44 protein-coding genes, 1 pseudogene and 1 riboswitch (1 of these 46 running past the window's edge) are annotated in these 56,236 nt (G+C 47.9%); of the genes and pseudogenes, 13 read left to right on the forward strand and 32 right to left on the reverse strand.

The genetic code is table 11. The features are described from left to right. Nucleotides 1-1,672: the 5' portion of an ATP-dependent nuclease gene (locus ACHFIY_RS11655; protein WP_410846271.1), read on the reverse strand. 44 nt of this gene lie to the left of the window's left edge; the window shows 1,672 of its 1,716 coding nt (coding positions 1-1,672); it begins with the start codon at nt 1,670-1,672; its stop codon lies off the left edge, out of view. A 314-nt stretch (nt 1,673-1,986) separates the two neighbouring features. Continuing rightward, entirely contained in the window at nt 1,987-2,493 is a 507-nt protein-coding gene (locus ACHFIY_RS11660) for an NYN domain-containing protein (protein ID WP_410846272.1), read from the reverse strand. A 99-nt stretch (nt 2,494-2,592) separates the two neighbouring features. Here ACHFIY_RS11660 and ACHFIY_RS11665 point away from each other — a divergent pair, with 99 nt between their 5' ends. Further along, the gene (locus ACHFIY_RS11665; RefSeq protein WP_410846273.1) at nt 2,593-2,853 is read left to right on the forward strand and encodes a helix-turn-helix transcriptional regulator; all 261 of its coding nucleotides are present in this window, start codon (nt 2,593-2,595) and stop codon (nt 2,851-2,853) included. Between the two features lie 47 nt (nt 2,854-2,900). Here the strand turns inward: ACHFIY_RS11665 and ACHFIY_RS11670 are convergent, their stop codons facing one another. Then, nucleotides 2,901-4,502 carry a recombinase family protein gene (locus tag ACHFIY_RS11670; RefSeq protein ID WP_410846274.1) on the reverse strand — a complete coding sequence of 534 codons (1,602 nt, stop codon included), beginning with the start codon at nt 4,500-4,502 and terminating at the stop codon, nt 2,901-2,903. Further along, entirely contained in the window at nt 4,483-4,710 is a 228-nt protein-coding gene (locus ACHFIY_RS11675; RefSeq protein WP_410846275.1) for a hypothetical protein, read from the reverse strand. The genes ACHFIY_RS11670 and ACHFIY_RS11675 overlap by 20 nt, the downstream gene beginning before the upstream one ends. Before the next feature lie 129 nt (nt 4,711-4,839). On the opposite strand from ACHFIY_RS11675, the gene ACHFIY_RS11680 reads away from it, so the two are divergent. Continuing rightward, nucleotides 4,840-6,147 carry a type IV secretory system conjugative DNA transfer family protein gene (locus ACHFIY_RS11680; RefSeq protein ID WP_410846276.1) on the forward strand — a complete coding sequence of 436 codons (1,308 nt, stop codon included), beginning with the start codon at nt 4,840-4,842 and terminating at the stop codon, nt 6,145-6,147. A gap of 555 nt (nt 6,148-6,702) precedes the next feature. Here the strand turns inward: ACHFIY_RS11680 and ACHFIY_RS11685 are convergent. The 3 genes from ACHFIY_RS11685 to ACHFIY_RS11695 form a co-directional block, all read right to left on the reverse strand. Beyond that, the gene (locus ACHFIY_RS11685; protein WP_410846314.1) at nt 6,703-7,161 is read right to left on the reverse strand and encodes a Panacea domain-containing protein; all 459 of its coding nucleotides are present in this window, start codon (nt 7,159-7,161) and stop codon (nt 6,703-6,705) included. Beyond that, the gene (locus tag ACHFIY_RS11690; RefSeq protein ID WP_410846315.1) at nt 7,097-7,267 is read right to left on the reverse strand and encodes a hypothetical protein; all 171 of its coding nucleotides are present in this window, start codon (nt 7,265-7,267) and stop codon (nt 7,097-7,099) included. The genes ACHFIY_RS11685 and ACHFIY_RS11690 overlap by 65 nt, the downstream gene beginning before the upstream one ends. 401 nt (nt 7,268-7,668) lie before the next feature. Continuing rightward, nucleotides 7,669-8,172 (reverse strand): hypothetical protein, encoded by a 504-nt coding sequence (locus tag ACHFIY_RS11695; protein WP_410846277.1) that lies wholly within the window; start codon nt 8,170-8,172, stop codon nt 7,669-7,671. Between the two features lie 303 nt (nt 8,173-8,475). Here ACHFIY_RS11695 and ACHFIY_RS11700 point away from each other — a divergent pair, with 303 nt between their 5' ends. Next, nucleotides 8,476-9,423, forward strand: coding sequence for a DNA cytosine methyltransferase (locus ACHFIY_RS11700; RefSeq protein WP_410846278.1), 948 nt, complete (start codon nt 8,476-8,478; stop codon nt 9,421-9,423). A gap of 39 nt (nt 9,424-9,462) precedes the next feature. Here the strand turns inward: ACHFIY_RS11700 and ACHFIY_RS11705 are convergent, their stop codons facing one another. After that, the gene (locus ACHFIY_RS11705) at nt 9,463-9,708 is read right to left on the reverse strand and encodes a hypothetical protein (RefSeq protein WP_410846279.1); all 246 of its coding nucleotides are present in this window, start codon (nt 9,706-9,708) and stop codon (nt 9,463-9,465) included. A 144-nt stretch (nt 9,709-9,852) separates the two neighbouring features. Here ACHFIY_RS11705 and ACHFIY_RS11710 point away from each other — a divergent pair, with 144 nt between their 5' ends. Further along, entirely contained in the window at nt 9,853-10,185 is a 333-nt protein-coding gene (locus ACHFIY_RS11710; protein WP_410846280.1) for a helix-turn-helix domain-containing protein, read from the forward strand. Between the two features lie 233 nt (nt 10,186-10,418). On the opposite strand, the gene ACHFIY_RS11715 is transcribed toward ACHFIY_RS11710, so the two are convergent. After that, nucleotides 10,419-10,814, reverse strand: a complete 396-nt coding sequence (locus tag ACHFIY_RS11715; RefSeq protein ID WP_410846281.1) for a hypothetical protein — start codon at nt 10,812-10,814, stop codon at nt 10,419-10,421. A gap of 14 nt (nt 10,815-10,828) precedes the next feature. After that, complete coding sequence (locus tag ACHFIY_RS11720; RefSeq protein WP_410846282.1) at nt 10,829-11,734, reverse strand: hypothetical protein; 906 nt, start codon at nt 11,732-11,734, stop codon at nt 10,829-10,831. Between the two features lie 191 nt (nt 11,735-11,925). On the opposite strand from ACHFIY_RS11720, the gene ACHFIY_RS11725 reads away from it, so the two are divergent. Continuing rightward, nucleotides 11,926-12,726, forward strand: coding sequence for a hypothetical protein (locus ACHFIY_RS11725; protein ID WP_410846283.1), 801 nt, complete (start codon nt 11,926-11,928; stop codon nt 12,724-12,726). Nucleotides 12,727-12,935: 209 nt separating this feature from the next. Here the strand turns inward: ACHFIY_RS11725 and ACHFIY_RS11730 are convergent, their stop codons facing one another. The 6 genes from ACHFIY_RS11730 to ACHFIY_RS11755 all read right to left on the reverse strand — a co-directional run bounded on the left by ACHFIY_RS11730 (nt 12,936) and on the right by ACHFIY_RS11755 (nt 17,276). Continuing rightward, a complete protein-coding gene (locus ACHFIY_RS11730; protein ID WP_410846284.1) occupies nt 12,936-13,157 on the reverse strand; it encodes a hypothetical protein in 222 nt (73 codons plus the stop codon). Between the two features lie 272 nt (nt 13,158-13,429). Further along, a complete protein-coding gene (locus ACHFIY_RS11735; RefSeq protein WP_410846285.1) occupies nt 13,430-13,717 on the reverse strand; it encodes a hypothetical protein in 288 nt (95 codons plus the stop codon). Nucleotides 13,718-13,800: 83 nt separating this feature from the next. Next, entirely contained in the window at nt 13,801-14,739 is a 939-nt protein-coding gene (locus ACHFIY_RS11740; RefSeq protein WP_410846286.1) for a tyrosine-type recombinase/integrase, read from the reverse strand. Then, nucleotides 14,732-15,667: a tyrosine-type recombinase/integrase gene (locus ACHFIY_RS11745; protein ID WP_410846287.1), complete on the reverse strand. Its 936-nt coding sequence runs from the start codon at nt 15,665-15,667 to the stop codon at nt 14,732-14,734. Before ACHFIY_RS11745 ends, ACHFIY_RS11740 begins: the two co-directional genes overlap by 8 nt. 146 nt (nt 15,668-15,813) lie before the next feature. After that, a complete protein-coding gene (locus tag ACHFIY_RS11750; protein ID WP_410846288.1) occupies nt 15,814-16,656 on the reverse strand; it encodes a LexA family transcriptional regulator in 843 nt (280 codons plus the stop codon). Between the two features lie 77 nt (nt 16,657-16,733). After that, the gene (locus tag ACHFIY_RS11755; protein WP_410846289.1) at nt 16,734-17,276 is read right to left on the reverse strand and encodes a hypothetical protein; all 543 of its coding nucleotides are present in this window, start codon (nt 17,274-17,276) and stop codon (nt 16,734-16,736) included. Between the two features lie 259 nt (nt 17,277-17,535). Here ACHFIY_RS11755 and ACHFIY_RS11760 point away from each other — a divergent pair, with 259 nt between their 5' ends. Then, nucleotides 17,536-17,898, forward strand: coding sequence for a helix-turn-helix domain-containing protein (locus ACHFIY_RS11760; RefSeq protein ID WP_410846290.1), 363 nt, complete (start codon nt 17,536-17,538; stop codon nt 17,896-17,898). Between the two features lie 142 nt (nt 17,899-18,040). Here ACHFIY_RS11760 and ACHFIY_RS11765 read toward each other — a convergent pair whose 3' ends face one another. The 7 genes from ACHFIY_RS11765 to ACHFIY_RS11795 all read right to left on the reverse strand — a co-directional run bounded on the left by ACHFIY_RS11765 (nt 18,041) and on the right by ACHFIY_RS11795 (nt 40,100). Next, on the reverse strand, nt 18,041-18,397 hold the full coding sequence (locus tag ACHFIY_RS11765) for a hypothetical protein (protein ID WP_410846291.1): 357 nt from the start codon (nt 18,395-18,397) through the stop codon (nt 18,041-18,043). Nucleotides 18,398-18,423: 26 nt separating this feature from the next. Beyond that, nucleotides 18,424-26,133: an RHS repeat-associated core domain-containing protein gene (locus ACHFIY_RS11770; RefSeq protein WP_410846292.1), complete on the reverse strand. Its 7,710-nt coding sequence runs from the start codon at nt 26,131-26,133 to the stop codon at nt 18,424-18,426. A gap of 107 nt (nt 26,134-26,240) precedes the next feature. After that, complete coding sequence (locus tag ACHFIY_RS11775) at nt 26,241-27,041, reverse strand: hypothetical protein (protein WP_410846293.1); 801 nt, start codon at nt 27,039-27,041, stop codon at nt 26,241-26,243. 51 nt (nt 27,042-27,092) lie between these two features. After that, entirely contained in the window at nt 27,093-34,160 is a 7,068-nt protein-coding gene (locus ACHFIY_RS11780; protein WP_410846294.1) for a hypothetical protein, read from the reverse strand. Nucleotides 34,161-34,186: 26 nt separating this feature from the next. After that, nucleotides 34,187-35,287 carry a hypothetical protein gene (locus ACHFIY_RS11785; RefSeq protein ID WP_410846295.1) on the reverse strand — a complete coding sequence of 367 codons (1,101 nt, stop codon included), beginning with the start codon at nt 35,285-35,287 and terminating at the stop codon, nt 34,187-34,189. A 12-nt stretch (nt 35,288-35,299) separates the two neighbouring features. Next, nucleotides 35,300-37,906 (reverse strand): hypothetical protein, encoded by a 2,607-nt coding sequence (locus ACHFIY_RS11790; RefSeq protein WP_410846296.1) that lies wholly within the window; start codon nt 37,904-37,906, stop codon nt 35,300-35,302. Between the two features lie 13 nt (nt 37,907-37,919). After that, nucleotides 37,920-40,100, reverse strand: a complete 2,181-nt coding sequence (locus ACHFIY_RS11795) for a hypothetical protein (RefSeq protein ID WP_410846297.1) — start codon at nt 40,098-40,100, stop codon at nt 37,920-37,922. Nucleotides 40,101-40,887: 787 nt separating this feature from the next. Here ACHFIY_RS11795 and ACHFIY_RS11800 point away from each other — a divergent pair. Both ACHFIY_RS11800 and ACHFIY_RS11805 read left to right on the forward strand, forming a co-directional pair. Next, nucleotides 40,888-41,187, forward strand: a complete 300-nt coding sequence (locus tag ACHFIY_RS11800; RefSeq protein WP_410846298.1) for a helix-turn-helix transcriptional regulator — start codon at nt 40,888-40,890, stop codon at nt 41,185-41,187. A gap of 326 nt (nt 41,188-41,513) precedes the next feature. Then, nucleotides 41,514-42,005: a hypothetical protein gene (locus ACHFIY_RS11805; protein WP_410846299.1), complete on the forward strand. Its 492-nt coding sequence runs from the start codon at nt 41,514-41,516 to the stop codon at nt 42,003-42,005. A gap of 110 nt (nt 42,006-42,115) precedes the next feature. On the opposite strand, the gene ACHFIY_RS11810 is transcribed toward ACHFIY_RS11805, so the two are convergent. The 4 genes from ACHFIY_RS11810 to ACHFIY_RS11825 form a co-directional block, all read right to left on the reverse strand. Next, a complete protein-coding gene (locus ACHFIY_RS11810; RefSeq protein WP_410846300.1) occupies nt 42,116-42,385 on the reverse strand; it encodes a hypothetical protein in 270 nt (89 codons plus the stop codon). 63 nt (nt 42,386-42,448) lie between these two features. Further along, complete coding sequence (locus ACHFIY_RS11815) at nt 42,449-43,270, reverse strand: N-6 DNA methylase (RefSeq protein ID WP_410846301.1); 822 nt, start codon at nt 43,268-43,270, stop codon at nt 42,449-42,451. Nucleotides 43,271-43,299: 29 nt separating this feature from the next. Continuing rightward, the gene (locus tag ACHFIY_RS11820) at nt 43,300-44,106 is read right to left on the reverse strand and encodes a hypothetical protein (protein ID WP_410846302.1); all 807 of its coding nucleotides are present in this window, start codon (nt 44,104-44,106) and stop codon (nt 43,300-43,302) included. A gap of 86 nt (nt 44,107-44,192) precedes the next feature. Continuing rightward, nucleotides 44,193-44,738, reverse strand: a complete 546-nt coding sequence (locus ACHFIY_RS11825; RefSeq protein ID WP_410846303.1) for a hypothetical protein — start codon at nt 44,736-44,738, stop codon at nt 44,193-44,195. A gap of 214 nt (nt 44,739-44,952) precedes the next feature. Here ACHFIY_RS11825 and ACHFIY_RS11830 point away from each other — a divergent pair. After that, nucleotides 44,953-45,762 (forward strand): annotated as a pseudogene (locus ACHFIY_RS11830) (recombinase family protein); the annotation flags it as partial. Between the two features lie 556 nt (nt 45,763-46,318). On the opposite strand, the gene ACHFIY_RS11835 reads toward ACHFIY_RS11830, so the two are convergent. The 4 genes from ACHFIY_RS11835 to ACHFIY_RS11850 form a co-directional block, all read right to left on the reverse strand. Then, entirely contained in the window at nt 46,319-47,482 is a 1,164-nt protein-coding gene (locus ACHFIY_RS11835) for a YifB family Mg chelatase-like AAA ATPase (protein ID WP_410846304.1), read from the reverse strand. Nucleotides 47,483-47,544: 62 nt separating this feature from the next. Next, a complete protein-coding gene (locus tag ACHFIY_RS11840) occupies nt 47,545-48,078 on the reverse strand; it encodes a hypothetical protein (protein ID WP_410846305.1) in 534 nt (177 codons plus the stop codon). Between the two features lie 85 nt (nt 48,079-48,163). After that, nucleotides 48,164-49,105 (reverse strand): alpha-E domain-containing protein, encoded by a 942-nt coding sequence (locus ACHFIY_RS11845; RefSeq protein ID WP_410846306.1) that lies wholly within the window; start codon nt 49,103-49,105, stop codon nt 48,164-48,166. A 49-nt stretch (nt 49,106-49,154) separates the two neighbouring features. After that, a complete protein-coding gene (locus ACHFIY_RS11850; RefSeq protein ID WP_410846307.1) occupies nt 49,155-50,600 on the reverse strand; it encodes a circularly permuted type 2 ATP-grasp protein in 1,446 nt (481 codons plus the stop codon). A 1,001-nt stretch (nt 50,601-51,601) separates the two neighbouring features. Further along, nucleotides 51,602-51,667: riboswitch (Fluoride riboswitch) on the forward strand. Nucleotides 51,668-51,694: 27 nt separating this feature from the next. On the opposite strand from ACHFIY_RS11850, the gene ACHFIY_RS11855 reads away from it, so the two are divergent. From ACHFIY_RS11855 to ACHFIY_RS11870, 4 genes are all read left to right on the forward strand, one after another. Beyond that, entirely contained in the window at nt 51,695-53,023 is a 1,329-nt protein-coding gene (locus ACHFIY_RS11855; RefSeq protein WP_410846308.1) for a voltage-gated chloride channel family protein, read from the forward strand. 33 nt (nt 53,024-53,056) lie between these two features. After that, nucleotides 53,057-53,521 (forward strand): hypothetical protein, encoded by a 465-nt coding sequence (locus ACHFIY_RS11860; RefSeq protein WP_410846309.1) that lies wholly within the window; start codon nt 53,057-53,059, stop codon nt 53,519-53,521. A 96-nt stretch (nt 53,522-53,617) separates the two neighbouring features. Then, nucleotides 53,618-54,031, forward strand: coding sequence for an EamA family transporter (locus tag ACHFIY_RS11865; protein WP_410846310.1), 414 nt, complete (start codon nt 53,618-53,620; stop codon nt 54,029-54,031). A gap of 195 nt (nt 54,032-54,226) precedes the next feature. After that, entirely contained in the window at nt 54,227-55,180 is a 954-nt protein-coding gene (locus ACHFIY_RS11870; RefSeq protein ID WP_410846311.1) for an MBL fold metallo-hydrolase, read from the forward strand. 69 nt (nt 55,181-55,249) lie between these two features. On the opposite strand, the gene ACHFIY_RS11875 is transcribed toward ACHFIY_RS11870, so the two are convergent. Beyond that, on the reverse strand, nt 55,250-56,236 hold a 987-nt coding region (locus ACHFIY_RS11875), incomplete at its 5' end, for a class I SAM-dependent methyltransferase (RefSeq protein WP_410846312.1).

Below are 56,236 nucleotides of genomic sequence, written 5' to 3' on the forward strand. Positions count from 1 at the left end.
TTTTCACAAGATGACTTTCGGGTGCCATCTCATTGAGGTGGTCCAATACAAGCATGCCAAGCTTATATCCCTTATCCTGCGTCTTGAACCAACCTCCTTTATGAGCGGCCTTTCCTATGGCCTCTCTAAGATTTGGCAAGTCAAGCGCAGAAGGCAGATCGATTGGAAACCCGGTTCCTACAAAATGACTTTTTATTGAGTCCCATATGCTGGTTTTATGTCCTTCAATTGCTCGTGAAGGGTCGTCATCATGTTTAATTTGGGCAGCCAAGTTGAGGAAGTCAGCAATAAGAGAAAAGGGAAGGTTCCTGACTATTCCCATCTCTAGGCAGTCATTCCCTTCCCAATCGAAAATGCTGATGCCCAATTCGCAAAGGCTGCCCTTTTGTGAATTCACTCCAGGGCTATCAGAATCGCAGAACAAGGCCGATGGAAACCCAAGGCGGGCAAAACCCTTGCAATAGCTGACCGTTTCGCTTCCGCTCCCGTCCGCGATCCGTATCCCCAAATAAGAGATATTCTCCTTGCCATTGGCTATCCTGTAATCGTTCAATGCCCTGCATATGCCCATTTCGGTTGCTCCCTCGGCTACAATAACCCGCTTTGCAAAGAACGCCTCAGGGTTTTTCCTCAGCAATCCCTGAAGGGAAGCGTCAAATGTCCCAAGCGAATGCTTGCTTTTCTTCATGAGGAAAATATCGTCAGTCTCCAAGCCCACTATGACATCCCTCGAATGTGTGGTGACAAAAACCTGCCCATGATTGTTCTGCTTGAGGGTGTTAACCAACGATTGCACCCTGTCCGGCTCCAAGCCTTGCTCTACCTCGTCTATAAGCATTATCCCCCCTGCGGCAGCGATTGCTGATTGGATCGCCATGGAAACCAATCTTCTCGAACCTTTGCCCTTCATGCGGAATGGCACTGTTTCGTCATGAAGGCAAACCTTGCCATCCTTAACGACAATGTCCCTGAAATCAATAGTGGTTTTAGACTTTGAAATATCAATGCCGAAAACGGCCGCACTGCTTTTTACCTTTTTGGCAACATTGTCAAACTTAGAAAAAGAATTTCCGTCGATTTTTGTTTTAGCTTCCCTCAGCGCATCAATCATTGCGTTGTCGTCATCCTCGCCAGTTTCTGTTTCCTGCCTAAGCAGGGAGTAAAGGGGGCCTCCCTTGCTCCACGAAAAATGGCGGTCTATGTAATCAGAAACGAAGAATGCGTTGAGCCTTGACCTGTCGGATGCAGAAATCTGCTTCTCCCCAGCTTCAGCATCTGCAATTACGCTCCACTTTGGCTCTAGGTCTTTCGTCACTTCAAGCCTTATTGTGATTGCCGGCTCGACAATTTCCTCAACCTCGCTAGTCAGCTTTCCATCCTTGCCAATCCCTTTGAGATGAAGACCGAATTTGTCTTCCCTCATAAGTTCGTCGGGCAAATCTTTCACCGTGACTTCAATCGAAATTGGATTTTCGATGTTGCAATTATAAAAATCGTTATCGAAAAAAGATACGTTCCAGCTTGAGGAAAGGGCATAGGCTATTGCTTCCAATACGGTTGATTTTCCAGAGTCTCCCCTTCCTATGAGGCAGACGAATTCTGAATTGAAATGTTGCTCAAACTGTTTGATGCCTCTGAAATTCTTTATCGAAAGGCTGTGAATCTTGGCCATTTGCTCCCTATCGTTTGGTAATAGGATCGTAAGTTAGCGAATAAATAATACTTGCTAATAATAACTATTTAATCCGGCAATTACAATCTCAAATGAATAGTGTTTTATAATCTTTCCAGCACCTATTTTTTAGACCTTCCATATGGAAGCCTTCCTCACAATGACCAGAATTGTTAATTAAAATGCACTTACAACTTAGGCAATTGATTATTATCCCCACCTATTGACTTGACAATTTTTAAGTGTTGGTATATTATGTAAGCGTATCAATACGAAAAAGGACCCAAACGGTGTGAGTGCCTAAGGGGCCTTTTTTATTTCTCGTATGCAATCTTGCTTTTTACGTCTTCCTTTTCAAGATAGTCATAAAATTCGGAGCCGTATTTCGAATAGAGGGAGGATGCGAATTTCTCGTTCGGGAACAGCATCTTCTTGAACTTGTTTTTCTTTATCAGGTAATCGACCAGCTTGATATAGTCGCCATCGCCCGAAACTATCACCACCTTGTCGAACTGTTCACGGTCAGCCACCTTCCTCATGACGGAAAAGACTATGTCGGAATCGACATTCCCCTTCTTCTTGCCCTTCATCGCGGAAGAGTGCTCCCTGAAGAAGAGGATGAAGCCAGCCTTCTGCAGGGCATCATAAAGCTCCTGCTGGTCTTCCGAAATGAAGCCGAGGAAATAATACGCTTCCGTGACATGATATTTTTCCGCAAGGTATTTCCTGAATTTTGCATGGTCGACAGACCACCCGCACTCCCGAGTGCCTAGGTGAAGATTCTGCCCGTCTATGAATGCGTAATTGTTTTCCTTGTTCACCAGCAGATTATACCAGCAGTGGGACAGATTTCCCACTGCTTAAAATGCGCAAATTCCCCTCCCTTATCCCCTTGCCAGCTTTCCGCTATCCTTTAGGCAATGAAGCAAGGTGCGCCGAACAGCCTGAAGGAATACCGGAAGAAAGCGGGATACACGCAGCAGCAGGTGGCGCGCCTCCTCGGCATGGCCTGCTATGACCGCATATGCCTGTGGGAGAAGGGGCTGGCCGTCCCTGGGCTGATGAACATGCTCAAGCTCTGTTCCCTGTTCCAGGTTGCCATACAGCAGCTCTATCCCGAGCTTGCCGACGAGGCCAAGGAAGGCGTTGAAAGCGCAATGCTTTCGGAGCCGTTGGTATAGCGAAGTGCCCAAACAATTTTGAGGATACGCAGCCTCAACGTAAGAGATCAGCTATCTTGACCGCCTTTAACCCTCAAGATTTCGCCAAGCTCCATAAGGCTACTTTTTATGTCCTCAGGCAAGGGAGAGCTTTTCACCGCCGAGGGGGTGTTTGTAATTAGAACCGCATTGGTCACCATCGGGTAATTTTTTGGTTGAAAAAGGTCTTTCGCCTTGAAAAGGCTGCATACCTTGGTGGTTCGAATTTCGGAATTATCCAACAATATGCCATTTGGGAATACGAACCATTGCAGTTTTAGCCTTGTTTCAAAGGTTGCGTTTTTCCATGTCCTGGAAGGGCACAAAAGGAAATTCTCTATGTATTTGAGTATTACTGAATAATCTACCGAATTCCCTTCCCTTTCATCCTTTGCCTTTTGGACATCCCACAATTCGGATTCTATAAGATCCAGGCTCTCCTTCAGGACAGAATCGCTGATAATCTTGTTGAGGCTCTTTTCAACCAGTGCCGCCCTTTTTTCTTTCAGTTCCCGCTCCAGCTTTTCCAATGCGTCAAAGCCCTGCCTGCTTTCTTCCGTCTTTGCCTTCATCGAATGGCTGACATGCTTCTTGAACATGGTCAGCAAGTCCTTGTTGAAGGAAAAGCTATCCATGAAAGACAGGAATTTCTTTTCCAAATCGTCCTTTTTCCATTGCGAGTAGGCATGCACGTAACGGTAGTAGGCGTATCTCATGCGCCTGCCCTTCGACCATGAGCCGGTAAGCTTTTCGCCAGTCCGGGCATGGCGCACGAAACGCCGCAGCGGGAAGTCCGGGTTTTCGAGGTGGTAGGGGTTTGCCGTCCTGTGCCTTGCCAGCACCCGCTGTACCTGCCCAAAAAGCTCGTCGCTGACGATGGGCTCATAGCTGCCCCTGCACTTCTCGCCGAATTTCACGATCCATCCCGCATACGCCTCGTTCCGCAATATTCTGTATATGTGCGACACGGCCAGCGGCTTGCCTTGCTTTGTGCAGAGGCCGAGCGGCACCATCTTCTTCCTTACCTCTTCCACGGAATATGCCCTGCTTGCGACAAAATCAAAGAGCATCCTGATCAGCGGTGCGCTTTCCGCCTTCACGATGGTCGACTTCCCATCCACCTTCCGGTTTGCGTACCCGGTAGGGGCCTGCCACACGTACCTGCCCTCCCGCATCGCGGTCACCATGCCGCCGACGCTGCGCTCCGTGCGCACGTCATTGTCGAACTGCGCCACGTTGGCCATGATGTTTTCCATGAACCTGCCTGCAGGGGTGTCCTCGAAATATTCGGAAGTCGACTTTATCTCGACATCGTGCCGCTTCAGGAGCATCCTTATCTGGCTGTAGTCGTCAGTGTTGCGGGATATGCGGTCTATCTTGTAGGCAATGACTGCCGAAATGCCGTTCTTCTTGAAAGCGCAAAACCGCAGCATCCTCTGTAGCTGCGTCCTGTCCGCATTCTTCGCGCTTTCGCCTTCCTCTATGAAGACTTCGGCGACATCATAGCCATGCTCATTGGCATAGCACCTGCAATTGTGTTCCTGGGTGACCAGGCTGTTGCCTTCCTCCGCCTGCTCCTTGGTGGAGACCCGGCAGTATATGACTGCTTTCTTATTCTTTTGGTCCTGCATTGTTCCGGTGTTCCCACAGGAAGGCCTCGACTAGTATCTCTGCGAGGTACTTGACCTGCTCTTCCTGCGTGGCTTCGTGTATGTCTGGTAAATCCAAAGGGGGTGAACGAAAGTTCCCGGTATTTACAGGCAAAGGGCTTGGTTCACCCTCTTTGGAATGAAGGATATTTCCCTTATTCAAATTCCCCTTGCCTAGCCCATTCAGCATATCATAACACTCTTATTAATAACAACGTCAGTATAGCCCCGGCATGGCCATCAGATAATGGAGGGTTATTAGCAGCGTGCGCAAAATTCTCGCCATTACCTATCCTGCTCGTGGGGATAGAATATCCCCATGAATGACATCACGCCCCTTGGCGTTACTGATTGGAGGAACCAGCACGTGCCGTTCGGCATCAAGGATGCCGACAGGTTGGGCCACGTGTATTGCATAGGGAAAACTGGCGTGGGAAAAAGCACCCTGCTATTGAACATGGCCATTTCAGATATCCAGCGCGGCAAAGGGATCGCGCTAATCGACCCCCATGGGGAGGCGGCTGTGGCAGTACTTTCGCACGTGCCAAACGAGAGGGTCGGCGACGTGATCTACTTCAACCCTGCCGACCAGGAGTACCCGATATGCTTCAACCCCCTTGCAGGGATCCCAGAAAGCAAGCACCATGTCGTGGTGTCTGGCCTGATTGCCACGTTCAGGAAGATATGGGCCGACTTCTGGGGGCCGCGCATGGAGCACATCCTGCGGTTCAGCCTCTTTACCTTGCTGCAATATCCTGATGCTACCCTCCTTGACATCCAGCCGCTGCTTACCGATGCTGAATTCCGCAGGCACGTACTTGGATACGCGAAAAGCGATGACCTCTTGTCGTTCTGGCACAACGAGTTTGACAGGTATGCCCCGTCATTGCGGTCTGAAGCTGTTTCACCCATCCTGAACAAGCTGGGCATATTCCGGGCGCACCCCCAATTGAGGAAAATCGTCGGGGCAAGGGGCGGAGGGTTCCAGCCGCAGGAAGCCATGGACAGCGGCAAGGTGCTGGTTTGCAACCTTTCCAAAGGGCTGATAGGCGAAGACGCCTCGCAGCTGCTTGGCAGCATGCTGGTTACCGCAATACAGGTTGCGGCATTGGGCAGGGCAAAATACGAGGCACACGAACGTGTTCCATTTTACCTGTATGTCGACGAGATGCATTCCTTCGTGTCGCTGTCATTTATCGACATCCTGTCCGAAGCCCGAAAATACCGGCTGGGCCTTTTCCTCACGCACCAATATGTCGACCAGCTGGACGGGCGCATAAGGGACGCCATTTTCGGCAATGTCGGCACGATCATCAGTTTCCGGGTAGGCTCGCAGGACGCAAAATATTTGGCAAGGGAGTTCGCGCCGAGAATTGGCGAATGGGATTTCATCGGACTTCCAAAGTATTCGATGTACATCAAGCTGATGATAGACGGGGCAACCTCAAGCCCGTTCAGTGCCATCACGCACCCGTTGCCTGAAATTAAAGATGACTTCAAAAAAGAAATAACCCAGGCTTCGAGGGTTGCATATTGTACGGACGCAAGCAAGCCCACTTCCAAAGAAAGGGTTTTTAAAATAGGAAGCCATGGCAGCATACAAAAGGGGCTGTTTGATACGGATTGATATTTTCCTGGCAATCATTGGAAAATAATGGAAGTGCCATGCGATGGGCTGCCAAAAAATTCAGCACGGCCCACCATTTATAGCCCACATTGCAGGAAAGGTTTTCATATTTTAAAAGCCAGGCCTGGTTTGCATTAAGATATGCGAACTATGGGAAAGCATTACCCTAGAGATTGAACGTATTCCTTCACTACCAATGGCACAGGGCAGGCATTGGAAACTATCTCAGCCTTTATCGTTGCGAGGTCTTCTTCGTTGACCCTCCCTATCACTTCAGGGAAAATGGAGATGTCCTCCTGGGTCTTGGCAAAATTTGCCATCCTGCCGTTGAATTCGGATGTCCGCAGGACAACAAAAGAATATCCTTCACGTTGCCCCTCAATTGCCCCCTAGCGGCCCTCTTCTCGTAGCTGGCCTGGACGCTATTTGTCTGCTGCAAGTCAAATATCCGCGCTGCGTATATGAAATCAGAAGTGAGGTGCAGGAATACGTATTCATGCCCCCTTGAACCTGAACACGTCGCCGATCGCAAGCATCTTCTTGTTAGTGTCCATATTATGCTGCAATCAGTTCAAGCCCGAGGCTTATTTCCTCTTCGTCAACTTCGCAATCGCTGTCAAGAGCGGCTAGCGTATAAGGTATCTCATCAAGCATTGCCGTCTGCGACCAAGGGGCTTCCTCATGGGAAGCATCCTCGATAGATTTGGTATTTACCGCACCGAACCTTCGGCACACTGCCTGCAAGGTGCTTATTTCAGACATGCTGAAATTCTTCATGTCGTCTTCGCTCAATTCCCTGAGTGCCTTCATGCGGTTCATCTTTGTCCCGGCAGGGGTTTCGAACATTACGGTGTCAGACAGTATCGAGTTGTCTATGTCATCGCAAGCGGTATTGATGAGGTTCATGATTGTTGAAGGAATGGGACCATGCTCAAGCTTGACGTAGGTGTCAAACGTCACTGGCAACCCGAATTTTTTTACGTGGGTAAAGTCCAGGAAGTAAAACAATTTCATGAGCTTGACCTTGCCCAGGTAAAGCGGGTCTGTATTGTGATAAAAATACAATAGGATTAGTTTCAGTTTGTTTGCGGGTATTTTCATAATTTGCTTGTATCTCCATTATATACCACTTCCAGATAAATAGCTGTGGATAAGCAGCACTCTTAAATGATTTGATAATAACATTTAATCTTTAAAGTGTCAATTAACGAAGGCTTTGCTTTTCTTGGAATGAGAAAACCCCTGTTATCCACCTCATAAAAAATGTTATTGCTGTTGGGTGTCCGGCATTTCCAACTCGCCCCCCTAATTTGCAGTTTGCATGGGTGATTTCTATACGGTTGCTAACATTGTTACATTATCATTATTGAAGTAGGATAATACGAACCTGAACCCTTTACCACATCAGCCAGAGAAACCCTGGTTTTAAGATCGTGTAAGTTTTGTAGCAGTTAAACCAAATCGGAAATAACAAAAAAAGCTTCACAATCAAGTGAAGCCCTGGGCATTTTAGGACCGTCTTTAGCCCGATGGTGTTTGATTGGGGGACACCATGATCATTTCTACCGAAGGATGCTGGCTCGTAAGGATTTCCAGCCATTTGCTTGCCGGATAAGGATAACGGCCATCGCCAAGCTCCTGGCACAGCCATGAGGCCAGGTCTTCAACTTTTTCAAACACCGGGGAAATAGGTGTTCCCTCGGTCACGTCTTCATACATCTGAAAATGTGTCTGCTCGCCAAGCGGCCAATCCGGCCTGTAGGCCTCAGGGAGCCTTTTTTCCCCGTCCCACTCCTCAAAGGCAATGCCTTCGTTTTCGGAGGCTTTGGGAACATACCTAGGTATTTGCTTGGTACCCACAATATCCCAATCTTCCTGAAACCCCTTGTTCCACATTTCTTTTCTTTCGTCAAAACCTTTTGAATACTCGGCATAGCTTCCATCAAGCAGCGGGATATGGCTGCCTTTGTCATTTTTAGGGTGTTCCCAATTTGAAGGGACTTTCCTGAGTCTGTAACTGCTCATTTGCAATGTTTTATTTATATAAAGGGCTTTATCAAAAAAATGATAGCATCACTCATACTTTTTGTCGATAGCTATTGGGAGTAACGGCCTAGGATAATGCCCTATCCGGCAAATTCCCCTGCATTATATCAATCCGCATGCTTGGGTATGCTAATGGAAATGCTTAATAAATTTCCAGATCCACAAAATTACCCTCACTGCAAAAACATCCCCCGAAAGGGCAATACTGACAGGCTTGCACATGATCAGTACACGGTACTGGAACTTTTCGCAGGCGCGGGAGGCTTTGCCCTCGGCTTTGAGATGGCGGGGCTCAAATGCTCCGCGCTAAGCGAGATGGACAAATGGGCATGCAGGACCTTGCGCAAGAACCGCCCCCATTGGGACGTGCTTGAAGGCGACATCAGGGATATTGACTTTAAGCAATACCGCAACAAGATAGACGTGGTTACTGGCGGCTTTCCCTGCCAGTCATTCAGCAAGGCTGGCAAAAGGCTGGGGCTGGCCGACCCTAGGGGCATGCTCTTTTACGAGTTTGCACGGGCGGTGGATGAAGTGCAACCCATCATTTTCGTGGGCGAAAATGTGCGCGGGCTGGCAAGCCATGACGAAGGCAAGACATTGCGGCACATGCTTTCGGTATTGGAAGGAATCGGATACGAAGTGTCAGTCCAGCTGCTGAATTCATTGGATTACAATGTCCCGCAAAAAAGGGAGCGGCTTATTATCGTAGGCACCAGGAAAGATGCGGCCTTGAAATACGAGTATCCAAAGCCTTGCGGTCAAGCATATTGCCTGAATGATGCCCTCAGGAAAGGGGAATTGTTCGATGCTGACGTCCCCATTTCAACAGGTACAAATTACTCTCAAAGGAAAAAGGAAATACTGGACTTCATGCCGCCAAAGGGCCGCTGGAAGGACCTGCCCCTGCATGCGCAAAAATCCCTAATGGGCAAGGATCTATATATTGGTGGCGGAAAAACGGGGATGGCAAGGAGAATCGGCTGGGACGAGCCCTGCCCCACCCTTTTGTGCAGCCCCATTCAGAACAGGATGGAACGCTGCCACCCGGACGAGACCCGCCCTTTCACGGTGAGGGAATATGCACGCATACAGACTTTTCCCGATGCATGGGAGTTTGAGGGGGGAATGGTTCAGCAGTACAAGCAGATTGGTAATGCAGTGCCAGTGAATTTTGCAAAGGAGATAGGTTATTCGCTTGTGAGGTTGCTAAAGGGCATATCAACTTAAAAAGTTGAATTAATTTTCTTTCAATGGCAAACGGATTTTTTAATATCTGGTAAATAAATATTTGGATCCTCTGGCTATTTCCCTTGTGAGTTTTTCCAGCTGGGTGTCGTTGTATAAATCGAGGTTGTGCCGCACGGGCGGCACATCGCTTTCGTTGAGGCTCACTTTTAGCGTAGCCCGCATCCTGTCCAGCCCCTCAAGCCGTACCCCGCCGAGTACAGCAACCGTCAAGAACGCATTGCCGTAAATGAGTTGCTCGGGGTTGGTGGTATCAAAGTTTGCCATGTGTAAAAAAAGTTTGGTAGAACATATTTTGTCCAAAAGTATACTATCTGTTCTTAGTTGGCAAAATATTTATTATAACAATAGACAGCTTATGTTCCCTAAATTTGCCATAGTATCATATTTTACTATCTAAAGGGACATTTTATGTTGTTTGGCGAACGGTTGGCACTGGTAAGGAAACGGAAAAAAATATCGCAGGACGAACTGGCAAAAGCCATCGGCGCACATGCACCCGTGATTGGCAGGTACGAACGCAACGAGGTAAAGCCTTCCATCGATGTGGCTACACAGATGGCGGCTTTCCTAAAAGTGTCTTTGGATTATCTCGTGGGCTTTGCCGATTACGAACTGGAACACTCCGTAACGCAGAAGATTTTGGATATACAGCAACTGGGAGAGGACGATAGAACAACCATACTCAAAACAATCGATGCCCTACTTAGGGATGCAAAGGCTAGGAAGGCTTACGCAGTATAAAAATATAACAAAGCCGCTGGATAACCAGCGGCTTTGTTATATTTTTATGACCTTAGCGAAGGCACACACAACACAGTCGTGCGGCAGTAAAACGAAGTTTGACGTTCGCAAGCGGGGGGTTGCAAACCCCGCTTATCTGCTCTTCGGGATGTGCTTCGCCGAGCCGGTGACCTGCTAAAGCAGAACACTCGCCAGATAATTTGATATATAATGCTCTAGCGGGACTAGATAAATTAATAAACATGTGATGTATCCCTATGAAGTCTAATGTAAGAACCTTTGATAGCCACATTTTCTAAGACAATGCTATCGTTATTTAAATAAATTATTTTATAATAAAATCCATCTCCAAACATTAGGGTTGAGTCATTAAGTAGTTTCCATAAAGGTGTTGGGTCTAATGGGGTATGCTCTGTTAGGAAGATATGTTTTTTTCTATCATAATCCTTATATGTCCCGTCTATGCTAAAACAAAATCCAATAAAATAAGGCTTAGAGGTATCGTTATAATAATGATACCAGCATTTTATTTCATTATTTGTTAAATTTTGTATTATGACCTCATGCTTTTTTTGAAGGCATGAGGTCATAATACTGCAAAATGCAAAATAAAAACAGATTGTTTTCATTGAATTTATTTTAATTAATGTGGAGATGTCTTTGATTCAAGAGGTTTGCTTTCAGTTGCCTCCCCTTTATTACTTTTTCCTCTTACAAAAACCAAAGGCGTTCCTGAAGATGAAGGCATAGTAACAATACCTATCCCTTCTTTCTTAAATTTATTATTTATTGCAATTACCTTGTTATTAAATTGGTTTTCATCTATCTCATTTGCATCTAAAGCCCCTAATAAATATTGGGAATAATTCTCCAACATTCCTGTTTTAAATTCATTGCTGGTGTTTTTAAATGTTTTATCATCCATCTGTTTCTCATAAATAGCTGTATGATCACTGTACTTATACGCATTACCTTTTTGTGGATCACCAGCTTCTCTATGCTTTTCTTCATGAACTAAAGTTGAGATTAGACTATTATAATCATTTTCAGTTTTACTAACCCCATCTTTAGCGGAAACCATTATTCCTAATGTGGTTGTGTAGGCTATATGTTGCTTACTTGATGTATTTGGACTTATTCCCAACTGGACATTATTGGGAATGCTAGCATCATTTCTATAGTGTCCAACTATATTTACTAGTGCTTTTACATTGTTGGGGGTATTTGGTTTAATGTCTGAAAGAAGCTTAGCCCCGTCTTCAGTTAGAACTTTTATTAAAGTGCCAGTTTTTGTCCTATATGCAAAACTTCCATCAGAATTGAAGAAGTCATCATCTCCATTAAAATCAACCTTAATAATTGGAGAATTACTAAAGCAAGTATAACTACTTTGCCATGGTTTACTAACTGGGTCAACGTTCCATCTTCTGCCAATTCTAGCGTCATATTCCCAAAACAATGCGGTATAATTTCCTTCTGTTACATCATCACTGTGTTCCTGTCCGTTAAAGCCATATCGGTATGCCCCTAACAATATTTTAGGCTGCATTTTACTTTCTTCCTAGCACCTTTTTAATAAAACTCAAAGAACTTTTACGGGGCTAAGTTAGGGTATTTATTAAATGCGTTAATATTTAGGTAAAACGGTGTTTTTGTATGTAAATAGTGTGCTTTTTTCATCAACTTTAGTGTGGCATTAAACTGATGCCAGTTACTATCTAACACGTAAATAAAAACACTATGAGTAAGCAATCAGGGCTTATCAAGCTGGAAGGCACCATTGGCGGCATTGCCTTCTACCAATCCAACGGCGAACACCTCGCCCGTATCGCCAACGGTCCTTCCAAGGAACGTATTGCAACCGATGCTTCCTTTGTCCGCACGAGGGAGAACAACACGGAGTTTGGCGGGTCGGCCAGCATGGGCAAGGCCTTTAGGCTGGCTTTCGCATCGGTCGTGCAGACCTCGGCCGATAAACTCCTGGCATCACGGCTGACGGCTATTTTCAGGGACATCTGCAACAAGGACACGACGGGTGTGCGTGGCCAGCGTAGCATCTTGCTTTCTGCCAACCCTAACAACCTCGTGAACTTTGATTTTGACCCAAGCATTAGCTTGACCGCCATTTTCAACGCCCCGTACACCAACACCCACGTTGTTGCCCGTAACGATGCCACTATTTCCGTGCCTTCGTTCGTGCCGTCAACGTTCATACAAGCACCTGCCGGGGCTACGCATTTCAAGCTGATACATGCCTTGGGCGTGGTTAGCGATTACACTTACGACACGACCCTTAAGAGTTATGAGCCAGCAAGCGCAACCCTTAACACCATCGGGGCTGTAGTAAGCAGCGCAACGACTGCCCTTGGCTCAACAGCTACAACGGCGTTTACTCTGGATGCCACTTTGCCCGGTACGCCCACCATGACGACCAACGCCAACGTGGTGCAGGCATTGGGCATACAGTTCTACCAACGTGTGGGGACTGTTGACTACCTGCTTGCACAAGGCAATGCTTTTAAGGTTATCAAGGTATTTTAACTAGTGGTAAGTATCAAGTAACAAGTGGCCAGTAAAAAAGCCAGGCAAAAAAGCTTCCTGATACAAGGGGGCTTTTTTTATGCCCTGTAACTATGCTTCCTGAGTGCCGGGGGATGGGTGGCTGATGGATGGGGGATAAATTGCCTTAGTCGGCTCTGGTACGGCTTTGGTACGACTTTGACACGGCTCAAGTACGGCTATGCCCTGCTTTAGTCGTAAGTGGTAAGTGGTAAGTCGTAAGTAGTCAAGGGTGGTGTGTAGTTAGTTGTCGGGGGTTTGGTCGGGGCGCAAAAAAGATAAATGGTCGCCCTGTAAGGCTCTGTTCCCGTCAACAATCCCATGGGCGGCCGTTTGTCTTTTTTGTGCAAGTCAAGGCCGCCTGTACGCTTTCCGACCTTCAACCTTCCCACGGCGGCTGCGACAGCGGTCAAGGGGATTCAATATCAATCAAAAAAAACTAACTGGCTTATTCCTTGCTGCCGCAGGCTCTGCCATTGTCTGACCGGAGGGAGTGGCACTACTGACCAAAAAATAAGCCCTCCCCTTTTTGTGGCTGTTCCCGCTGCTGGGGTTTGTACTGCCAAAAGGTTGTTGCAGGCTGGGCGGCGGTGGCTATTTAACATAATGTGCTTATGGGTTGTTTTTTTACCGATGAAAAACAATAGACAGACTAAAAAAACAAACCATAAGACCACATTATGTTTCAATAGCTTACCCCTCTTTTTTTGGCGTGGTTTTTTGCCTGCGGCACCGGTGGCTGTTTTGTTTTTTTCTGGCTTTCAAAAAAACAAAAGTGCCGCCGGGGACGCACCGCAAAAACCATGACAAAAAAAGAGGGGGCGCCGCAGACCTTGGCTGCAACAGCCTTTTGTAACTGAAGCTCAATATTGTTCCTACAGCCACAAAAAGGGGAGGGCTTATTTTTTACCGCTTCCTCTTTCAGCTTGGTTATGTTTTGCTGCCCCGTCGTATCAAAAAGCTGGTCCATCATTGGTATGCCTGTATCGGCCGTATGCCTAATAACATACGGCTAATGGTATCACTAGTGATACTAAACAGTTGTTTTATGTTGGCTTAACCGATGGGGTGGAACTGGTCTATATCTGCCTGCAACGCTTCCATGTTGTTGGCAAGGTAGTTTTCCGTGGTGCTTACATAACGGTGGCCTGCCATGTATTGCACCTGCCTTAAGTTGTACTGTTGCAGCCAGTAGGTTATCACCGATGCCCTTACTTGTAAAAAATTGACGAACTTTTTATTGTTTGCCCTGATGTCCTGGCTCAACCGTTTCCAGATGTTTATGCCGTCGTTGCTTGTGATTGTCTTTTTCCCCGATGCTGGCGTGGGCAAAAAATAAAGGTCGCTTGTGGCCGTTTGTAGTTTTTGCAACGCTACCCTTACCGTCAACTGGTATTCCATCAATTCCATGATCTGGTGCGGTTTCAGTTCCATCTCACGCTCGTTGCCCCTCCTTGTGCCTGCTATAAAAACAATGCCTTCCCTTAGCCTTATGTCTTTTACCGTGAGCCTGTTTACCTCGTCCGTGCCTAGCCCTTGGTACACCATCAGCCCCAATATGGCTTTGTTCCTTTGCTTGCATAACTGGCGGTTGGCGAACCAGTTCCGTTTTGACATGGGGTCGTTGCTTGCGGGTATATGGTAATTGTGGTAGATGCTTTCCAGTTCCTGCTTCGTGAAGATAGGGTAAAGGGTGTTGTATGCGATGCCCCTTATTTTTATGTGCCTTGCGGGGTTGTCGTCCCTTGTCTCGTTCAGTATGTGGTAGTCAAAATAATGTTTCAGGGTGTTCAGGTTGATGTTCCTTGTAACGTTGGCTTGCCCTTTGTTTTGCAGGTGCTTCATGTAGCCTGTTATGTCCGTGCTTGTTGCATATTCTGCCTCTATGCCTTGCTGGTCGCACCATGCTATAAACTCCAATATCTCTGTATTGTAGCACTTGATGGTGCTTTTGCTGAGCCCTTTTTGTTGCAGGTATTTTTCTATGCTATTCATTGCCTTTGCTTATTAAGTGGGTGTATATCTGTGTGCTTGCCAAGCTGCTGTGGCCAAGGAACCGGGATATTTTTTCCAAGCCCATGCCAGCCTGCAGCAAGTGTGTGGCTATGCTGTGTCGCAGGGCATGCAGGCCTACGTTCTTGCCTGCAAGGCTTGTTTCCACTGCTTGCTGCTGCAACAGCTTGAACCGCCTGTACAGCACATCGCCATCGACAGGCCCGCCTTTCATGCAGGTAAACAAGCGGGGTTCTGCCTTGCCCTTTACAAGCTGGCTGCGGTAATCGTATATCCATTCCTGCAAGTAGGCGGCATTGGTCTTGTTGAACGGAACAAAGCGTTCCTTGTAGTTTTTCCCTTTCCGCACATGCAGTACCCTTGCATCGAAGTCTATGTCGTCTATGCTTACGCTTGCCCCCTCGGTCTTCCGTAGGCCGCAACTGTAATAGATTACCAGCATTGCCTTGTCCCTTGCCTGCAATATCGTTTCCTTGTCCGTTGCATGTTCCCTGTTGCACAGCTCAAAAAGCTTCTTTACCTCGTGCGTTGCCAGTATTTCTATTTCCTTCCTTTCTATCTTCCCTAGCTTGATGGCAATGGAGGGCATACCCTGTACGCCCTTGTGGTGCAGGTACTCCAAGAACTTTGCTATGGCCTGCATGTGCTTGTTGATGTAGTTGTTGCTTAGTGCGCCGCCCTCCCGTTGGTGCGCCCTCGTGTTTATGTAACCGTGGTAGGATTTTATGTGCCTGTGCTGCAACTGGTTGATGCTGGCAACGTTGTTTTGCTCGAGGTGGCACAGGAACTCCCTTATGATGGCAGGCATCGATTTTACCGTGCCTTGGGCAAAGCCCAGTATGTCCAGCCATTCGCCAAAGGCGGTTTCGAGGTACTGGTAGCTTGTGTTTTTTAGTATGAACCTTTTCATGGGCAAAGACCCTAGCAGGGTGTTTTTATTGTGTATGTTTTTATTGCTGGCTGCCTTTTAAAAAAGGGCTTCGTTTATGCAAAAGCCTTTACATTGTTGGGTTTCAATGCGAAGCGGTTATATTTCGCATTGTTTCGCATTGGGGCTTACGCCGTTGCGCCTGCCGTGGGCAGGGGCTTTGCCGCTTTCTGCCTTTTTGCATGTGCCTTGCCTACCTTGCCCATCACTTGCTTTATGTGCGCCTCGATGCCTTGCTCCATTTGTGTCTGCGTGGTGGCTGACATCGTTTCGTATTCGTAGCCTGTCCTTTGCTTGCCGCCCGTTATCTGCACGTAGCCGTATTCGGCAAGGTTTTTTAAATAACCTTGTATGCTCCTTGGCGTGAGCCTGATGTGCTGCCTGATGTCGCTTACCTTGAACTTCTGTAACCCGTGCTTTTCCAGCGTTTGTTTCAGTACCTCGTAAAAGTCCCTCGTTGCCCCGTCAAGGTCGTCGCTCCTTCGGCACAGCACTTTTTTGAGGTAAGTGAAGCCGTTGCCTATGTCCTCCGGTGTGCTTTCGATGTATATTTCCCCTGTGTCACTGTCCACTAGTTGCGCCCGTTGGTACTGGTGGTAAAAGGTGATGGCTTCCATGAAGTTGAGCAGGATGGGCAAAGCCCGCCGTTTCTTGGGGAAGCCTTCCGGCAGGTCTATCAATGGGGCGTAGGGGTTGGTTACCCTTATCGGCTCGAGTGCCTTCTGCATGTGTTGCAGCTTCCGCTGCGCCTGCTGCTCCCCGTGCCTGTCCACCAGCCCCGCACGGTGCCGCTTCTGGTAACCCATCACTGCCTCGTCCTGTTCCCTGCTGTCGTCGAGGTATATCAATATGCTGCGGTTGGCATTGTCCTCGTACACGCTTTCCTTCGTGGTGCAGGCGACCACGCAAACCGGGCCTTCTACTACCAAGGTGATGGTCTGCAGCTTGCCGTCCCGCCCTTTCTGTGTCACGGTCTTGCTGATGCGCTTCTTGCTCTGTAGCTCCCTGATGGGGAAGAGTACGCCCAATGCGCCTTCCAGGTCCTCTATCAGGAACACTTTTTGTTCCTGATCTCCTCACGCTTGTAGTAGTAGAACGCATTGCCCGTGAACTGCGTGTGTTCCCGCTTGTCGTCCTCGGGTATGCAGAGTGCCACCCTTTCCATCAGGTAGCTTTTGCCTGTGCCGCTCCCTGCCAAACAAATAACCCCAATGGGGTCGGGCATCTTCCTCGATGTCATGGCCAGCAGCAATATCAGGGCGTTCCCGGCTTCGCCCTGTATGCCGCTGGCGGCAAGCCCTGCCATGGTCTCTGCCAGTAGGTCTGGGTGCTGTAAGTTGCTGGTTGCGGTCTGCCTCTCTTTCTCCGTGAGCGGTTTGTCCTGTGTTGCGGCGTGGTTGTTTTGTTCTTTTAGTTTCGCAAGCCTGTAGTTTTCCAGTTGCTGTGTCAGTTCCGCCAGTGTGCCTGCGGTGGTGGACGTGCCTATCTCCAGCCGCTCGGCTATTTTCCGTATGAGTTTTTCAAGTTGGGTGTCGTTGTACAGGTCCAGGTTGTGCCTTACTGGCGGCACCCCGCTTTCGTTGAGGCTCACCTTTAGTGTCGCCCGCATCCTGTCCAGCCCCTCCAGCCTTACCCCGCCCAGTACTTCCACCGTGAGGAACGCATTGCCGTATACTAGCTGCTCGGGGTTGGTGGTATCAAAGTTTGCCATAATAAATTTGTTGTGTTAAAACCCAAAAGACAAAAATAATAATGTTGCTTTAAAAAACAATAATAATTTTGTGGCACTTGCCAATATTGGCTTAAACACGCTTTATAGGTAGCTTTGCAAGGCATTAACACAACAAAAGATGCTCATAGGCAAGAACATTAAAAAAGTAAGGGAGGCCAAAGGGCTGTCGCAGAAGGAGGTTGCCCTTACCTGCAAGATGGACACGGGGCATTACAGCCGCATAGAGAACGACAAAAGCGACCCTGCCCTGTCTTCCCTCGCCAAGATTGCCAACGCCCTCGGCGTGGGCGTGGTGGACTTGTTCACCGCTGACGAGGTGTTCAGGGACATCAACTCCATGGACAAGACCATGGTGGAGAAGGTCGCCCTGCTGGAACAACTGGACAAAAAGGAAAAAGCCGCCTTCTTCGTTATTTTGGATGGCCTTTTGGCCAAGAAAAAACTCAAGGACAACCTCGCCAGCGTATTGCATGGCGCATAAAAAAGCCGCTGGTTAACCAGCGGCTTAGGAGTTTGTATTGTTAGTGGTGCAATTGTACCAGATATATTTTAAGGGCGTGGGCTTGCGGTGCTTGCAGTAAAAAATAAACCAGCCGTTGCTGGTTGCAACGACTGGCATGGTATTATTTATATTTTTCCCTGTTTTCGGCTAACCATTCGGTTTCTTCTTTCGCTACTTCCGGGGCTAAGGGATTGTTGGTATAATTCTCAATTAGTTTGATGCACCTTGCAGCCAACCCCTTATCGGGGCTGCCCTCCTCCAGTATCAAATGGGCTGCCCACAAGGCAATAAAATACTGGCTTTCATAAAAAAAACCTGTAAACGCTTCATATTCATTGTTTGCAAAATAACTTTTTGCAATGCCTACCAGCTTAATGCATTTTTCATTATTTAAGCGTTTAGCATTAGAAGGGCTAACCCCTTCTAAGTAAATTGCCTTGCATAAAAGTAAAAAACTGTCGCTTGTCTCTTGATTCATGTTATTTGTTACTAAATTTTATAAATTTAAGGTGCAGCAGGTGGTACTGTACTACTTGTTACACCTGATCCAGTTGTAGGAATGCCATTAACAACTCCCTCCGTTACTCCTCCAATAGTCTTTCCCCCAGGCACAAACAAATTATTAGCACCAATCTCCCCACCTGTCGCAGCACGTAGATTTAATTGCCTTAGTAATCTTGGTGCTACATCAACTCTGATAAGGTTACCCTGCAAGAAAGCAGGGTCAGTAATCCCAAGCTTAGCAGCAATATCACTTCTCGGTAACCCCTGTGCCAATAGTGCATCTATTTCCGTAGTAGGTGCAATAAATGTACTTGCTGGATTACCAAATGTGGTACTTCCTGGGAAGGCTTCAATCTGTGCAGAAGACATTAGTTTAGTCCCACCACCCGCAAAGGCGCTAGGTGCGGAAACACTCAACCTACCAGCTGCCCCTAAACCACCGCCTAGTATCATCAGGCTACCCTGTGCAGCCATTCCATAGTTTTGGGTTCTTATGCCTTCATAAGTGGATACTCCCCCTGCAAACAATGTAAATTCAGGTGCAAGAGTTGCTGCGGCAGCCTGCACAAAAGGATCCCTTGCTAAGCCCTGCCCCATTCCCGGGCCTCCATAAGATACGGGATCATGCGCTGCCCTCGCATCCATTTCCTCGTTGTATGCTTGTTGCTTCCTGTACTCTTTTGACCTTTGTTGTGCTGCATAGCTATTATCGGCTGGCTTAAGTGAAGGCCTTTTTTCCAATGCCTGCAATGCTGCATTGTTCGCAGCTTGCTTTACATGTTCCGCAAGTTGGTTCCTAAGTTGTGCATCCGTTTTCAAATTATGCAGCGGGTTGCTTGTTGACCATTCAAGGCCATCTTGGTCTATGCCGTCTATTGGCCTGTTACTTGCAAATTGGTATGGTGTAAGACCCGGGTATTTTTGTGTTAATGGGTCTACGGATATGAAACGGCCAGTTAGCGGGTCGTACGTTCTCATGCCGTAATCCTGATAACCAGTTTCTTTATCGTTCTCTTTACCGTTAAAGCCATATCGGTACGCACTACCAGAAGCTATATACTTCCGGCTAGGCATCGACATCCCGAAAGGATAATAATCATTCGCACTGGCAATATCCGCATCATAATAATCTACCCCACTACCATCTGTAGTATGCTGTATTTTTTTGTCATTTACAGTTACTAAGACGTTCCCCAAATGGTTGCTCTCTTCAAAGACCTTCTCGCCCCTTGTAAAGGTAGATAAAATTGCATTGCTGCCATCATCCAGTGTAATGGTTTGGTCTGCCACTGTTTGGATAGTTACCATACCTATGCGGGAGCTGCCGTATAGGTGCTTTTCAGTTTGTGTAACATTCGTGCCATCGGGGCTTTCGTATACGCTCATCACGCTGCCACTGGCATCCCTTACATAAAAGGTCGATTTGCCACTAGCAGTTTTGGTAATGCGGTTGCCTGTTACATCATAAGTATAATTGATAGTACCTGAACTCTTAACAACACTTAATATCTTGCCATATACGCTCCAGTTAATATTAGTAATACCTTCCTGGTTATCGGTAGCAAGGTTGCCTATCGCATCGTAGGTATAGTTGCCTGCTGACTGACCTTGTTTTATGTCTTTGTAATTGCCGTATACCCCTGCCGAAGCATCCGTTGCCGCATCGGAAACATTGTCCAGCTGGTTCGTATTTGCTTTGTATCCATAGGTCAAGTCGTCCATTGCCTGCCGGGATGCGTCGCCATTGCGCAGGTAGCTTTCAATATTGCCGTTGGGGTCGTAGCCGATGCGTTCCTTGTAGTCGCTGATGGCCGCGGCGGTAAAGGTATTGGTGGTGTTGCTGAGGCCGCTGTTGGTGTTCATGCCCACAAGGCGGTTCAACTGGTCGTACCTATAGCTGTACACGTTGCCGCTGCCCAGCTTGGGTATGTTCACCATCATGCTGCTGATGTTGCCGTTGTACAGGGCAGTGCCTGTTTGTACCCCATCGGACAATGTGGGGTAGGTAGTTGCGGCCGCCGCAAAGGGCGTGCCGCTGCCTACGGCTATATAATCGTTACCAAAATAATTGAGGCTGTAGCCAAAGGCATCCCTGGCCACGTTGCTATGGCTGCCGGTTGTTTTGCCATCGGCCCCGATGTCGAAGTTGCCATCGCCCACGGCGGTGCTGTTCACGCCTTTCAGCCAGCCCTGCAGGGTATAGGCATAGTCCAGCCCCTGCACCTGCTGCTGCCCCAACACGGTGCGTGCCAGCGGCCCGTGCTTGTAGTAGCTGTAGGCGGCGTCCTGCTCCCACACGATGCTGTCGCGGCTGGTAAGCACATGGGTTATCCTGTTCTCCGCATCGTAGTTGTACTGGTGGTAAAAGGCATCGGCCTTACCCGGCTGGTAGCTTACCTGGTTTACTTTGCCGCTTATGAGGTCGAAATCGTACACCATTTTCTTGAAGCGGTTGCTTGTGGTGTTCATGGCATTGGCCACGCCAGCGGAGTTACCAAAGTCCTGCAGGAGGGTATCCACGTTACCATGCACGTCATAGGTATAATAGGTGGCGGATGCCGGGTAAGTATCGGTGTAATTGTTCCATAGCTGGCTATAGCTGACCCTGGTGCGGAGGTTGTCCTGCACCATTTGTATGCCATCGGTGCCCGCATAGGCATCGTCGTATACCGTCCTGGTAATCTGCTCGCGGGTGCTGTTGGCAGCGGTGACCCAGGTTTTCAATGCCGTGGAGTCCTGGCTTGTGGTTTGCGACATGGCGGTGGACTGCTGCAACTGGCCCACTTCGCTAATCCTGCCCAGGGCATCGTACTGGGTATAGCTGTACTGGTTGTTGGGCTGTTGCTTGGCGTTCTGGCTCACGGCGAGGCGGCCCAGCCGGTCATACCAGAAATTGGAGGTACCCGCATCAGGCGTTTTTTGGGCCGTTACCTGGTTGAGGCTGTTGTACCTGTAGTCGGTGGCAAACGTATGGGACGGCGTTACCTGCGTGCCCGCTAGCCTGGCAGCGGCAACACTGGCGATGAAGGTGCTGCTAAAGTCGGGTTTCGCCCCTTTTGGCGGCACGGTCTTGAGAAGGTTGCCCGCCATGTCGTAGTAATACAGCGTGTAATGGAACTCTGCCGTTGTATAGGTTACCGTAAAGTTCTCGGCACTTTGCGCGGAGAGGCACTTGGCACGGTAGGCGCTGTCGAAATTGGCCAGGAGCCGCTGGCTCTGTGTGGTGTAAAGGGTGTGTGCTATGGACAAGGCTTGGTCGTTCGCACGGCTGCAAGGGCTTAGCACTACGAGGTTGAGCCCAGCGGTATCGGTAAGCGGCTTGCTGCTGGCACAGATGACGGTTTGCGTGGCCGCGGTGGTGGACGCCACGCCGGACGTACAAAGGGGCGCGGACGGCTTTATGGAGATTTTTGCGTTCCTGGTGGAGAAACCTGGTTTCAGCCTTATGGACTGCCTTGCCACAAAGGATACCGTGGTGTTGTCCGGTGTATCCAGGTTGAGCATGTCCATTGCGCTGCCTGCGCCACAGCCAGGGGCAGTACCTATGATACAGGCACTTTTGTTGGCCGCGGAAGCATAAGCCAGCCAGTTTTGCTGCAAGCCCGTGCGGTAGTTGACGAAACGGGCAAACAATGCGTTGTAGCCATTGGTGGCACTGTCCATGGCCACGCTTGCCCCGAACTCGGGGGCCGTATTGTAAGGGCTTGGGAACGAATCCTGGAATTCGTGCGCCAATGCTACCAACTGCCCGCAGGTGAGGCAACTGTTACAGGGGACAAAACCGCATTGCAGGAACTTGGGCTGTGGCTGTGGGGATGGCAAGGCAATCTGCCTTATTTCCTCGTCTACTTCAGTTGGCTCCGGGAAACCAGGCACGGAATAGGTGGTCGTTTCCCCTATCATAGGGCAGCCCTTTGTAGTGGAATTCATAGAGCTATAAAGCGAAGCCGTGATGGTGTCACCATAAGTAGCCATGAGGTAGGTGTTGAGGCTATGAAGGTCTGCAGAGTTGAAATCCGCCGCATCAGCTTCATCAGAGATGTCTGAGAAACGCTTGCAGAGGCAGGAGTCCAATACACTGATATAATTTTGGATCACCGCCGGGTTCTTGCCATAGGGCTTTGGCGATTCGATCACGTACGGGTTGCAATAGGTATCCTTCCCGATGCCTTTATCATGGTACACATCGTTCACGATCTGCTCGAAGCTTTTGTCGCCATTTGGCATGGCACCGGACGGAAGGGTAGAGGAACCATCAGGGTTGGACTGGTTGATGGTTTGCTGGCACAATGCGGCCATACGGTTGGTTATCGTAGCGAGTATGTCGGCCTGCGTGGCGCTGTCCTTCCCTGCCAGCACGGTGCACTGCAGCAATTCCCTCTTCCAAGTAGGGATATAACTAAGGCAACGCCCGCTGGTATACGATACTAGGGAATCATTGATGCTGGTGGTGACAGGCGCGCTCCCTGGCGTTGTTGGGGAAGGGTACCAGGTCCATTTGTATTGCTGGGCAGTTTGCGCATTGCTTGCAAAATAAAGGATATAATTCTGGGCACCGAGGTCCTGGGTATCCGCCAGGGATACCTGTGCATTGATGAAATTATTCAACTGGGCATTCCTGGCCGAGGCATAGAAGCCAGCGAAGACCCCCCATATTTGTTCCCGCTTGTCCGGGTTCATGGAACCATACAGGGAGGCCGTGTACTGCGGTGCGGCCACGTAACAGTGGCCCCTGTCCCCGTCATCGGCCAAGCTCTTGCAAAAAGCATCCCCATAGGCCACCTGCCACATACTTAGCCCTGTCATAAAACTGGTATCGCTCACCTTCTTGTTGATGTCGGCCTGGTAAGTACCGGCTGCTACCGCGGTAACGCTATAAAAGGGGTCGAGCAGGATATTCCCATTGGTTGCATCTATCAAATTGTGGGATATTGCGTCGGCATAACTGTAGCCCATGAAATCGTCCATCCAGCCATAAGCGGGCACGAGGTTTTTTTCCGCATAGGCCAATTTCGGGTATTCGGGGTGGAAGGGCAACAATTGGGTTGCCCAGTTGCGGGCAAATACTTGGGTGTATGCTTGCCTGGAAAGGCTTTGGAGGGGCATCACCGTACTGTCGATGTCACCGAGCGGGGTGTAATAGAGGGTATCCTGGTTGGCCGCTTTGTTGTATGGGTGCGTGTAAAAAGGTTGTGTTTGTGTGGAAGTCCCCCCAGTGCCAACAAAAATATTGTACTTGTAATACATGGTACCCTTGGAAGCCACGCTGTCCGGCTCCAATGCATACTGCCCCGCAAATGGTGTCATGTCGTGGAGCATCATTTGGCGCAGGTTCTGCAAGGTATGAGCCGTACCCGACGAAGTGCCGCACAGCCTGGCGCAGGACGCGGAATCGGCACTGTAGGTGGAATGGAGCAAGGTATCCGAAGGCAAGTTATTGGGATCCATGCTGGCAATGTACTTTGCCTTGAATGCGGTGAACGTACCCAAGGAATCCATGCAGGTGCCACAAGTGAGGACGGTGGGCGGCGTGGCGAGGCCACAACCGGACTGGGTGACCAATGCACCCGTGACCGAGTCTACCAGGTGCTGCTGCAAATCGGTACACAAGCCTTTTATCATATACAAGGAATCGAGCCTTTGCATGGACGAGAGGCTCATGGTGAGTGTCTTGCGCACAGAATAGGAACCAGGCGGCAATGTTTCCGTGAAGCTGACGCTGCCCGTACCGGAAATAGTGGAAGAAGGCCCGGCAGAGAGGCTATTGGCAAAGATAGGCTGCTGGCAATGGCCGCTTGTGTCTATGCTGATATTGTTGAACTTCCTGACAATGGGCAGGTTGTCGCCCGATTCGTCCGTGATGGATATTTCCAAATTGTACAGGCAATCGTAGCATACGGTGCCGCCGCTGCATTGTGCCAACTGGAGTGCCTGCGGGGCAAGCGCGTACGCAAAAATGCAACTGGTACTCACAGGTATCAGCATGCTGTTGATAGACTCTATGCTGTTGCCCTTTACGCTGTTGGTGGCCTTGTCCAGTAAATTACGGGTTATCTGCGTGCCGGATTGGCCGGGGTAGTGCGTGGCGCTGCTTTTGTCCAGCCCCGCGATGCCCGTATTCGTAGGGTCGCCTGCCAGTGCGGTTGCGATGGTACGCCCGTGCATGTCCACATAGCTGATGCTCATCTGGCCGTTGGCGTCGCTCACCATGTTCTTGAAGTAATGGGTATAGTTGCCTGCCTCTGTGCCGAAAAGGCCGTCCAGTTCCTCTTGCGCCGCACTGCCGTAAAAGTATTTTGCCTCATGGCCGCTGCCCAGTTTCAGGGTGTTGCCCACGCCGCTCTGGTACATCACCCGCCCGGTGGCATCCGGCGTGTAGCGGGTAACGGTATAGGGGTATCCGCTGGCTTTCGGTATCTGTGGGGCAAATGGGTCGCTAGTGGACAGCAGCGGGTTGCTGCTGCTGTAATATTGCGCTGCGCCCGGCGATGTGCTGTCCAACGGGGGCGTCTCATTGTGCTTGGTGCCGGTCGGCAATGTCAAGGGTTCCAAGTCGAACATGGAAGCCGGGTTGGTACCTGCCGTTTGGCCGTTGAACAGGTTGAGCCCCTGCGTATAGGCCAGGGCATGCCCCATTGTAGGGGTTGGCAATACCTGTATGGCCGCCTTGCCATGCGCATCGTAAAATGTTTCCGCCACGATAGTGGTGTTCGTGGTATTGTCTTTCGTGACGGTTTGCCTGCCGCGCAGGAGGCCGTCATAGTACTGCATCACCGTCTTGCGTTTGCCTTCCTCGGCATAGGTAGTCGTGACCTGCCAGTTGAGCTTGTTGTTGTGCCCGGCGAACGCATAGGCACTGGCAACTACCCATGGCCCATAGGTGGCCGTGCCGTTCGGTTTGTAGTTGGTGGCCCTGATCCGGTAATACAATTTCCCGTAACCGTCGTAGAACAACGGGATGGTGTAGCCGGACACGCCCGATGCGAGGTCTACCCTTGTGGCATTGCTGGCGAACAGCTGGGCTGTATTGATGGTGCCCCCGCTGATATAGTCGCTGGCCAGTTCATCTTCCAGCCATGTCCATTCCAACTGGGTGGCATTGTTCCCAGTGCCTGCGTCCCATGCCCAGCTTACGCCCAGCCCATCCGTATCGCTGGCTTCATATTTGGGGTTGGGTGTGCCGAAAGTGGCGGTTTTGTTGCTGCCCAATACGTAATAACGCCGTGCCCGCAGTTCATTTTCGAGCTGGAGTACCTGCCTGGTATCGAAACTGCCGCTTATGACGGGGATACCAGAAACGCTGGTTATGGTGACTTTCACGTACGGTACATTGTCGAAACTGATATAGTTGCGGGCATCGTATTTGACCCCTGCCTGCTTGCTGTAGCTGACCGTCAACGTGCGGGTGATGGGCGTATTCAGGTCGCTTGGTGAATTGCCATAATCCACCTGTATACCTATGGTAGCCGTAAAGTCGGCGGGTATGTACAGCCCCGTTTCCTCCAGCACCTTGAGCATGACGATGTTTTTTATCTTGTGCGACTGCTCATAGGCATTGGCCGTATACGTTTGCTGTATACTGCCGCCATTGACCAATGGGGCCACCCCCGTGAGGTAGCTGCTTACGGGGTTGTCCTGTATGCCGCCATCGCCGATGCCCTGTGCCGAGCTTGCCACCGAAAAAAGGCAGCAGGCCAACAGCAACAACATGCCCTGGCACCTTATATTTGATATTGTCACTTTTTGAATACGCTGTTTCATAAGCAGTCGACTTATGGTTATTGAATTTATTGGTTTGAACCATTGTTTGCCTGTCCCTATAATTTACTCACCACCCGGAACCCTTCGTAGCCTTTGCAAGGCGTGAAATTGCCCGTTGCATCCTTTTGTACCCGTTGCCCTATTGCTGCAGTCACCACGCCTGTTTTATGGCCCACTTTATATGCATAGACTACTTTTTGTTCCTTCAAGGCATAAAAAATAGCAGGGGGTACCGCCTTGAGCTTGCCTTCCCACTCTTGTATACCGCTTAGTTTGCCGTAGGTGGCTGAATCAACCGCTACCCACTTGCGTTTTACCTGCACCAATTCCTGCGGCTCCCGCTTTTTCTGGTCGAACCGCACCGCCATGCTTTCCGTGGGGTAGGCCGTCCCTTTTACGAGGTTGCGGCTCCCTACTACGATTGAGCCTTGCCCACTTTGTTCCGCCGTGTATGTTGCCATGAACTTCTGCACCGACGAATCCTGCCATGTTATGCCCTTCATATACACCTGCTGTTTGGTTGCACCTTTGTTGGGGTACAGCGTCATCTGCCTGGATGCATGGTTTACCAATAGCAGTACCGAGTCATCCGACAGTTGTTCGATGGGGCCCATGCGTAAATATGCCCTGTTGCCGTCGATGGCCATTTCCATGGTTGCATGTGCCGTATCCGACGGGCCGGTGAAATAATTGGTGGAACTGGTTATCCCGACCGTTGCCTGCAAGGGGCTATGCTGGAACTGGTTGCATATTTCCATGAACTGCCTGGCCACGGCAGTGCTGTCCTGGCCAAACAACTGACCCATGCCTGCCATCAACGACACAACCAGCAAAACCAACATATTACCTATACGCATTTACTCTTTTTTTAAATCATTCAAGCACTATAAATTCACTTATAATTGGCGTTAGTCCACCACCTTGTCTATCTGCTTCTGTTTGGCGCTCCTGGTTTCCTTTATCGTCTTGATGCCCTGCTTCGTTTCTGCCTTGGTACGCACCAATGTGCCCTCCTCGTCGTATTCATAGAAAGTGGCATAATTGTTCGCATCCAGTTCGGCTACCAGCCGCAGGTTGATCGGGTCGTACACATAGCTTTTCATGTTCGCATTGTAGGGATGGATGCGGATGTCGTCGAAATAAATGGGACTGCTGCTTTTGTTGATGAATTTCATGCCCATGCTGGTGGCATTTGCCGGGGCGGTAAAATAGCCTTCGTACCGCTGCCAGCCGTCTATCACGCCGCCGGAAGGCTTGATTGTAACAGAATCTATGCTGCTGCCATCGGTAGTATTATAAACAAACCGTACCTGGTTGCTGTCGTAAGATGCTTTGACGCAAGGGCTAGCGGTGCAGCTTTCCCTTACCCATGCGCTGAATACCATTTTTTGGTTTGGTGGGATGGAGAAAGTGGGGTTGAGCATGTTGGAGTCGGCGGGGATGGGGGTGGTGGAGGTGCAGCCATTCGAAATGCTTGTTTTGTATCCCGGTATAGGCACAGAAGGGTAGCAAGCATTAGTAACCTTTACAAAAAAAGTTAAATACTGTTGGATTATTTCGATACCACCTGTATAAGCAACAAATTCAAAATAATCACTGTGCTGATTTTTACAGGTATCAATTATCTGGTAAACCCCTTTTTTTAAATACATAGTAGCGTGTGCAGACCCGTCACTATGAGCTAAGGTAGTTGTGCTGCCATCCCAAATTATAGTAGGATTCGATTTATCAGCCAATGAAGTTAAATTAAAATCAAAGGAGGCTTCATTCATAAAATAATCATAGATACATGAAACTCCTGGTGCCACCGGCATTGACAGACCATTATTAGACTCTATAAGTGCACAATGTGCACCAAGTTGATCTATATAATATGAGGTACTATAATAATAATTACTACTTGAATCATGACTGTTGTTTATGTTTATGCCAAAGTCGATGTTATATAAACCATCATTGTCTATTTTAATATAATGATTTTCAGAAACTTCAAAAGAAGAACTGCCAGTTATAGGATCCTCCGCTTCAGTATTACAGAAAGAACTAAGGTCAGTGTTTTGACCTACTTGTAATTCCATCCCTTTTGAATAATCATCATAAGTCGCAACATTAACAGTATCTGTATAACATGATGGGGTCTTCCAATCAATCTTAACATTATTTCCAGGATTGGTAAGCTTTCTGATAGTATCATTCAGCAATTTGAAATTGTAATCGTTGCATGCAGATGTAATTGGCAGTGTCAGTAAGCGATTGGCATCTACCCTCAACACGGACTTCCCAGAATGTGCGGAAAAACTGCTGTCCTTTAGGCTTACAACCGTCCCCAATGCTGACAAGTCGAATTGCTTGTAATTGCTGCAGTTTTCCGCATCCTCCATATCAAGGTTGCAATTGTAAGCATTGTCTTCAAAACCTTCAAAAGCAGATTCCGAAGAACGACTATTGCTGGTTATTGCAACTGGCAGGCTTTTGTCATATCCATATTGGGCTGCTGTATAAATGCCCAAGGCATTTTTAGTCTCCAGTTCCTGCGATTTTGCGTTGACTTTTGCCAATTGGCTGTTCCATACCCATTTGCTGCTGTTCAAGTCCGGAACCAAATTATTGGCCGAATTAAAATCCCAATACAACTTGAAAGAACTCAAATAACCGTTGGTTGGCAAGTTTGTAGCACTTGAAGGGTTCGATTCCTGCCTGTCGCCATAAAAAATCTTGCTTTGGAAAGGCTTGAAGCTACCAAGCAACCCCTTCCTATACGGGTTGATTACCCTTTCCAAATGGTCGCCATTGCAATCCTGCACATCCATGAAACCACAATCCCCATAAGGCACAGTACTAAGTGATGGCAATATAGTATGGTCCACCTGCCACTTCTCTTTGTATTCCGAGGCACTGGCATTGATCACATTGGAAGATGCTCCTATTGCAAGTTTTTTCACCCCCGCAACCGTAACAAGCGGGCTAGCCATGGAAGTAACGCTGGAAGCCTGCGCATCCAGCATGTTCCGGTGTCCGCTACGTATAATGGTAAAGGTTACGCCTGTATTGGTATATAATTTCCCGGAAGCGTCCATGAACACTAGCTGGGGTGAAGGGTTGGTGAGGGATGAACTGTTCTTTGCAGTATCATAAGCCCATAGCATGCTAACGCCAGTGGTCACCGGGTGGCAATCTGGCGATGCATTGGCTGCACCCTGTACCAATAATTCGTCGCCGCTTTCGAATATGGACTGGTTAAACCCTGTATTTACAATCTTCCCGTCACTGAAATTGATGCCGGAATAAACAGCCCCGATATTCTTGTAGGCCAGGCCCATGCCGCTATATGCCCAATAAGCAGGGTAAGAAGTGGTGTATATTGGCTGGTTGAACTCGTTGTTTGTCTGGTTCACCACCACGTTGCCAGTTTCGGCATCATAAACCAAGTTGTTGGTGGATACATGGCTGCCCTTGTCTATGACCACCACGCTGTCCAGTATGCTGTGGTAGCTGACTACTTTCGTTGTCGTTACCGCACGGTAGGTATTTTCGCTGTTGCCGGATACAGGCCATATAGTCGGTATCCAAAAGGGGAATATGATCGGGAACAGGTCGGCCTGCGCCTGCACTTCCAGGCTATTGCTTTGCACGGAGAACTCCCTTGCATCCGTCATCAATTCCACGTCTATGCCCATGTTGCCCGCGCTTATTTCCCCGCCTTTCGCGTTGCTGATGAAATCATAGGTTTGCCCCAGGCCTTTGTTGCCCGTATTGCTATAAAAATTCTCGGTGTAACTTATACGTGTGGCGGTGTCGTTTTCCGGGTAGGAGGACTGGGACTTCATCTTGCCGTGCATGTCGTTTGTTGCGACAAGGAAACCTTGCGACAAAGCCCTATAGTCATATTGGTACTTGTAAAAGAACGCCGATGAGGACGAGGCGTGCGACTGCCTGTCGCTGGCAGGGTCCAAGGCCGTATTGCTGTAGTATACGGGGTAATCCTTGGCGGTATAATATTCCGTTACCTGCTTGCCTATGCCCGACCTTGTTTTTTTAATGGTGGGATCATAAGTGATGCTTTGCAGGGAACGCACGGTGACCTTGCTGTACCCAACGGACGGTGCAGGGAAAAACGCGTCCAGCACCGGCATCTCCACCGAGCCGTAGGAAGCAGGCCCCAAAGGCACCCTATCGGATACCTGCAGCATTGCCTGGAACGGGTTTTCCTCGCCACCGATAGACGGCTCATAAGAAGCCACGCCACTGCTGATCACCCTTTCTGCCCCGTTGAATACCTCGGTTGTGGTATAGTCATAGACTTGCCCATAGGTGGAATTGTATTGCCCCGTCATCTTGTCCCAATTATCCTTGAGCATAACGGACTTCACGCGGTGGCCGCCACCGTATTTGAACCCGTCGGGGTTGTTGAACCTCGCAAAGCACCTGTCCGTATTCACCGTCATGGCCTTGCTTTGGCTCTTGAAATGGTTGATGGGGTCGCCAAAAGCGCCCTTCAAACCATCCAGGAACCCCTTTAGCATATCGGCGACTTGCAACAGCCCCGAGCTTTCGGATACGTCGTAACCGCCAAATGCCTGGCCTGGCAGTTGTTGCCGCAGGTATTCCAATGCAGTCAGGACAAAGGGGCTGTGCCCATCCACCTCGTCCACATGTACCCATATCGTATAAGGATCGCTTGTTACGCCGTAGCCGTTTATGGTAGCGTATGATGCGATGTATTCGACCCCTTTGGCTTTGGGCATGTATACGGGCAGCTTGACCGCAACCTGGCTGATGCCTTGCAGGTACTGCTGGTAAGCATCCGACACCGAGTTGCACCGTTTGGGGACCTTCACGAAAACATAATCATTGTCGGCACCATTCGGGTTGTACAATTGGTTGGAAGGCGTGGATGTGGGGCTTACCCCGAAGCCTGTCACGTGCAGCATCCCTGCTGCCCTCAGGTTTTGTACATAGGCATAGTCGTCACTTTCATAGTTGACTTCTATTTGCCCCCCGGAAGGGAGGAGAATACGTTTGAGTGACCATGCCCCGGCATTGGTGTCAGCCGCCGCTTTGTCTTGTATGCTGTAGGGGTAAAGGCTGTTTTTCATGCCTGCCGGGTTAAGGGTGCTTGGCTTGTAAGTGCCCCAGCGGTCGGCCGCGCTTTCCATGTAATCAGGGTTGCCCTTCTTGTCCTTGTCAGTATACGAGAACACATACTTGTTCTTGTTGCTGCGCGTATGCCCGTTGAAACTAAAGTAGATACTGTCGAGGGTAAGTTTGCCTTCCCCTGTGGTAGGGTTGTCCGGTGTGCCCTTGCACAGGCCGTAACTATATTGGAATACCACCGATTTTACAGGTTTGGCACCAGCAGTACCGTTTGCTTTCAGGTCTGCCTTGTTGTACAAGTCTATCCTGTCCAATTTCTTGAGGGAGTTGTCCGATGTATAGACACCCCCATTATGATCCACCGGCCCCTTGCCGTCATCACGGTTGCTCAACCTGAAAACGGCTATCATGGTCTTGGATTCTATGGAATGGACATACCAGGATTCCCGTACACCGTAGGATACGATGCCCTTGTCGTCTTTTGTCTCGGAACGGTTGCCCGGGTTGAAATTTGCACTGTCATGCTGGGTAAGCGGTGTGCGCCACTTGTGCTGCGACCAACTGCCATCGCTGTTTTTTATGCGGGTATAGTTGAACTTGACCGCAGAACCCAGGTCATCGTCCGTGATGCCATCCCCTGTGACATCCACATAATCCGGGGACAGTAGGCCGGACAATAGAAAGGAATGCGCATAAGCTGGCGTCTGGGTGGATTCCACGTAGCCATCCTTTTTGCTGCCGTCAGCCAGCAAAGGGGAGGCGCCGGCCTTCATCCAGTTTGAATCGTTTACGGCCACCTTGTCCTTGTCACCATCCGTTGCCTGCATCCCGTCAACGGAGAAAGTAAAATCCTCCTGGCTTATATTGTACACGGGGATTCCATAGACATAGCGTTTGCCATTGGCTTCCGTCACATTTATTTGGGAAATATGGTGGTCCTTCCTGTATTCGCTCATCCTGCTGAAAGAGTCGCACGCCAATATGTTGCCCGTACCTAACAGGGTGGTGCTGCTGTAGCTTTTTATTTTTTTGTCCAAGCCTGCGGCATCGGCCTGTTTCGCCGTCAAAAAGTTGATGACCTGGGTACGCTTCTTCCTTTCGGTAATCGTATCCCTAGTCGGGTATGCCACGCCTTTCGCATAGCCAAGCGTACTGAACATGTCCAGCACGGGTTCGATGGATGGGTTGGCACCGTCGCCGCTTAGGCGGAACCTGACCAAATCGGTACCGCCGATGGCATCGAACTGGTCCTTGGTCAACACGCTGCTTTCGCCTGGGTTGCGGAAATATACATTCTCATAAGTATCGTGCGCCGTCTTGAAATTCGTGGATGTACGGAGCTTGTTGCCGTTGACCCATCCGCCAACAGTGGAGGGCGTGCTTATCGTGTTGAAATTGCCCCCAAAATGGCCGGGTATATCGGCATCGAAGCCAAGTGAAAAACTTTTGTCCCTTGAAATGGTCATGTTGTCCCTTACAAAGCCAAGGTCGTTGCGGTAGGCCCTGATGCTGCCGCCCGTGCCCTCGCCCTGGATGGAGAAAACGTCATAGGTGTATTGCGGGGCGGAAATGATCGGCGTACCGGGCATCACTTCCTTGTCGTTGAACCGGGTGAAGTCCATCACGGCATTGGCATTGTTGATGGCATCCTGGTAATACAGGTAGCCGACCATGGGCTTTGTCTGGGTAACATCACCGTCAGCAACTTCCGAGGATTGGCAGTAAACCTCTGTTTCCACATCTGCCGCCACCCCGAATATAGCCCCGCCATATTGCACGTGGCCAGAAAAAGCCGAATTGGTCAGGGGCATGCGGATACTTGGGATGTAACTCGGCTTCGCGAAACTGATGGAATTTGAAAAGATGCTTTCGGACACCTTCCCCTTTGAATCCTCCCCGCATTTGGCTTTCTCTGCCGCACTAAAGGAAACCTGCTCGCTGATTTTCAGTGCCTTGATGCCGCTCCTTGAATTGTAGGAAGTGGAAAGGCCGACACCGAAGGATGTAGTGGAATGTTTTTCGTTGGCGTTTGCCGTCAATGATACGTTGGGGGATATGGTGAGGCCGTTCCTCGAGTTGAGGTCGAGCCCAATGCCCGCTGAAATACTACCCGGGCTTTTCTCCGAAGCCGAAGAGCCCGCCATCTTGAAACTGGTCGTGCCTTTCACGTTCAAGTCCAATGCGGGGCCCAGGTAATTGTTGAAAGAAACCCCGAGGTCCAAGCCTACGGAACCAGTGAATGCCTTGAATGCCTTTATCCCGACCAGTTCCAGGTCACCGCCTACGCTGAAACCCCAGGTCTTGTTCTTTTTCATTTTTTGCGCCTGTACCAAAAGGTCGGTGCCATCAAAATCGTCCGGTATGCCGCGCATGTTCCTGTTGATATTGCCCGGGTTGATGTTCCAGCCCAGCCCGACCCAACTGGCTTCCTGGTCTGCATTGACCCCGCCAGTGTAAAACATGTTGATGGGGTAGCCCCCCACGTCCATCAAGGGGATATTGTAGCTGAAATCACCGGAGAACAGGTTCACCATATTGTCAGCCCCGATCGATTTGAACGAGGACATCTCGGGCTGGTTGGGGCCGCCGATCAATACCCTGCTAGGGCTTGTGGCATGGCGGGCACTTATAGGTTGGGCAACGGTTGCGACTGGCTTTGCTTTTACGGAAGGGGCAAATGGTTTTGCTGCTTTTTCTGCTAAGGTAGCTTCCTTGGCCACCTCCCGGTTTGCCACTTTCTTGTAGGGTGCCGCATAATGCCCTGCGGATGCCCATGCCCTGCTCGGACGTGCATAAGAAGGCACTGCCATCGACAGGCAAAATATGGCATACATCAAAAAAGCAATTACCCTTTGGTACTTATCAGCTAATAATTGGATCATAAGGTTCCTATTGTCAATTAAGTAAATTATTTGATCGTGAAAGTGGCAGTATGTTTCCCGTTTTGCCTATCCACCAGCCAGACTTGGTATTGCCCCCCTGTTTGGAATTGGCTGCCCAGCTTGTATAACAGGTAATTGTCGCCGTAAATGATTTTCTGGGTAACCTGTTTTATCTCTTTCCCTGCTTTATCCACTATATGGATAGTGGCCCCGTATTCCTGGTCGAAGGAATAGTATTTGATGCCCAAGTTGCCATCTTCCACTATGTTCATGCCCGTGCTTTCATTGCCCTTTTTCAGGAGTATATAATTCCCCGAAAAGATTTTTTGGGGCTTTGGATTATTGTTGCCTATCACAAATTGCCACACTTCGCTTTTGGCTACTGGCTGCCCATTGTTTTCGGCAGTCACCTGCCAGGCATATTGCTTGGTACTGTCCAACGCCTTGGCTGATGCGGGGTAAGCCAGCGACAAAGCCTTGTTGTTGCCAGAACTGTAAACGGGTATGTTTTGCTGTATGGCATCCAGTGTCGCCTGGTTGGGCAGCATTTCCACCAATACAAAATCATAGCTTAGGTTATTGAACAGGTTCAAAGGGGCAGGGGGCAGCCATGCAAATTGTGGGTACGCCGTGCTTACCGTGTCTTTGTCCAAGGGCAGGTTGAGCAAGGGTGGGTTCAACGGTGCCACTTCCACGGGGAGGCACTCCTCGCCCAATTCCGTGAATAGGTCCCCATCCAACTTTATCACCGTGTAGCAAGCCTGGAAATTGCCCACTGGCAAGAACCCGTTGGGGTTCCTGTCCACATTGAACATGGATGACAAATAACTATACTGCACCGGGGCAACATCGTTGATGCCTACCTGTTTGGCACCCTTGGGCAGGTTGATGCCCCTTGACGTGGCCGTCATGACGGGCATGTTGTCCTTTGATGACAATAAGGTCAGCTTTACCGCCACCCTTAACGGCGTGGCACTACTGGATACGAGCAGGAAGTTCCATAGCTGGCTTTTCTGCATCACGCCCGTCGGCGGCACTTGCAAGGCAATGGTCACTTGCGCCATTGCGCTGGCCTGCATCAATAGGGCGAGGGCGATGAGGGTAACAAGGCGTTTCCGTTGTTTCATCCTATAAATGTTTTAAAATGTTTTGAAATAAGACAGCCTGCCGATATTGTTGCTTACCAATTGCCTGTTGCTGCCCGGGATGAACCCTTTGTCGGCCATCAATTGGAACTCGCCCAATTTGCTGATGGTCACAGTCGCATTGGCCGAATAGCCAAACAATACCGTATAGGGCTTCGGCTGCCCGTTGTACTTTACCCCGGCACCCACCGAAAGCCACTGTTTCGCACGGTACTGGCAATTATTTTCCACTGTATACAACGTATAATCCGTGTTGGCACTAACAGTCATATTTGCTTGGTAAGACCATTTCCGGGAGGTGATGTTCTGGCTGAACAACAGGTTCTTCGTGTTGAAATAGACGAAACCGGAATCGGGGGATTTGTTGTAGAAGCGGCTGTATACCAACGTGCTGTTCATGCCCAGCCCTTTGTATTGGTAAAAGTGCGTTGCATTGGCGCATAGGGTATAGAACGTATTCTCGGAATACTGCCCACCCGATAATTTAACCAATTGGGAGCTTGGGGAATACGAAACTGATACCGTTGGCCATTTCCTTACCCTGAGCGTTGCCTGTATGCTCTTGAAAACAGTACTGCTTTTGAAGTTGCTGCCTATGTAAGGGTTCACGAAATCGTTCGTGTGCACGGATGCCACCACTGTCAATTTCCGCTTCCAGAACGGCTGTTCGGCTTTGAGACCCCAGTTTGTCTGTGACGAACCGGTGGTGAATACGCTGAACGATTGGAAATTGCTGCCATAATGCTTGTACGACGCGCCCAATTTGGTAGCTGTCCTTGGCAAAAAGGACGATGCTTGGATGGACCATGCCTCGTTGCTGCGGTCGCTGTAGCGGAAACTGCCCGATAGCAAACTTGCCTTTGCATTTTCCTGGTAATAATAGGGGAAGGACGATTTGGCAAATTCGCCGATGATGGAGCTTCCCTTGTTCGGCTTCCATTGCCCTTCCACCGAATAGCCCATCAGTTTCCCGTTCGGGATCGTAGTGCCTTGCACGGTCGTGGAGGAATTGTACAGCTGCCTGTTGCCAAAATAATAGCTCAGGAACAGGTGGCTGCCCTCTTTCATCCCCTCCCCAACACGCAGGATGGTGGCATATTGCTTCGGCCCGCCGTTGCCAACAACTAGGTCACGGAAACGGTAGTCAACGGAGCCTGTTGCAACGGCAACATAATAGGACGGGTTGTATTCCACTTGCACCCCGTTCACGCTGATGCTCTTTGCTGTCAATTCGGAATAATCCAGCATGTTCCGCCCTATGCCAAAGGATCGTATGGCAAACAATTGCCTGTACCCTTTTGGTAGGCTGCTGTCTGACATGTGCAGTTCCTTCATTTTTGCCTGCAATTGTTTCGCGTTGGTTATGTTGTCGATGGCATACCCTTGTTGCAAAGAGTCTGACAATTGTATTTGTTTTGCCGTTTTATATTGTTGTTTCAGGCTGGCTATTTGCCCTTGCAATGAGTCGGCCCATTGTTTTTTGCGGGCATACTCTTCCGTGAATGTTTCTATTTTCGGATCCGAAGTATCCTTTTTGCCCTTTTTGCCAATACTGTCAATCCCTGCTTGGCTAATATCCTTGTAGTTTTTCCCCTTCAACTGTTGGTACAGTTTTGTGAGTTTGCCCACCTTTGCCCCCAAGGAATCTACGCGGCCTTTCTTTTGTTTGTACCTGTCGGCTATATTTCCATTTTTTGCATTATCGGTAGTATCCTTGTTTGCCAAATGGGGCATCAAACTGTCTTTTGCCAAGTTGGCAAGGGTTGCAATTGTAGGGAACCCTGTATTTGGCAACTTGTTTGACCCAAGGGTATCGGCCTTGCCAAGCAATTTACCCCTTGCCACTTTCAGCAATGCCGCTTCCCTTGCCTCCACCAACTTCTGCAAGGTGGCGGGGTTTTTCAGCCATGCTTGCAAACTACTTAACTCAAGGGATTTGTTTTGGAGGAGCGTATGCAAGAACCCGGTATCCGCCGCCAACGGGTTTTTGGGGATGGCTGCCTTCATCTGCCCCTTCAGTTGCTGGTTGAACTGCTGTTGGTTGAACTGGAAATTGAGTGCCGAAAAATTCTTGAAGAACCCCGAATTGCTGAAGCGGTTGGTGACATAAAAACGGATTGGGTACTTGTCTTTCACCGTTATGTCCATATAAGCCTGCACGGTATGTTGGTAGATATCTTTCTCCGCATAGGGTGTGTCGATGCTGGATCGGTAGTCCAAGCTGTACAGGACATTGCCATGTATACGCAGCAATGGAATGCCTTTGTTCTTGGCTTTTGCCCTAGCGGGTGCATCCACTGGGGAATGGCCTATGGGCGTAGCCAGCTCCAATACCCTGTATTCCTTCCACCCCAGTTTCACGTAGATATTGTCCAACCCGCTCTTCTTGTCCACCACATGCTTCACGATGGAGTACCGGGCAGCAAAGTAGGCAACGGCGTTTGAGATGCCACTGTCATTTTGTACAATATCGTAAGTGCTGTCTTTCAATTGCGTTTTGCTTGTTGTTTGTCCATAGGTTTTGTTACCGATGATGCACACCAGGATGTAAAGGGCAACCCATGCCCATGTTTTACATTTTGCCAAAAAAGGGCGCATCATCAGAGGGTTTAATTTATTTCTTTAGCAGCTTTAATTCCGTTTCAAGCTTCTCCATTCTCTTGTTTTGTTCCTGAATGGCTTGGGATTGAGCATCCATTGTCTCTTTTTGCTTTGCCATTGTTTTGTTTTGTTCTATCATGTACAAAGTGAGTTCCTCTATTTTTTTGAGCAATACAGCTTGGTTTTGCCCTAAGTTGATCCCTTCTTTTGCTACTTTTCGGGCATCGGGGACATCGGGCAGGTGTTTGTTTAGTGAAATATAGCTTTCCAACTCACTCAGTGTTTTCATTTTGAATCGATGGTTGAAAACATAGTCGGGCCATGCGTCAACATCCACTTGTATTTTCCTTGTATGGATACCGGTTTCCACAAAAAGCTTATATGCCGTGTCATTTGTATTGGTCGTGCCTATGCCTACATTACCATCATTGGCAATTGTAAGCACATCCTTGAAATTTGATAGGTTGGTGGCCGGCAATGGCGATACATTGCCATATTTACGCTGCATAAAATGTAAACCTGCCTGTCCCGCATCCCCCCTTATTATTAGCCCCGAAGCATTGGAATCGCCAGCCCAAAAAGGGGTGAATTCATTGGTAGAAGTCGCTTCATCCGATTTTGTAAGCAATGCGTTGAATGAAATATAAGGACAGTTCCCATAGTCCATATTGCCTAAGGTCAAATAACTCCCTGCCTTTAGGTGGTTCCCCTGGCCATTGTCCAAACCTAGTGAACCATCGGAGACATGCAACCTATCAGCAGAAGTTTTTGTACCGATATTAACATTCCCCAAAAAATAATTGTTATCCTGGCTGTTGGAGAATATGTTGCCAGTCAAAGATGCGCCGTAATTGCTCACATAATCGTCCAAGGCAGTTTTTGTGATATAAGCAACACTACCAATGGGAGGGTGTGAGGCACCGGTAGTTGTATCGTCATAAACGACAGGTTGCACGGCAGGTAAATTTGCCCTATAGTGGTATGTTATCCCATTGCCACTGTTCCCCCCTTTTAGCCAAATGACTATTATATTCAGCCCATTGTCCAATGTAGCGTCTTGCCATCCGGCAACAAAAGAGTTATTGCTTCCTTTGATATCGGCATCTATAAAATTCGACCCATTTCCCCAATTTGTGGTATGGTACCTAAATTTTGCAATGATGCTCCCTAGCCAATTTGTATTCTCATGCACGTTACTGCGCCCCAGTTCCAATTCTGTAGCAATATTATTCTTAAAGCCGGGATCTGGGAACGCAACTGGGTAATAGGTATTGTCTGAACCATGCACAGTAAAACTGCCTACACCACCAGATACAACTTTACCGCTGCTATCGACGCCTAAATTTGCAACAGACGGGGAAGATGAGTTTTGTAGTTGGGTAAACTTCAAACCTGAGATACCACTGCTGCCCGAATTTATGGTAACCGTAGGGTTACTGCCACTGCTTGTGACTGTTCCCCCACCATTAAGGGGCAAATAAGCACCAGTTGTGGTAGGCAAGGAAACAACAACATTGTCAATGCCCAACGCATGGGCATTTGCACCGCCACCAGTCAAGTTCCATGCAAGTGTATAAGTTGTATTGTTGGCAATGTTTAAACCAGTAATAGTACCCGTATTGGTGCTAACCAATGTACCTGGCAACGAACCTGAACCAGAGGAAGCGTCCGCTATATAGGTATAACTCAGTGATGAAGGCACAATGCCGCTTGAACCTGTTACAAAAAAAGTTTCATGTGTCGTACCAGTCCTATATTTCATATAGTTTACCGATACATTTAGCGAGGTGACAGTATTGCCTGTAGTATTTGTGAACGTAAATAAGATTTGCGGCGTTGGGTTCGCGCTGCTACCAAATGTCCCTGTTGTCAGAAACCCAATACCCCCGTCTGCCCCTGTGGCATAATAATATACATTTGATTGGCCAGTACTGCTGAAAGAAGAGGATGTTACTAAATTATCGGCCGCACTTGACAAAGACCCATTTTTTGAATACAGTTGCCAACCCGTTGGCAAGCTAGTAGTGTTTGTATTAAAGTTCTGGCTGTACGGGAACGCACTTATATATACCTGCCCCCATACTTTCACTTGGCACAAACAGAAAACTAATGCCAACAACAAAACAAAAGGCTTCATTACCTTCATCGCTATCCCAAGGGCAAATTGCCCACCCAACAGTCCAATTTTACGCATAGAATTATAGTTTTATATTCTTAAGTTTCATTTTTTGTTAATAGCTGGACTGATCCTGAATTTCTCGGTTGCCCTTGGGTATCTGGCTATAGCTAAAAAAACCACAGCAGTCTCATACTGTTTACCCGTTTGCCCATCCTGTACTTATTTTCCAACCCCGCCAACCCGCTTGGTTGGCAACCATTGAAATCGTGCTTGTATTTCTTCTTAGCAGTGCCGAAAAGTATCTTTCGAAATTTACCCTCCTGATTTTCCTAGTGGCGTCAACTACCCATCCACGAAGTATAGGATTGGCATGTCTAATGCAATTAACTGGCAAAATTTTAATCAGTGAAGCAATTCTAACGGTTATTAATGGGCAGTATCAATAAATCATATAATACATTATCCAACCATAACAAAGCAGTTTAAATTTCCAGTTTTATATTATTGTCTTGTCGGTTTATTTCTGGATAAGACCACCAATTTGTAATCACTAATCACTGGTACCTTATTTAATTTAACCGATGCAAACATAGGGACAATTGTTAAAGAAGTCCTAATGTATCGGTAAATAATTACACGGTATTTTTTTGCAGTTTTCACGCAACTAATTTTGCAGTTTTTACGCAACCCACAACCTGATGTTAAGGTTTGGGTTACCTTGAAACACAACCAATCCAATAAAAAAATATTTTTACTACTACAAATTGTCATAATGGCTTCCTCAAAAAGGAGCATCCGATGCCACCAAACGGCAAATTGCCCTCCCTTATTTTTAGCTGGCTTTGTTTGTTATCCTTATTACATGGAACATGGTCGTATTCCTAACAGTTTGAAAAGGTACCGGCGGATGGCGGGCATTTCCCAGACGGAGGTCGCGGGGATGCTCGGTCTGAAAAAGACAAGCTGCGTCTCGCGGTGGGAAAGGGGCGCCGCATTTCCCAGCACGGTGCACCTGCTCCAGCTTAGCTTGCTTTACAAGACACTGCCTAGCAATCTTTACGCCGACTTGTGGGACATCCTGAAAGGCGAAATCAGGCAGATGGAGCAGGAACTGTTGGCTCGGAAAGAGTCGCTTATCAGCAACGAGAGATTTTTCCTATGACCTGAAAATAAAAATCCTATCGAAATCGAACGATATCGATTGAAACGATTGATAAAGAGAGCGATCGACATGAACGGCTCTTTCAAATTAATAGCCAATACGCACATTGATGTCACCATACGACCCATACGAAATAAAGCTGGCGAACGAGATAGCGGCGACGCTCAATGACAGGGACGCATTGCCGCTATACTTGCAGTTTGCTCGGAAATACAAGGAGGAGTTCCTCCGAAAGGTGCTTGCACGGGTGATGGGCATACAGGAATCCAAGATACGCAGGTCGCGGGGGGCCTTGTTCACGTTCCTCATAACGCAGCAGGGAAAAGATGGCGGTCCTGGGGATTAGCGCGAACTCCAGGGTAGTCGGCATAGCCGTGATCAGGGAGGGCAGCCTCCTCGATTGCAATGTCCACTACTACAAGGAGCAATGGTCCGAGACGAAGGCAGCCCGGATACTGGGATGCCTGAAGCGGTACCACCGGCTCCACCCCATTACCAAGGCCGCCATAGCGATACCCCATGAACATCACCAGAACAAGGAAACGAAAGCACTCATTGCGCTCATACAGGGGCATTGCCTGCAGAAGGGCATACCCCTTTCGGCCTGCCAGCCGGAAGCATTCGATTACTTACACCAAAAGGCAAAAGCGAAGAAGAAGGCGATGATGCTGCGCCTGACGGAGCATTACCCCGAACTCATACCATTGCACTGGAAGGAGTTGCGGAACAAGCGCAGGTATTATTTCAAGCTGTTCGAGGCCGTGGCTGTCGCTAGGCTGTTAAGCCAGCAAGGAAACGGCAATCATGCGATTGAATAGTCAAATCTTCTTACGAGGCCGCCTGGCGAAAGCTGGGCGGCTTTCTGTTTTCCCAATGTCTTTCCCATTATCCCCGATGCGGGTCACGGTACGGTCGCTCATTGTACCACCTAAACCAGCGGCATCAAATTGGGGTTTCCCTTTCTCTTGGCAATGGGAGTACAGGCAATCCTGAATGATAGGTCATCCTTCGAAAAGGGGATGGCTTTGAACTTGTCGCTTTTGCCAAACCTATGAATAAGGATAATGGAAACAGTCGCAACGATGGCTGCCCCGTCTTGGAACTGGATGGCGCAATATTCCCTTTGAGGGATGCCGTATTGGGCTATCCCGTAAAGCAGCGTATCGAATCCCATCTCCGTTTCAAAAAATTCAGGCATAATGCCGCGAATGTACCGATCCCCCTTGAAGCGGCAAAAAAGCCCCTTGCGGGAGCTTGGATTTCAGAACAGCGTTAGCTGCGTCGATGTGCCGTCAGGGGCGCGATAGGTCGGGCTTTTTGCATTGGGGCCTGCCTCTTCAGGCGGGTCATTATCCTTCCTTGCGAAAGAATTGAGGTGCATGTGCCATAGCACGGACTTTTCCTTCTCTACGATCTTGAATATGCCGAATGGCAGGAAAGATATGCGGTACGAGACCACGAAATCTTGCGGCATCAGGGCATCCGCGCACATCACCTCGCTTCCCCACATGCCGTTGAGGAACAGGTTGAGGGCTGCCATCTTCACGCATACCCTGTCAATGTCGATTCCATAGTAACTGTTATTGCCTCCATTAACTTTTCGGGCTGCAACCAGCATCCGACCGGAGCCGCAGGCTGGGTCGAGCATCCGCAGCGGCTCCTCCCTTTCGGCTGCTTCGCTGCCAGCACCCTTTGCGGCGACGGCCGATGCCATGAACTCGCAGATTGGGTACGGGGTGAAAAACTGCCCGTTCCTGCCATTGGACACGTTCTGCTCGAAGAAATCCCCCAGCACGTCATTGCCCTTGCCCGAGCCCATGCGCTCCTCCATTTCCATGACAAGCTGCGCGAATGCCTTGGGAAACTCGTGCCGCAATTCGGAATCCTTGTAATAAGCGATAGCCTCGAGGTACTCCTCCTCGTAGTGGGACTTTCCTGTAGCTGGGTTCTGGGTGCATGCCGCAATCGCCATCGTCAGGAAATCATCGAATGCCTTTGCCAATGAAAATCGGTAGCCGATTAAATGCATTGTCTCTGCAAAAGTCGCTTGGGGGGAATCAGTTCCTTTCTTTCTCTTTGCCATGGTTTTTCCGCCAGTATACCAAGGGGTTCCTAGCGGGGCAATTCGGGGTCGCTTGCCAGCAGGTTGCTTATCCCTTGCAAGGCATACTCGATTTTGGCAGCGAAAACGATGCCCTGCCTTTGGGTGCTTGAGGCAACAAAAACGCCGCAGATGCGCCATTTTTTCGACCTGGCATCCTCGATGAAGACGGGCGATCCGGACCATCCCCGGAAATCGATCCCACTGGCACCTCCTTTTGGCATGATGCAGTAATTTAAGGAATCTATCGCGGGGGAAGCGGAATCTTGCGCCGTGCCGATCAGGTAGGAATCCTTGGGGAAGCTCATAAGGGATGCTTCGGCAGGGCTGGTAAGCTGCCCCTCCCGCATGACAGCGCTTCCCGAATAGCCGCAGGCTATCAGCCGCCCCACCTTCCTGAATGGCGGCATGAGGAAACGCTCTGCCGAACTGATAGCAGTGTCATTGGGTACTTCCATTGCCATCACGTCAGGCTCCAGGTACGGCTCCATGAGGGTTGCCGTGTCCCTGATGCGGCTTATGTCGATAGCCAGCGTGTCCATGCCTCCCATTCGGCGCACCATGAGCTTGTCTGGGTAATATTCGGATTTCTTTCCGCCGCCGCACCCGCACAAAACGTGCTTCGCGGTAATCAGGAAAAGGCGGCCGCCCTTGCGCACGAAGAAGCATGTGCCCGCAGCAGAGCCTGTCACGATGCCATTTGTACCCTTCCCGTACAGCAGGTAGCTGTACTGCCGGAATGATCCGGCATCTTCCTGCGAAAAGGACGCCCTGCAAATCAGCAGGCCAGCAACGATAAAGGCAATTTTGAGATTCATTTGCAAATGATAGGATTATGGTGGTGATTGAAAAAACCGCAGTTTCCCAGCATGAAGGAATGGAGGCGGCAAGGAAGGTGCAATAATTATCGCTGCGGCTTTTTTGGATTTGCAGTCCTCTTGGCTTCGGGCATGGCTGCAAAGTCAAGATGCCTGAATACCTCTTCGCCTTTTATGAAATACCTGACCTTGCCAGCCGCCTGCACTATGCTTTTCTTCAAGGTGACGGATACGCCTAGCCCGTATCCGTGCTTGGAGTTCTCTAGGGTGGATTTCCGCAGCTCGCGTATATCCCTGCTGGCGCTGGCATTCCAATGCGTCTTGAATTGGATCATGGCAATGTTGCAGGCACTGTCCCCCCTGTGATGCAATATGATCTGCGTGAACGCATCAATCCCATCGGCGGCCTTGGGATCGGCGCCATTCAGGTCGCAATCGAAATCGATGAATATCCCCTCTTCCTTGAATGAGGACGCCTCCACCAGCGGATGGAAATGAAGCCCGAACCAGAAGGCTATCGGCCTTTCGTGGGCAGCCTTCGCTATCAGGGGCATGTGCCTGTCATAGGTTTCGTCCAAGGCGGCCCTGATCATCCTGTCCAACTCCCTTACCTGCCCTTGGGTCAGTTCCATCGGCTGTTATTTTTTTCAAATGTACAGCTTGGGAAGCACAATGACGGCGGCTGATTGCCGCTTAGAGGGTGCCTGCGTTAAAGCAGCCCAAGCCTTCAATGCTTTGAATATCCCAAAGCCATGCCCATTCCTTAATTTATAAATCAGGTTAAATAAGGCTAAATTTGTTAGCAATCCGGCTCGTTTTTTCCGTACCTTTAGGAAAAATTAGGCAATGAAGAATGTAGGCATTTGGATACGGGTATCCACGGACATGCAGGTGCAGGACGAGAGCCCCGAGCACCACGAGCGCAGGGCAAGGATGTACGCGGAAGCGAAGGGCTGGAACGTGGTCACGGTGTACAGGCTGGACGCGCTTTCCGGCAAGTCTGTCATGGAGTACCCCGAAACCAAGCGGATGCTTCGGGACATCGCCGACCAAGCCATATCGGGCATCATCTTTTCCAAGCTGGCGAGGCTTGCCCGAAACACGAAGGAACTGCTCGAGATATCGGAGATTTTCCGGCAGAGGAATGCCGACCTGATTTCGCTTGCGGAAGCCATAGATACCTCAAGCCCGGCGGGCAGGCTGTTCTTCACCATCATCGCCGCAATGGCGCAATGGGAGCGGGAGGAAATCGCAGAGCGCGTGGCGGCATCTGTCCCCATCCGCGCGAAGATGGGAAAGCCTCTGGGCGGCGCGGCATCATTCGGCTACAGGTGGGACGGCAAGGAACTGGTCGTTGACGAGAAGGAAGCCCCGGTACGCAAGCTGCTCTACGAGATATTCCTGAAGACAAAGCGCAAGAAGGCCACCGCATCCGAGCTCAACAAGCTGGGATACCGCACGAGGAACGGATCAATGTTCTCCGATACCACGGTGGGAAGGCTTTTGCGCGACACTTCGGCCAAGGGGGTGCGAATTGCCAATTACACCAAGTCCACGGGCGAGGGAAAGAAATGGGTGGTAAAGCCCAAGTCGGACTGGGTGGAAGTGCCATGCCCGCCAGTCGTCAGGGCCGAGGTATGGGACGAGTGCAATTCAATTTTGGACCAGCAGGAAAGGAAAAGGACAAATGTTGGGCCCCGGGTCAATTACCTGCTTTCCGGGTATATCCACTGTTCCTGCGGCAAGAAAATGTACGTGTACACCGAGTCCCCAATGTACAAGTGCAAGGAGTGCAGGCGCAAGATAGCCGTTGCCGACATGGACGAGATATTCCACGAGCAGCTGCGGGTATTCCTGCTGACTGATGCCGATGCGGGAACGGCCAATGGCAAGGCAAGCGCAATGATAGCCGGAAAGGAAGCCCTGCTGAAAACCGCCCAAGCGCAGTATGCCAAGCTTTCCAAGAGCGTGGACCAATGGCTCAGCCTGAGGGTATCGGGGGAATTCTCCAAGGACGATTTTGCGAGGGTGTACCGCCCTGCGGAAGAGCAGCTGCGGCAGATAGAAAGGCAGATACCTGAATTGGAAGCGGAGATAGATTTCCTTAGGGTGCAGCACCTGTCAAATGACACCGTCGTGCAGGAAGCGAGAGACCTTCATGCCCGGTGGCCTGAGCTGCCATTTGACGAAAGGAGGGCTGTGATAGAGATTATTACAGACAAGATAACCGTGGGCGAGGATTCGATAGACATACGGCTTTCCTACGCGCCCGTGCTTGATTTTTCCCAAAATGCCGGAAAAAGGCAACGCGACAGCAGGGGTTCATGCTGGCAATCAACATGAAATTTGCCGGGAAATCAAGGGCTACCTTGGCTCGGGAAATGGTTACCCGCCGTTCTTCCATAGGTTGCCGCATCACTTCCAGCACGCTTCTTTTAAACTCGGGTAATTCATCCAGAAACAAAACACCGTTATGCGCCAGCGATATTTCGCCTGGCTGCGGTATGCCGCCGCCACCCACAAGGGCAGCATCGGAAACCGTATGGTGCGGGCTGCGGAAGGGGCGTTTGCTGATTAGCGAGGCATTCTCGGGCAGTTTACCAGCCACGCTGTGTATTTTAGTAGTTTCTAGTGCTTCCTGCAGGCTAAGCGGTGGTAATATGGTGGGCAACCTTTTGGCAAGCATGGTTTTGCCAGCCCCTGGCGGGCCAATCAATATGGCATTGTGGCCACCTGCTGCGGCAATTTCCAACGCACGCTTAATGTTTTCCTGTCCTTTTACATCGGTGAAGTCTATGTCGAACTGGTATTGGTTGTAGAAAAATTCTTCCCGGGTGTTTACATCGACTGGTTTTATTTTTTCCTCCTCGTTCAAAAAGCGGACTACTTGTTTCAGGTCTTTCACGCCATATACTTGCAGGTTGTTTACCATGCCAGCCTCCCGTGCATTGGCTTCTGGCACTATCAGGCCTTTAAACCCATCTTTTCGGGCTTGTATGGCAATGGGCAATGCGCCTTTTATGGGCTGAATGCTGCCATCAAGGCTTAGCTCGCCCATTATTACAAAGTCTTTCAGCACATCTGGTTCGTCTATTTGGCCGGTTGCTCCCAGCACGCCAATAGCCATGGGCAAATCAAAAGCCGCACCAGTTTTCTTTATGTCGGCCGGTGCCATGTTGATGACCAGCTTGGTGCGGGGCATTTCGTACTTATTGTTCTTGATAGCACTTTCTATCCGTTGGATGCTTTCTTTCACGGCATTGTCTGGCAAGCCCACTATAAAATAGCCTAGGTTGCCGCCGCTTACATCTACCTCAATGGTGATGGCAATGGCTTCCACGCCATATACTGCGCTGCCAAAGGTTTTAACCAGCATAATAAGGATTTAGATTAGGCATAGGAGATAATTAGATAGTCATTACACCGTTTTAAAAAGCGTTAAACTTCGATAAAAAGATGGTTGTATTTTTTTAAATAGGTAAATGTAAAACCAATATGCGTTAGCAGCAAAGCGGCAAAAACAATCATGAAATAAACCATGCCTTTTAGTATGGCAGGCATTTTTTGCAAGGTAGCCGCCTGCATTTTTGCTGCATCCGGGGGCATTGTTTTTTGCATGGTTGCTGCTTGCGTTTGGAATACTTGTATTGCTTGGGTTAGCAAATGGGGCTGTGCCGCAATCTGTATGAAATCTAAAAGCAGCATGAACCCCAACACAACGCTTACATAAGCATTTACCTTAATCCAGTCTTTCAATGAATGGTTGCAGGGCTTTGTTTTGATAATACCTTTTTGCAAAAAAGAAAAACTGGCAAAAATATAAATGACAGCGCAAAGTATCATGCAAATTGGTAGCAGCCCAGCAGGATTGGCAATAGCTACGAAAAAGCCTAAGAAACAACTAATGCCCAGCAAAGCAGCGATGGGCAGTAAAATAAAAGAAATGACTTTGTAAACATTCAATCCGAGCATGGTGTAAAAATGCAGAAAAAATTGCAGTAATCAATTGATAACCTTTATAGGGCTCAAAACCCTATAAAGGTTTGGGGCTAACTTTCTATGAATAAGAGAAAAAACTAAGCCCAATCAAATTGCTGAAATCGGCAAGGGATGTTTTCAGCTCTGCAAAAAAATCTTGCAGGTTGTCTTTGTTCAATGTGCTGAAATCCATGTATTCTACTTGGCTAAGTAGCCTGCCAAAACGCCTGATGATGGCATCTTTATGCTCGGTATTGTTTTCTTGCAGTACATCTACAAGGTATTTGGAAATGCGAAGCAGCGAGTACAATACGCTGCGTGTAAAGTCTTTGTTAAACACCACTTGGTGCAGCGCATTTTCGTTGTGGCTGCTGCTGCGGTAGGTTTTCAGGTGCAACTCATAGCCAGATAATGCCAGCAGCATGGGTCGCCACTGCAAAATGTCTTTTTCTTCTTCTATATTATAATCAATAAGGCTAAAAAATTTGTCCACTACCTCAAGGGTTATAAAACACCTTTCTATGTATCGGCCAAGGTTCATGAAGCTCCACCCGAGACCACGCGGCATGGTGGTGTCTGTAACCCCATTGTACATGATGCTTTCCTTGCAAAACAAATCTGCTGTTTCTAGTGCATCATAGCCCTTTAGCTTGTCTTCTAACTGGGGGGCGTTTATAGCGTGGTACATGCCATTTACCTGTTCCCACACTTCTTTGGTAATATTGTCTTGTATGCCACGTGCATTTTCCCTTGCTTTGCCTAGTACTACTTTGAGCGAGTCGGTGTTGTTACTGTCTAAAAGCAGTTTGTACAAAGCACCTTCCGTGTTGTATTTCAAAGCTTCAATTTCTTCCTCCTCGCAGTTGGTAAATACTTCCAAGATATGCTGCCAGCTAAGGTTGTTGCTTACCCCTTTGTCGAACATTAAAATATAATTGGTCATGGTGCAGCGCAACATGCCGTCTGCACGTTCCATGTAGCGGTTTGTCCAAAATAAAGAGTCTGCTATCCTACTCAGCATGGTAATAATCTTTTTTTAAGTTAATGATTTTTTTGCGTTGACCGAGCAACTATTCCACCACCCAAGTATCCTTGCTGCCGCCGCCTTGCGACGAGTTTACCACTAGGCTGCCTTCTTTCAAAGCCACACGGGTGAGGCCACCCGGCACAATTTGCACACCATCTGGGCCGCAAAGCGCATAAGGCCGCAAGTCAACATGACGTGGCACAAATTTGCCACCAATAAAACAAGGAACTGTAGATAGTTTTATAATAGGCTGTGCTATAAAACTGCGGGGTTCTTTCTCTACTGCTATGATAAAGTCGGCAATTTCCTGGTCTGTGGCACTATTCCCCATCAACATGCCATACCCACCCGATTGATTGGTGCGTTTAATAACCATTGTATGTATATTGGCAAAAACATGCTCGCGCTGTGCAGGGTCGCTTAGCTCATAAGTAGGCACATTTGGTAAAATAGGGTCTTCGTTCAGGTAGTATTTTATCATGGCAGGCACATAGTTATATACCGCTTTGTCGTCTGCAACGCCATTACCTAGTGCATTCACAATGGCTACATTGCCTTTGCTATACGCACCAATTAAGCCAGGCACACCTAGCATACTTTCTTTCCTAAACACCTCTGGGTCCAAAAATTCATCATCTACACGCCTGTATATAACATGCACTTGTTTTAATCCGTTAGTGGTTTTTGCATATACTTTATAGTTGTCAACTACCAAATCCCTGCCTTCTACTAACTCTATGCCCATGCTCCTGGCAAGGAATGTATGCTCATAATAGGCAGAGTTATATACGCCCGGTGTTAGCAATACTACATTGGGGTTGCTCAATTGCGATGGGGCTAATTGCAATAGTATCTGGTGCAGCATCAATGGGTAGCTGCTTACCATCTTAGCCTTGCTTGCGTATAGCAAATCGGGGAAAAGCCTTTTGGTTACTTCCCTGTTTTCCAGCATATAGCTTACGCCGCTTGGGGTACGCAGGTTGTCTTCTAGTATGTAAAATGTGCCATCATCGCCACGGATAAGGTCTATGCCACTGATATGCACATAAATATCGTGCATCACTTTTATGCCTAGTACTTCTTTCGTATAATGGGCGCAACTGTCTATCAGTTCTTTTGGCACAATGCCATCGTTTATAATCTGCCGCTCGTTATATACATCTTTCAAGAACATATTGAGTGCTTTCAAGCGTTGCTTGATGCCTTTTTCCACGTGGTCCCATTCTGCCGAGGTTATGATGCGGGGGATAATGTCGAACGGGAAAATACGCTCTATGCCTGCATTGTCGCTATATACCGTGAAAGTGATGCCTTGGTTCATAAACAGCTCGCTGGCCAACTTGTCCTTTTGGTGCAAAGCCTCTACAGGCAGGTGCTGCAATGCCTCAAATACTTTTGTATATTGCTCTCGTATAGAGCTGCCGGTGTTCATCTCGTCCCAAATGCCGGGTTGTGTAAGGTACTGTTGCCATAAAGTAGCACTATTCATAAACGAAAACAGATTTAATGCAGTGATAATAAGTGGTGGTTAATTGTTTCTTATCAATGATTGTTGTGCATGGAAGGTAATAAGAAATATGATTGGGCAATAAATTTTCAAATATTTTTTTATATTTAATAAATTACAATATGGGTATTTTGTTGAAATTTATTTTCTTTATTAGCTTTTTGATGGATATTTTAATAAAAAATAGGCTGTTTGTTGAAAAAATCTATTGAGTGGCAAGTGTTTTTTGTTTGCTGTTTTTGACAAATATTTAAGGATGCTTGTTGTTTAATGAGCTTTTCAAAGTTATGGGAATATTTGGGTGCATTTCAAATCTTCGCTTTTTATTTAAAAGCAGCTTTAATTAGTGATTGTGAAACCACCCCGGCCTTTGGCTACACCTCATTAGGAGAATTGTGTACGCATAATAGCCAAGACGATGGGAATGCGAAGGCCTAAACGGAGATTTGTAATGGCATATTTTTTGTTTTTTTGTGGCTTATTTTTTTTGCTATTTCCCTTTTTTGCCTTTAACTCATTGATATTCAGTTATTTGCGTTTTTAAAGCCTCATTTTTTATGATAATTTAAGTGAATTTTATGATAATGTATTGATAATGGAATGATAGTTTTATAATATTAGAATCATCATTTATTGATAAGAAACTGATAAGATTTTGATGGTGGATTATCATTTTCCTAAACCAACTAACATCCGACGCAGGAGGCAAGGCCAAGATGCCTTTAGTTACTCCTTTAATGTAAAATTGGCATGAATAGCCATATAGCCCAAAATAAAAATCCTATATGGGGGAAATATGCCCCCATGAGCATCCAAAATTTCCCCCATATAGGATACTTGTTGAGCGGCAAACAGCAGGTATTGACTTATTAGGAAGGATTAAATATTTCGTGGTTCTGCCAAATTAAAAAAAACAAAAAGAGAAATTTTGAAATGCACCCGAATATTGTGAATACAATACTTTATCCTTACATTTGCCCTATACTATAAAAGGAAATGGTGTCTTCCTAATTGAACCGCCCTAAAAAGCTGATGGCGCCTGATTATAAATGTAAACCCATTTAATCAGGATAATTATGTCAATAAAACAACAAAAACCAACCACTAAAAAAATCATCATACAAAACCGTTTATTTTTCAGGTACTACCCTGCTTTCCAGTATATACTAAAATGGTTGTGCATCAGCTTGGCTATTGGTGTATGCGTGGGCACGGCTTCGGCAGGATTTTTACAATCTTTGGATTGGGTAACCAACTTCCGGGAAAGCCATTTATGGCTGGTAGCTTTGTTGCCCATTGGCGGGTTGGCAATAGGGTTGCTATACTATTACTATGGCAAAGACGTGGAAGCTGGCAACAACTTGTTGATTGATGAAATACACCACCCCCAAAAAACAATCCCTTTCCGCATGGCGCCATTTGTATATATAGGTACAATGGCTACGCATTTTTTTGGTGGCTCTGCTGGCAGGGAGGGTACTGCTTTGCAAATGGCAGGTGCCATTGCTGACCAGTTTAGCAAACCTTTGAAGCTAGACGAGAACGAAAGGAAAGTGCTGCTGATGGCCGCCATTGCCGCAGGTTTTGGCTCAGTGTTTGGCACGCCACTGGCAGGTGCTATTTTCGGCATGGAAGTAGCTTTGATTGGCCGCATAAAATACGATGCCATTTTCCCTGTGTTTGCTTCCGCAATAATTGCTGATTTGGTTACCAAGCTTTGGCATACGCACCATACGCATTATCACATCCCAGTTGTTCCAGAGATGGGTTTTTTGAATATAGCCTACGCAATAATTGCTGGCATTGCATTTGGTTTGTGTGCGGCTGCCTTCAGCAAAACAATCTATCAAATAAGTTCCATTTTTAAAGCAAAAATTGCCTTTCCACCTTTCCGCCCTTTGGTTGGTGGTGTTATCGTTGCCCTTGCTGTATTTGCCCCTTTCCTTTGGAATGGCGGGGGTGAGCCCACGAAATATATTGGCTTGGGCATCCCTACAATTATACAGTCTTTTGACCAGCAATTGCCAGCCTACGGTTTTGCCTTGAAAATGGCATTTACCATAATTACCCTAGCATCAGGTTTTAAAGGGGGAGAAGTAACGCCTTTGTTTTTTATTGGGGCAGCTTTGGGCAATGCTTTGGGTTTGTTTATCCCCTTGCCCATGGGGTTATTGGCTGGCATGGGCTTTGTGGCTGTGTTTGCCGGGGCAACCAATACCCCGCTTGCCAGCACGGTAATGGCCATGGAGTTGTTTGACAGCAGTTGCGGCGTGTATGCTGCCATTGCGTGCGTGGTGGCTTATTTATTGTCTGGCCACAACAGCATTTACCGCAGGCAAGGCATTGGGCAGCCAAAACACAGCAGGTTTGCAGCAGACGAAGGGAAACGTTTAGCTGAACTGTAGATATTCAAAATTAGGCACAAAAAAAATTAAATTATGGGTAATAATGAATCTTTAAATCCTAGTCCGATTAAGCATAATTCCGATTCAACAGAACAGACTGTAATTGAGTCAATTGTAAGGACGCAATTGACAGAGAAACTTGGGATAGAATTTATAACTGGAATAATTGAACTTGAGGGCATTTCTTTTCAAGTTGATTTTTATGACGAGACAAAATTTGTATATGGTGAGATATTCGCTAGAGTTGGCGAACTAAAATCTGGACAGAAAAGAAAAATTTGTATGGATATTTTGAAGCTTCTGACCATTGAAAAGCTTTTGGGTAAACCAATTAAAAAGTATATTGTTTTTACGGATAAGAAAATTGAAGAGAAATTCAAATCAAAAACATGGTATTCGAAGTCAATTTTGTGTTTTGATTTACAAATTATTTGTATAAATCTAACACAAGAACAACAAGATTTGTTAAAAGAAGTTAGAAAACGACAATATCGTTAATTTTTTGTTTATTATTTTATTTTTGGTATAGACAGACATAATGCTAATTCCATACCATTCCAAAACACTATTTCTCAATATAAAAAACTTAAAAATATGTGGTGGATATACGCTTTGTTATCAGCTTTATTTGCATCGTTGACGGCTATTTTTGCTAAGATTGGCATTACAGGCGTTAATTCAAACCTGGCAACTGCTATACGGACTATTATCATATTGATAGTGGCATGGGGCATTGTGCTGGCTAAGGGAGAAGAAAAAGGCATCGCCTCTTTATCCAAGCAAAACCTCATTTTCCTAGTAATATCGGGAATTGCCACGGGCTTGTCGTGGATATTTTATTTCAAGGCATTGCAAATAGGCAAAGTATCGCAAGTAGCACCTGTAGATAAACTTAGCGTGGCATTGACCATTGCCTTGTCGGTGTTATTCTTGGGCGAAACGTTGACCATTAAAACAGCTATTGGTGCGGTGTTGATTATTGCTGGGACTGTGGTATTGATATTATAAATAAATGAAGTGCAGATGTATTATGTAGAGACGTTGCATGCAACGTCTCTACAAGTAACAATGCTTAAATATTTATTAAGCGTTATTACTATTATTTCTTTGTTTGCCAAAGCGTGTAATTCGAAATGATGGGGAGATGATAGAGAAGATTAAAGCGTAGAACCAAGTAGCGGATAGCTACCAAATAATTCAATTATGAAATCAATACATCTTTTTTTCTGTTTGTTGTTATCTGCCAGTTTATTGGCACAGCCAATAAAACAAGTCTCCTTCCATGTTGTTCCTTTGGGTGTGATGGGCGGCATTGACGAAAGCAACCTTTCGGCTTATATGGTTGCCCCTGTTGGCACCAACCAATATATATGCTTTGATGCAGGCACTATACATGCAGGCATTGAAAAGGCAATAGCAAATAAAGCATTTTCTATCCCTGCAAGCGATGTGATACGGCAATACATCAAAGGGTATTTTATTTCCCATGCCCACATGGATCATGTGGCTGGGATGGTAATTACCTCGCCGGAAGATTCTTCTAAAACCATCTATGCCCTGCAATCCTGCATGAAAATGCTGGAAAACAACTACTTTAATGGGGAAGCATGGGCAAATTTTGGGGATGAAGGAAAGGCGCCCCTTATAAAGAAATACCATTACAAAACGTTGGCAGCTGGCGAGGAAGCTGCGGTTGACAATACCCCAATGCTGGTAAAGGCATTTCCGCTAAGCCATGGAAACCCCTACCAATCCACTGCCTTTCTGGTGCATGAAAAAGATGCTTATATACTTTACTTAGGCGACACAGGGCCAGATGAGATAGAGAAAAGCAACAAGCTGCAATTGCTGTGGCAGGAAATAGCACCATTGGTAAAAACTGGGAAGTTGAAAGGAATTTTTATTGAAGCATCATTCCCTGATGACCAGTCTGACAATAAACTGTTTGGTCACCTTACGCCCAAATGGCTGATGCAGGAAATGGATGTGCTAAGCAGCTTTACAGGTAAAGAAGCCATGAATGGCTTAAACATAATAATAACCCATGTAAAACCCCCACTTACAAGGGTTTTGCAACTGCAAAAAGAGCTGAAATTGGAAAATAAGCTTGGTCTAAAGCTGATATTCCCACAACAGGGAAAGGCGTTTGATTTGTAGGTGGTGGTAAATAATAGGTTTTATGCAATAGGGCATATACAATACGCACCTACAATGTCTTCCTAATTCCTAATTTATAATTTTATAGCACCATCTTTTTAGTTTGCCTTCAAAGTCGAAAGGGGTAGTAGCTTTTGTAATGTCTTTTATAGTGGTTGCATGTATAGCTGGCGTATCCATAACAAACTTGGTAAAATTGGTGCTGAAATAAACAATGCCTCCCGGGGTAGTGGCTGCAAGCACATCGTTTAGCAGTTCCACATGGTCCCGCTGTATGTCCAAGAAATCCTTCATTCTTTTGCTGTTGCTAAAAGTAGGCGGGTCTATAATAACCAAGTCAAAACTATTAGGTACAAGGGTTTTCAGGTATTGCTTTACGTCGGCATGGACAAAGAAATATTTCTCCTCATTTTTTAGCCCATTTAGGGCAAAGTTTTCTTCTGCCCAATTGAGGTAGGTTTTCGATAAGTCAACCGTGGTTACTGTTTCTGCATTGCCCGCAGCAGCATATACCGAGAAAGAACCTGTGTAGGCAAACAGGTTTAGCACACGCTTGCCTTCACTCTCGCTTTTAGCCATTTGGCGGGTGATGCGGTGGTCTAGGAATAGGCCAGTATCTAGGTAATCTGTCAGGTTCACGAAAAATTCCAGCCCTTGCTCCGTAACTGGGAAGTACTCGGCTTTTGTATCTGTTTTTTCGTATTGGTCTAGCCTATTAGCTTTTCTTTTGCGTTGCTTGATGTAAATATTTTCGTTTGTTACAGGTAGTAATTGGCAAATAATGGCTACACATTCCTCAAGCCATTGCTCATGTTCTTCGTCAGTCATACCATGACGGCGGAGGTACTCAGCCAAGTAGGCTTTATCTTCATATAGCTCTATGCAAAAAGGAAATTCGGGCAAGTCATGGTCATACACCCGGTAGCAGGTAATGCTCTGCCGCAGGGCTTGCTTGCTTTTGTGCTTGTACACCTTTTGCAAGCGGTTGTAAAACATGGCCTGTTTCTCGTTCATTGAGCGAAAATAAGGCAGTTCAATTATGAATAATGAATTATG

This window comes from Parasediminibacterium schistidii (assembly GCF_046546515.1).
GTDB lineage: Bacteria > Bacteroidota > Bacteroidia > Chitinophagales > Chitinophagaceae > Parasediminibacterium.

What these genes read in the sequence shown, in the direction of transcription:
- ACHFIY_RS11665 (WP_410846273.1), top strand. Translation starts at nt 2,593, where the DNA reads ATGAAGCAAGGTGCGCCGAACAGCCTGAAGGAATACCGGAAGAAAGCG.
- ACHFIY_RS11670 (WP_410846274.1), bottom strand. Translation starts at nt 4,502, where the DNA reads ATGCAGGACCAAAAGAATAAGAAAGCAGTCATATACTGCCGGGTCTCC.
- ACHFIY_RS11675 (WP_410846275.1), bottom strand. Translation starts at nt 4,710, where the DNA reads ATGCTGAATGGGCTAGGCAAGGGGAATTTGAATAAGGGAAATATCCTT.
- ACHFIY_RS11680 (WP_410846276.1), top strand. Translation starts at nt 4,840, where the DNA reads ATGAATGACATCACGCCCCTTGGCGTTACTGATTGGAGGAACCAGCAC.
- ACHFIY_RS11685 (WP_410846314.1), bottom strand. Translation starts at nt 7,161, where the DNA reads ATGAAATTGTTTTACTTCCTGGACTTTACCCACGTAAAAAAATTCGGG.
- ACHFIY_RS11690 (WP_410846315.1), bottom strand. Translation starts at nt 7,267, where the DNA reads ATGGAGATACAAGCAAATTATGAAAATACCCGCAAACAAACTGAAACT.
- ACHFIY_RS11695 (WP_410846277.1), bottom strand. Translation starts at nt 8,172, where the DNA reads ATGAGCAGTTACAGACTCAGGAAAGTCCCTTCAAATTGGGAACACCCT.
- ACHFIY_RS11700 (WP_410846278.1), top strand. Translation starts at nt 8,476, where the DNA reads ATGGCGGGGCTCAAATGCTCCGCGCTAAGCGAGATGGACAAATGGGCA.
- ACHFIY_RS11705 (WP_410846279.1), bottom strand. Translation starts at nt 9,708, where the DNA reads ATGGCAAACTTTGATACCACCAACCCCGAGCAACTCATTTACGGCAAT.
- ACHFIY_RS11710 (WP_410846280.1), top strand. Translation starts at nt 9,853, where the DNA reads ATGTTGTTTGGCGAACGGTTGGCACTGGTAAGGAAACGGAAAAAAATA.
- ACHFIY_RS11715 (WP_410846281.1), bottom strand. Translation starts at nt 10,814, where the DNA reads ATGAAAACAATCTGTTTTTATTTTGCATTTTGCAGTATTATGACCTCA.
- ACHFIY_RS11720 (WP_410846282.1), bottom strand. Translation starts at nt 11,734, where the DNA reads ATGCAGCCTAAAATATTGTTAGGGGCATACCGATATGGCTTTAACGGA.
- ACHFIY_RS11725 (WP_410846283.1), top strand. Translation starts at nt 11,926, where the DNA reads ATGAGTAAGCAATCAGGGCTTATCAAGCTGGAAGGCACCATTGGCGGC.
- ACHFIY_RS11735 (WP_410846285.1), bottom strand. Translation starts at nt 13,717, where the DNA reads ATGATGGACCAGCTTTTTGATACGACGGGGCAGCAAAACATAACCAAG.
- ACHFIY_RS11740 (WP_410846286.1), bottom strand. Translation starts at nt 14,739, where the DNA reads ATGAATAGCATAGAAAAATACCTGCAACAAAAAGGGCTCAGCAAAAGC.
- ACHFIY_RS11745 (WP_410846287.1), bottom strand. Translation starts at nt 15,667, where the DNA reads ATGAAAAGGTTCATACTAAAAAACACAAGCTACCAGTACCTCGAAACC.
- ACHFIY_RS11760 (WP_410846290.1), top strand. Translation starts at nt 17,536, where the DNA reads ATGCTCATAGGCAAGAACATTAAAAAAGTAAGGGAGGCCAAAGGGCTG.
- ACHFIY_RS11765 (WP_410846291.1), bottom strand. Translation starts at nt 18,397, where the DNA reads ATGAATCAAGAGACAAGCGACAGTTTTTTACTTTTATGCAAGGCAATT.
- ACHFIY_RS11770 (WP_410846292.1), bottom strand. Translation starts at nt 26,133, where the DNA reads ATGTTGTTGCTGTTGGCCTGCTGCCTTTTTTCGGTGGCAAGCTCGGCA.
- ACHFIY_RS11775 (WP_410846293.1), bottom strand. Translation starts at nt 27,041, where the DNA reads ATGCGTATAGGTAATATGTTGGTTTTGCTGGTTGTGTCGTTGATGGCA.
- ACHFIY_RS11780 (WP_410846294.1), bottom strand. Translation starts at nt 34,160, where the DNA reads ATGATCCAATTATTAGCTGATAAGTACCAAAGGGTAATTGCTTTTTTG.
- ACHFIY_RS11785 (WP_410846295.1), bottom strand. Translation starts at nt 35,287, where the DNA reads ATGAAACAACGGAAACGCCTTGTTACCCTCATCGCCCTCGCCCTATTG.
- ACHFIY_RS11790 (WP_410846296.1), bottom strand. Translation starts at nt 37,906, where the DNA reads ATGATGCGCCCTTTTTTGGCAAAATGTAAAACATGGGCATGGGTTGCC.
- ACHFIY_RS11795 (WP_410846297.1), bottom strand. Translation starts at nt 40,100, where the DNA reads ATGCGTAAAATTGGACTGTTGGGTGGGCAATTTGCCCTTGGGATAGCG.
- ACHFIY_RS11800 (WP_410846298.1), top strand. Translation starts at nt 40,888, where the DNA reads ATGGAACATGGTCGTATTCCTAACAGTTTGAAAAGGTACCGGCGGATG.
- ACHFIY_RS11805 (WP_410846299.1), top strand. Translation starts at nt 41,514, where the DNA reads ATGGCGGTCCTGGGGATTAGCGCGAACTCCAGGGTAGTCGGCATAGCC.
- ACHFIY_RS11810 (WP_410846300.1), bottom strand. Translation starts at nt 42,385, where the DNA reads ATGCCTGAATTTTTTGAAACGGAGATGGGATTCGATACGCTGCTTTAC.
- ACHFIY_RS11815 (WP_410846301.1), bottom strand. Translation starts at nt 43,270, where the DNA reads ATGGCAAAGAGAAAGAAAGGAACTGATTCCCCCCAAGCGACTTTTGCA.
- ACHFIY_RS11820 (WP_410846302.1), bottom strand. Translation starts at nt 44,106, where the DNA reads ATGAATCTCAAAATTGCCTTTATCGTTGCTGGCCTGCTGATTTGCAGG.
- ACHFIY_RS11825 (WP_410846303.1), bottom strand. Translation starts at nt 44,738, where the DNA reads ATGGAACTGACCCAAGGGCAGGTAAGGGAGTTGGACAGGATGATCAGG.
- ACHFIY_RS11835 (WP_410846304.1), bottom strand. Translation starts at nt 47,482, where the DNA reads ATGCTGGTTAAAACCTTTGGCAGCGCAGTATATGGCGTGGAAGCCATT.
- ACHFIY_RS11840 (WP_410846305.1), bottom strand. Translation starts at nt 48,078, where the DNA reads ATGCTCGGATTGAATGTTTACAAAGTCATTTCTTTTATTTTACTGCCC.
- ACHFIY_RS11845 (WP_410846306.1), bottom strand. Translation starts at nt 49,105, where the DNA reads ATGCTGAGTAGGATAGCAGACTCTTTATTTTGGACAAACCGCTACATG.
- ACHFIY_RS11850 (WP_410846307.1), bottom strand. Translation starts at nt 50,600, where the DNA reads ATGAATAGTGCTACTTTATGGCAACAGTACCTTACACAACCCGGCATT.
- ACHFIY_RS11855 (WP_410846308.1), top strand. Translation starts at nt 51,695, where the DNA reads ATGTCAATAAAACAACAAAAACCAACCACTAAAAAAATCATCATACAA.
- ACHFIY_RS11860 (WP_410846309.1), top strand. Translation starts at nt 53,057, where the DNA reads ATGGGTAATAATGAATCTTTAAATCCTAGTCCGATTAAGCATAATTCC.
- ACHFIY_RS11865 (WP_410846310.1), top strand. Translation starts at nt 53,618, where the DNA reads ATGTGGTGGATATACGCTTTGTTATCAGCTTTATTTGCATCGTTGACG.
- ACHFIY_RS11870 (WP_410846311.1), top strand. Translation starts at nt 54,227, where the DNA reads ATGAAATCAATACATCTTTTTTTCTGTTTGTTGTTATCTGCCAGTTTA.